Origin of the sequence: Dickeya sp. NCPPB 3274, from assembly GCF_000406205.1 — a bacterium.
GTDB classification, from domain to species: Bacteria; Pseudomonadota; Gammaproteobacteria; order Enterobacterales; family Enterobacteriaceae; genus Dickeya; species Dickeya fangzhongdai.
On sequence record NZ_CM001979.1, the window covers coordinates 4,683,746 to 4,741,416 of the forward strand.

52 protein-coding genes are annotated in these 57,671 nt (G+C 58.8%); 16 read left to right on the top strand and 36 right to left on the bottom strand.

Going from position 1 to position 57,671, the window contains the following annotated elements; translation table 11 throughout:
* Positions 1-472 precede the first annotated feature (472 nt).
* From hemG to pepQ, 4 genes are read right to left on the bottom strand one after another with little or no spacing between them, the layout of a single operon-like run.
* Entirely contained in the window at positions 473-1,012 is a 540-nt protein-coding gene (hemG, locus tag DXX3274_RS20915) for a menaquinone-dependent protoporphyrinogen IX dehydrogenase (protein ID WP_038920530.1), read from the bottom strand.
* Positions 1,013-1,030: 18 nt separating this feature from the next.
* The gene (trkH, locus tag DXX3274_RS20920) at positions 1,031-2,482 is read right to left on the bottom strand and encodes a Trk system potassium transporter TrkH (protein ID WP_042861491.1); all 1,452 of its coding nucleotides are present in this window, start codon (positions 2,480-2,482) and stop codon (positions 1,031-1,033) included.
* A 41-nt stretch (positions 2,483-2,523) separates the two neighbouring features.
* The gene (locus DXX3274_RS20925) at positions 2,524-3,138 is read right to left on the bottom strand and encodes an IMPACT family protein (RefSeq protein ID WP_042861492.1); all 615 of its coding nucleotides are present in this window, start codon (positions 3,136-3,138) and stop codon (positions 2,524-2,526) included.
* Entirely contained in the window at positions 3,138-4,469 is a 1,332-nt protein-coding gene (gene pepQ, locus DXX3274_RS20930; protein WP_042862254.1) for a Xaa-Pro dipeptidase, read from the bottom strand. The genes DXX3274_RS20925 and pepQ overlap by 1 nt, the downstream gene beginning before the upstream one ends.
* 181 nt (positions 4,470-4,650) lie before the next feature.
* On the opposite strand from pepQ, the gene fadB reads away from it, so the two are divergent.
* Together fadB and fadA are read left to right on the top strand one after the other, a co-directional pair.
* Positions 4,651-6,840 carry a fatty acid oxidation complex subunit alpha FadB gene (gene fadB / locus DXX3274_RS20935; RefSeq protein ID WP_042861493.1) on the top strand — a complete coding sequence of 730 codons (2,190 nt, stop codon included), beginning with the start codon at positions 4,651-4,653 and terminating at the stop codon, positions 6,838-6,840.
* A gap of 12 nt (positions 6,841-6,852) precedes the next feature.
* The gene (fadA, locus tag DXX3274_RS20940; RefSeq protein ID WP_042861494.1) at positions 6,853-8,016 is read left to right on the top strand and encodes an acetyl-CoA C-acyltransferase FadA; all 1,164 of its coding nucleotides are present in this window, start codon (positions 6,853-6,855) and stop codon (positions 8,014-8,016) included.
* Between the two features lie 46 nt (positions 8,017-8,062).
* Here the strand turns inward: fadA and DXX3274_RS20945 are convergent, their stop codons facing one another.
* Genes DXX3274_RS20945 through DXX3274_RS20955 form a run of 3 tightly spaced genes read right to left on the bottom strand, consistent with a single transcriptional unit; the run spans position 8,063 to position 9,323 of the window.
* Positions 8,063-8,491, bottom strand: a complete 429-nt coding sequence (locus DXX3274_RS20945) for a DUF6691 family protein (RefSeq protein ID WP_042861495.1) — start codon at positions 8,489-8,491, stop codon at positions 8,063-8,065.
* Between the two features lie 33 nt (positions 8,492-8,524).
* On the bottom strand, positions 8,525-8,953 hold the full coding sequence (locus tag DXX3274_RS20950; RefSeq protein WP_042861496.1) for a YeeE/YedE family protein: 429 nt from the start codon (positions 8,951-8,953) through the stop codon (positions 8,525-8,527).
* Positions 8,954-9,005: 52 nt separating this feature from the next.
* Entirely contained in the window at positions 9,006-9,323 is a 318-nt protein-coding gene (locus tag DXX3274_RS20955) for a metalloregulator ArsR/SmtB family transcription factor (RefSeq protein ID WP_072093578.1), read from the bottom strand.
* A 139-nt stretch (positions 9,324-9,462) separates the two neighbouring features.
* Between DXX3274_RS20955 and DXX3274_RS20960 the strand changes: the two genes are divergently transcribed.
* Positions 9,463-11,136: an FAD-dependent oxidoreductase gene (locus tag DXX3274_RS20960; protein ID WP_042861498.1), complete on the top strand. Its 1,674-nt coding sequence runs from the start codon at positions 9,463-9,465 to the stop codon at positions 11,134-11,136.
* Between the two features lie 113 nt (positions 11,137-11,249).
* Here the strand turns inward: DXX3274_RS20960 and fre are convergent, their stop codons facing one another.
* Positions 11,250-11,951 (bottom strand): NAD(P)H-flavin reductase, encoded by a 702-nt coding sequence (gene fre / locus DXX3274_RS20965; RefSeq protein WP_042861500.1) that lies wholly within the window; start codon positions 11,949-11,951, stop codon positions 11,250-11,252.
* A 48-nt stretch (positions 11,952-11,999) separates the two neighbouring features.
* On the bottom strand, positions 12,000-13,487 hold the full coding sequence (gene ubiD / locus DXX3274_RS20970; RefSeq protein ID WP_042861501.1) for a 4-hydroxy-3-polyprenylbenzoate decarboxylase: 1,488 nt from the start codon (positions 13,485-13,487) through the stop codon (positions 12,000-12,002).
* Positions 13,488-13,698: 211 nt separating this feature from the next.
* Here ubiD and rfaH point away from each other — a divergent pair, with 211 nt between their 5' ends.
* Positions 13,699-14,187 (top strand): transcription/translation regulatory transformer protein RfaH, encoded by a 489-nt coding sequence (gene rfaH / locus DXX3274_RS20975; RefSeq protein ID WP_042861502.1) that lies wholly within the window; start codon positions 13,699-13,701, stop codon positions 14,185-14,187.
* Positions 14,188-14,218: 31 nt separating this feature from the next.
* Here the strand turns inward: rfaH and hemB are convergent, their stop codons facing one another.
* The 12 genes from hemB to argC all read right to left on the bottom strand — a co-directional run bounded on the left by hemB (position 14,219) and on the right by argC (position 26,034).
* The gene (gene hemB / locus DXX3274_RS20980) at positions 14,219-15,241 is read right to left on the bottom strand and encodes a porphobilinogen synthase (protein ID WP_038920538.1); all 1,023 of its coding nucleotides are present in this window, start codon (positions 15,239-15,241) and stop codon (positions 14,219-14,221) included.
* A gap of 2 nt (positions 15,242-15,243) precedes the next feature.
* Positions 15,244-16,038 carry a 3'-5' ssDNA/RNA exonuclease TatD gene (tatD, locus tag DXX3274_RS20985; RefSeq protein ID WP_042861503.1) on the bottom strand — a complete coding sequence of 265 codons (795 nt, stop codon included), beginning with the start codon at positions 16,036-16,038 and terminating at the stop codon, positions 15,244-15,246.
* A 113-nt stretch (positions 16,039-16,151) separates the two neighbouring features.
* The gene (gene tatC, locus DXX3274_RS20990; protein WP_038663405.1) at positions 16,152-16,922 is read right to left on the bottom strand and encodes a Sec-independent protein translocase subunit TatC; all 771 of its coding nucleotides are present in this window, start codon (positions 16,920-16,922) and stop codon (positions 16,152-16,154) included.
* A gap of 3 nt (positions 16,923-16,925) precedes the next feature.
* Positions 16,926-17,498, bottom strand: a complete 573-nt coding sequence (gene tatB, locus DXX3274_RS20995; protein ID WP_042861504.1) for a Sec-independent protein translocase protein TatB — start codon at positions 17,496-17,498, stop codon at positions 16,926-16,928.
* A 3-nt stretch (positions 17,499-17,501) separates the two neighbouring features.
* Positions 17,502-17,756 (bottom strand): Sec-independent protein translocase subunit TatA, encoded by a 255-nt coding sequence (gene tatA / locus DXX3274_RS21000; protein ID WP_013319898.1) that lies wholly within the window; start codon positions 17,754-17,756, stop codon positions 17,502-17,504.
* A gap of 131 nt (positions 17,757-17,887) precedes the next feature.
* Positions 17,888-19,525 (bottom strand): ubiquinone biosynthesis regulatory protein kinase UbiB, encoded by a 1,638-nt coding sequence (gene ubiB / locus DXX3274_RS21005; protein ID WP_042861505.1) that lies wholly within the window; start codon positions 19,523-19,525, stop codon positions 17,888-17,890.
* Positions 19,522-20,130, bottom strand: coding sequence for an SCP2 domain-containing protein (locus tag DXX3274_RS21010; RefSeq protein ID WP_042861506.1), 609 nt, complete (start codon positions 20,128-20,130; stop codon positions 19,522-19,524). The genes ubiB and DXX3274_RS21010 overlap by 4 nt, the downstream gene beginning before the upstream one ends.
* Before the next feature lie 13 nt (positions 20,131-20,143).
* Positions 20,144-20,899 carry a bifunctional demethylmenaquinone methyltransferase/2-methoxy-6-polyprenyl-1,4-benzoquinol methylase UbiE gene (gene ubiE, locus DXX3274_RS21015; protein WP_042862256.1) on the bottom strand — a complete coding sequence of 252 codons (756 nt, stop codon included), beginning with the start codon at positions 20,897-20,899 and terminating at the stop codon, positions 20,144-20,146.
* A 121-nt stretch (positions 20,900-21,020) separates the two neighbouring features.
* Positions 21,021-22,553, bottom strand: coding sequence for a DNA recombination protein RmuC (gene rmuC / locus DXX3274_RS21020; protein WP_042861507.1), 1,533 nt, complete (start codon positions 22,551-22,553; stop codon positions 21,021-21,023).
* Positions 22,554-22,740: 187 nt separating this feature from the next.
* Entirely contained in the window at positions 22,741-24,114 is a 1,374-nt protein-coding gene (argH, locus tag DXX3274_RS21025; RefSeq protein WP_042861508.1) for an argininosuccinate lyase, read from the bottom strand.
* Between the two features lie 117 nt (positions 24,115-24,231).
* Complete coding sequence (gene argB, locus DXX3274_RS21030; RefSeq protein ID WP_038663426.1) at positions 24,232-25,005, bottom strand: acetylglutamate kinase; 774 nt, start codon at positions 25,003-25,005, stop codon at positions 24,232-24,234.
* A gap of 24 nt (positions 25,006-25,029) precedes the next feature.
* Positions 25,030-26,034, bottom strand: a complete 1,005-nt coding sequence (gene argC / locus DXX3274_RS21035) for an N-acetyl-gamma-glutamyl-phosphate reductase (protein WP_042861509.1) — start codon at positions 26,032-26,034, stop codon at positions 25,030-25,032.
* Positions 26,035-26,248: 214 nt separating this feature from the next.
* Between argC and argE the strand changes: the two genes are divergently transcribed.
* Positions 26,249-27,400: an acetylornithine deacetylase gene (gene argE / locus DXX3274_RS21040; protein WP_042861510.1), complete on the top strand. Its 1,152-nt coding sequence runs from the start codon at positions 26,249-26,251 to the stop codon at positions 27,398-27,400.
* A gap of 365 nt (positions 27,401-27,765) precedes the next feature.
* Positions 27,766-30,405 (top strand): phosphoenolpyruvate carboxylase, encoded by a 2,640-nt coding sequence (gene ppc / locus DXX3274_RS21045; RefSeq protein WP_042861511.1) that lies wholly within the window; start codon positions 27,766-27,768, stop codon positions 30,403-30,405.
* 97 nt (positions 30,406-30,502) lie between these two features.
* Here the strand turns inward: ppc and DXX3274_RS21050 are convergent, their stop codons facing one another.
* Positions 30,503-31,399, bottom strand: a complete 897-nt coding sequence (locus DXX3274_RS21050; protein WP_042861512.1) for a DMT family transporter — start codon at positions 31,397-31,399, stop codon at positions 30,503-30,505.
* Positions 31,400-31,542: 143 nt separating this feature from the next.
* Here DXX3274_RS21050 and gcvA point away from each other — a divergent pair, with 143 nt between their 5' ends.
* Positions 31,543-32,427, top strand: a complete 885-nt coding sequence (gene gcvA / locus DXX3274_RS21055; RefSeq protein ID WP_042861513.1) for a transcriptional regulator GcvA — start codon at positions 31,543-31,545, stop codon at positions 32,425-32,427.
* Positions 32,428-32,504: 77 nt separating this feature from the next.
* Here gcvA and DXX3274_RS21060 read toward each other — a convergent pair whose 3' ends face one another.
* Entirely contained in the window at positions 32,505-33,287 is a 783-nt protein-coding gene (locus DXX3274_RS21060; protein ID WP_042861514.1) for a tyrosine-protein phosphatase, read from the bottom strand.
* A gap of 264 nt (positions 33,288-33,551) precedes the next feature.
* On the bottom strand, positions 33,552-34,313 hold the full coding sequence (udp, locus tag DXX3274_RS21065) for a uridine phosphorylase (RefSeq protein ID WP_042861515.1): 762 nt from the start codon (positions 34,311-34,313) through the stop codon (positions 33,552-33,554).
* Between the two features lie 287 nt (positions 34,314-34,600).
* Between udp and DXX3274_RS21070 the strand changes: the two genes are divergently transcribed.
* Positions 34,601-35,428, top strand: coding sequence for a dienelactone hydrolase family protein (locus DXX3274_RS21070; RefSeq protein ID WP_042861516.1), 828 nt, complete (start codon positions 34,601-34,603; stop codon positions 35,426-35,428).
* Between the two features lie 169 nt (positions 35,429-35,597).
* Here the strand turns inward: DXX3274_RS21070 and metE are convergent, their stop codons facing one another.
* Positions 35,598-37,865 (bottom strand): 5-methyltetrahydropteroyltriglutamate--homocysteine S-methyltransferase, encoded by a 2,268-nt coding sequence (metE, locus tag DXX3274_RS21075; protein ID WP_042861518.1) that lies wholly within the window; start codon positions 37,863-37,865, stop codon positions 35,598-35,600.
* 104 nt (positions 37,866-37,969) lie between these two features.
* Here metE and metR point away from each other — a divergent pair, with 104 nt between their 5' ends.
* Positions 37,970-38,908: an HTH-type transcriptional regulator MetR gene (gene metR / locus DXX3274_RS21085; protein ID WP_071604004.1), complete on the top strand. Its 939-nt coding sequence runs from the start codon at positions 37,970-37,972 to the stop codon at positions 38,906-38,908.
* Here the strand turns inward: metR and DXX3274_RS21090 are convergent.
* From DXX3274_RS21090 to DXX3274_RS21115, 6 genes are all read right to left on the bottom strand, one after another.
* Complete coding sequence (locus tag DXX3274_RS21090) at positions 38,811-39,710, bottom strand: carboxylate/amino acid/amine transporter (protein ID WP_042862258.1); 900 nt, start codon at positions 39,708-39,710, stop codon at positions 38,811-38,813. The two genes, metR and DXX3274_RS21090, sit on opposite strands and share 98 nt — an antisense overlap.
* 110 nt (positions 39,711-39,820) lie before the next feature.
* Positions 39,821-40,426, bottom strand: a complete 606-nt coding sequence (gene pagP / locus DXX3274_RS21095) for a lipid IV(A) palmitoyltransferase PagP (RefSeq protein WP_152495287.1) — start codon at positions 40,424-40,426, stop codon at positions 39,821-39,823.
* A 380-nt stretch (positions 40,427-40,806) separates the two neighbouring features.
* Positions 40,807-41,628: a serine O-acetyltransferase gene (cysE, locus tag DXX3274_RS21100; RefSeq protein ID WP_013319915.1), complete on the bottom strand. Its 822-nt coding sequence runs from the start codon at positions 41,626-41,628 to the stop codon at positions 40,807-40,809.
* Between the two features lie 133 nt (positions 41,629-41,761).
* Complete coding sequence (gpsA, locus tag DXX3274_RS21105; protein WP_042861521.1) at positions 41,762-42,781, bottom strand: NAD(P)H-dependent glycerol-3-phosphate dehydrogenase; 1,020 nt, start codon at positions 42,779-42,781, stop codon at positions 41,762-41,764.
* Complete coding sequence (gene secB, locus DXX3274_RS21110; protein WP_042861522.1) at positions 42,781-43,251, bottom strand: protein-export chaperone SecB; 471 nt, start codon at positions 43,249-43,251, stop codon at positions 42,781-42,783. The genes gpsA and secB overlap by 1 nt, the downstream gene beginning before the upstream one ends.
* A gap of 99 nt (positions 43,252-43,350) precedes the next feature.
* On the bottom strand, positions 43,351-43,782 hold the full coding sequence (locus tag DXX3274_RS21115) for a rhodanese-like domain-containing protein (protein ID WP_042861523.1): 432 nt from the start codon (positions 43,780-43,782) through the stop codon (positions 43,351-43,353).
* Between the two features lie 226 nt (positions 43,783-44,008).
* On the opposite strand from DXX3274_RS21115, the gene envC reads away from it, so the two are divergent.
* Positions 44,009-45,283 (top strand): murein hydrolase activator EnvC, encoded by a 1,275-nt coding sequence (gene envC / locus DXX3274_RS21120; RefSeq protein ID WP_050569914.1) that lies wholly within the window; start codon positions 44,009-44,011, stop codon positions 45,281-45,283.
* 41 nt (positions 45,284-45,324) lie between these two features.
* The gene (locus DXX3274_RS21125; RefSeq protein ID WP_042862261.1) at positions 45,325-46,230 is read left to right on the top strand and encodes a divergent polysaccharide deacetylase family protein; all 906 of its coding nucleotides are present in this window, start codon (positions 45,325-45,327) and stop codon (positions 46,228-46,230) included.
* Positions 46,231-46,267: 37 nt separating this feature from the next.
* Here DXX3274_RS21125 and tdh read toward each other — a convergent pair whose 3' ends face one another.
* Together tdh and DXX3274_RS21135 are read right to left on the bottom strand one after the other, a co-directional pair.
* Entirely contained in the window at positions 46,268-47,290 is a 1,023-nt protein-coding gene (tdh, locus tag DXX3274_RS21130; RefSeq protein WP_042861524.1) for an L-threonine 3-dehydrogenase, read from the bottom strand.
* Positions 47,291-47,300: 10 nt separating this feature from the next.
* Positions 47,301-48,497: a glycine C-acetyltransferase gene (locus tag DXX3274_RS21135; RefSeq protein ID WP_042861526.1), complete on the bottom strand. Its 1,197-nt coding sequence runs from the start codon at positions 48,495-48,497 to the stop codon at positions 47,301-47,303.
* A gap of 262 nt (positions 48,498-48,759) precedes the next feature.
* Here DXX3274_RS21135 and rfaD point away from each other — a divergent pair, with 262 nt between their 5' ends.
* Genes rfaD through DXX3274_RS21160 form a run of 5 tightly spaced genes read left to right on the top strand, consistent with a single transcriptional unit; the run spans position 48,760 to position 53,956 of the window.
* Positions 48,760-49,692, top strand: coding sequence for an ADP-glyceromanno-heptose 6-epimerase (gene rfaD, locus DXX3274_RS21140; RefSeq protein ID WP_042861527.1), 933 nt, complete (start codon positions 48,760-48,762; stop codon positions 49,690-49,692).
* Positions 49,693-49,722: 30 nt separating this feature from the next.
* The gene (gene rfaF, locus DXX3274_RS21145) at positions 49,723-50,775 is read left to right on the top strand and encodes an ADP-heptose--LPS heptosyltransferase RfaF (RefSeq protein WP_042861529.1); all 1,053 of its coding nucleotides are present in this window, start codon (positions 49,723-49,725) and stop codon (positions 50,773-50,775) included.
* On the top strand, positions 50,772-51,743 hold the full coding sequence (gene rfaC, locus DXX3274_RS21150) for a lipopolysaccharide heptosyltransferase RfaC (protein WP_042861530.1): 972 nt from the start codon (positions 50,772-50,774) through the stop codon (positions 51,741-51,743). The genes rfaF and rfaC overlap by 4 nt, the downstream gene beginning before the upstream one ends.
* Before the next feature lie 12 nt (positions 51,744-51,755).
* Positions 51,756-52,841, top strand: a complete 1,086-nt coding sequence (gene rfaQ, locus DXX3274_RS21155) for a putative lipopolysaccharide heptosyltransferase III (RefSeq protein WP_042861531.1) — start codon at positions 51,756-51,758, stop codon at positions 52,839-52,841.
* Positions 52,838-53,956 (top strand): glycosyltransferase family 4 protein, encoded by a 1,119-nt coding sequence (locus DXX3274_RS21160; RefSeq protein ID WP_042861532.1) that lies wholly within the window; start codon positions 52,838-52,840, stop codon positions 53,954-53,956. Before rfaQ ends, DXX3274_RS21160 begins: the two co-directional genes overlap by 4 nt.
* Before the next feature lie 94 nt (positions 53,957-54,050).
* Here the strand turns inward: DXX3274_RS21160 and DXX3274_RS21165 are convergent, their stop codons facing one another.
* From DXX3274_RS21165 to DXX3274_RS21175, 3 genes are read right to left on the bottom strand one after another with little or no spacing between them, the layout of a single operon-like run.
* Positions 54,051-55,253 carry an O-antigen ligase gene (locus tag DXX3274_RS21165; RefSeq protein ID WP_042861533.1) on the bottom strand — a complete coding sequence of 401 codons (1,203 nt, stop codon included), beginning with the start codon at positions 55,251-55,253 and terminating at the stop codon, positions 54,051-54,053.
* Entirely contained in the window at positions 55,253-56,359 is a 1,107-nt protein-coding gene (locus tag DXX3274_RS21170; RefSeq protein WP_042861534.1) for a glycosyltransferase family 9 protein, read from the bottom strand. The genes DXX3274_RS21165 and DXX3274_RS21170 overlap by 1 nt, the downstream gene beginning before the upstream one ends.
* Positions 56,356-57,480, bottom strand: coding sequence for a glycosyltransferase family 4 protein (locus tag DXX3274_RS21175; protein WP_042861535.1), 1,125 nt, complete (start codon positions 57,478-57,480; stop codon positions 56,356-56,358). The genes DXX3274_RS21170 and DXX3274_RS21175 overlap by 4 nt, the downstream gene beginning before the upstream one ends.
* Positions 57,481-57,671 lie beyond the last annotated feature (191 nt).

Below are 57,671 nucleotides of genomic sequence, written 5' to 3' on the forward strand. Positions count from 1 at the left end.
TCGCCGGCGGGAAGCAAGCTTCCCCCGCTGCCGCTCGACTTGCATGTGTTAGGCCTGCCGCCAGCGTTCAATCTGAGCCATGATCAAACTCTTCAATTTAAAGTTTGATGTGTTTTCCGAAGAAAACGGTGCTCAAAGAATTTACTGTTAGTTCGTATGAATTAACTGTTGTCACTCTTCAAGACTTTTCACAAATATTTTAGTGAAGCGTCCTGCGAGTGCCCACACAGATTGTCTGATTGATTGTTAAAGAGCAGGACCACTTACCGTGGTCGCGGGTCGCATATATTATGCTTTCCCGAAAAGAAGTCAAGCGATATGCGCCTGATTTCTTACTGAAACCGCTTCGGCTTGTTGCCGTTGCCGTGTCAGTGGAGGCGCATTATAGGGACTTCTCAGTCGCTGACAAGCACTAATTTCAAAAAAGTTTCCGAATGTCTCTTTTTTCGCCACAGCACGGCGGCAAGCCGCATTACACCGCCTTTTTCTGGGCAAGCTGACCAAACGACTGGGCGAAACGCGCCACCTGTTCCCAGTCGGTATACTCAATTTCTTTGGTGCTGTCGGTTTCGCCACCGGTCATACGCATAATGAACTGAATCATGACACGGTCGAACCAGCGGTAGCGCGGGTAACGCAGCGCACCGGCGAAGACCGCGCCTAAATCCGGCTGCCAGGGAGAACGCAGCAGAAATTTACGGGTATACGCGTTGGTTTGCAGCGAACGCTTTTCCGGCTTGCGGGCGGTCAGGTTGACAGAAAAGAAGGCGCTGGGTTTTTGTTGCAACAAGGCAAGATGCTGGCGGATGAATTTTTCCACCGCCGGATGAAAATGCCCGTAGCGCACTGACGCACCGATCATGATTTTGTCGTACTTGTCGAGGTCAACCTCATGAGCGTTCAGAATATTGACGACATCACATTCCAACGTTCCCTTGAGGTTATTGGCGATGTAAGACGCTATCGCACGCGTTTGACCATCCCGACTGGAAAACAATATCAATGCTTTCATAGCACCTTCCCTTATCCGTCATTCCCGCCAAAAAGTGGGAGTAAATAGCACCAGCATGGTGAACACTTCCAGACGCCCAAACAGCATGGTAACAATCAGAATCCATTTGGCGGCGTCATTCATGGAGGTGAAATTGTCAGCCACCGTCCCAAGCCCCGGTCCGAGATTGTTCAGCGTAGCGGCCACCGCTGCAAAAGCAGAGAAGTTGTCGACCCCTGTCGCAATCACGGCCAGCATGCTGACGATAAACACCAACGCATAAGCCGAGAAAAATCCCCACACCGCTTCCAGTATCCGCTCCGGTAAAGCGCGCTGACCGAGCTTAATGGTATAGACCGCATTCGGATGAACCAATCGCTTCAGTTCGCGAGAACCCTGTAAGAACAGTAACAGGATGCGAATCACTTTCAGGCCGCCGCCGGTTGAACCGGCGCAACCGCCAATAAACGCGGAACACAGCAGCAATACCGGCAAAAACAACGGCCAGGAGGCAATGCTGTCGGTGGTGAACCCCGCGGTAGTCGCCATGGATACCACCTGAAAGAACGCCTGATTCAGGGTCTCCATACCACTCTTGTACACACCGTGCCCCCACAAAACGAGGGTGCAAATCACAACCAGCGACATCTGAACGACAATGAACATCCGGAATTCGGGGTCACGCCAGTACACCCGTAGGCTGCGTCCGCTCAGTACCGCAAAGTGCAAACCAAAATTACAGCCGGAAATCAGCAGAAATACCGCGATAATGGTGTTGATGGCGGGACTATTGAAATAACCGATGCTGGCGTCGTGAGTCGAGAACCCGCCGATGGCGATGGTGGAAAAACTGTGGCTGATGGCATCGAACACCGACATACCCGCCAGCCATAGCGAGAGCGCGCAGAGCACGGTCAGCAACACATAGATTAACCACAGGGTTTTGGCGGTTTCCGCGATACGGGGCCGCATTTTATGGTCCTTCAGCGGCCCCGGCATTTCAGCGCGATAAAGCTGCATCCCCCCGACGCCCAGAATCGGCAGAATAGCCACCGCCAGCACGATGATTCCCATACCGCCCATCCATTGCAGCATCTGCCGGTAGAACAGGATGGCTTTCGGCAGCGAATCCAGCCCGACTAACGTGGTCGCGCCGGTTGTGGTCAGACCGGAAAAGGACTCGAAAAACGCATCCGTCACCGACAGGTTGGGACGCTCGACAAACAGAAACGGCAGGGCCCCGACGCTGCCCAGCACCGTCCAGAACAGCACCACGATCAGAAACCCTTCGCGGGCCTTCAGTTCATGCCGGTGTTTACGGTTGGGTAGCCACAGCAATAGCCCCATAACCAGCGCCACGATGAACGTCTGGATAAATGCCCGACCGGCGCCATCACGGTAGATCAACGCCACCATGCCGGGAATGAACATGGTGCCGGAAAACAGGATGACCAGCAGTCCGACAATGCGGGTTATGGCACGCAAGTGCATCAGGGAGCCTTCCTTAAATGGTTCAAGATTACGCGCTGGGATTATTGTGAAATTGGCTGCAAATGCAACGCGCCGCGGCTAATATCGCGCAGCCGCCGCGTCGCGTCTTCTACGGCCGTTACCGGAAACGCCAGTTGGAGCGAGACTTCGCTGGCGTACTCCGTCGAGACGACTTGCCCTTGCAGCGCCATCACCACGGTTTCAACCTGGGGCAACAGGGCATAGTCGCACTGTAATCGATACATCCGTTGCATTACTTTCTGCTGCAGCGGCAGTTGTTTCAGCGCCTGCTGCACGCCGCCGCCGTAAGCTTTGACCAGCCCGCCGGTACCGAGCCTGACGCCGCCATAATAACGCACCACCACCGCCACCACCTCGCCGATGCCGCTACCCATCAGTTGCGCCAGCATCGGTTTGCCTGCGGTTCCCGACGGTTCGCCGTCATCGGAAAAACCGAGCTGTTGCGAATCGTCCGGCGCGCCCGCGACATAGGCCCAGCAATGGTGAGCCGCCGAGGGATGTTGTTCGCGGATCTGCTGAATCACGCCTCGGGCCGTATCCACGCCGCTGGCCGGGCCAAGCAGCGTGATAAAACGGCTCTTTTTAATCTCTTCGTGAACGCTGACAGACGCAGCAGGAACCGGATATGACTGCATCAGGCCAGATCAAGCGCACGGGTCAGGTTTTCAATGCGTTTGTCGTGCACCACGATATTGTCTTCAATACGAATACCGCCGAACGGGCGCAACTCATCCAGCTTCTGCCAGTTGAAGTGCTGGCGCAGTTCGCCCTGGCGCCAGGGTTCGAGCAGAGAATCGATAAAGTAGATGCCCGGTTCGATAGTCAGCACCATGCGCGGCTCCAGAATCCGGGTACAACGCAGGTAAGGATGTGCGGATGGCGCGGCTAGCGTCGTACCGGTGTCGTCCTGCATGAACCCGCCGACGTCATGCACCTGCAAGCCGAGCGGATGACCCAGACCGTGCGGCAGGAAAGGCGAGGTAACGCCCTGCTCCACCATCGCTTCTTCGCTCAGTCCGGTCACCAACTGATGACGTTTAAGCAGCACCGCCACCCGGTGATGCATCTGCAAATGGTAATCGGTATAACGCACGCCGGCCTTTAGGGTATCGATCAACGCCAGTTGCTCGCGGTTCAGATCGTTTACCAGCGCGGCATACTCGTTGTCGTCCTGCGCGGCATAGGTGCGGGTAATATCCGCCGCATAGCCGTTATATTCCGCGCCGGCATCCAGCAGGAAGCTACGCATTTCCGCCGGCACCCTGTGTTCAAGCTGGGTGTAATGCAGTACCGCCGCATGTTCGTTGAGGGCGACGATATTGCCGTAAGGCACATCGGTATCGCGGTGGCCGGTGGCGGTCAGGTACGCCAGATTGATATCGAACTCGCTCATGCCGGACTGGAACGCTTCATAAGCGGCGCGGTGACCAACCACCGCCGTTTTCTGCGCTTCGCGCATGCAAGCCAGTTCGTAATCCGTTTTGTAGGCGCGGTGGTAATGCAGATAATCCAGCACGCCTTTCGGGTTGATGTGTTCCGGCGCAACGCCCAGATTCAGCGCGCGCTGCGGTGCGGAACCGATATAGGCGACCCGCTGGCGCTGAACCGGCAACTGCTGGCCGATATCATCGGCTTTGCGCAGCACCTGAACATCCAGCGATTTGGTCCAGAAACTGTCCGGCACCGGCGCCACGTTATGCCAGTAATCAACGGGGGAGTAGAACCACAGCTTCGGCGTAGTGACCCCATCCACCCACAGCCAGCAGTTCGGCACCTGCGTCACCGGCAGCCAGGCCTTGAACTGCGGATTGACCTTGAACGGATAGGCATGATCGTCCAGAAACGCCATCATCAACTCACCGGAGTGGATCAATAAGGCATCCAGATTATGCCGCGCCAGAACCGCCTGCGTGCGTTGCTGCAGGGTCGCCACATGTTGATGATACAAAGAAGTCAGCGTTTCCATCACAATCCCCATTGATAACAGCCTGTTTCCCAGTGTAACACAGCGCCCCGGTGACGGCAGCGTTGCTCGCCCTGTGATCCTCCCGGCAAATCCCTCACGTGTTGTTTGCATTTCATTAACATCAAACCCACAATTTCCATCACCTGGTCGTACCAGATCACGGATAACAGTGGAGAACACCATGATCTATCAAGGCGACACGCTGTACCTCAACTGGCTGGAAGACGGCATTGCCGAACTGGTTTTTGCCGCGCCCGGCAGCGTCAACAAACTGGATACCCGCACCGTTGCCAGCCTTGGCGAGGCGCTAAATCACCTGAAACGCCAACCGTCGTTACGCGCCCTGCTGCTGCGCTCGGATAAAAGCGCCTTCATTGCCGGAGCGGACATCACCGAATTCCTGTCGCTGTTTGCCGCCCCGCCGGAAACGCTGCACCAGTGGCTGACCGAAGCCAACGCTATTTTCAGCCAACTGGAGGATTTGCCGGTCCCGACGCTATCCGCCATCAATGGCTATGCGCTGGGCGGGGGATGCGAATGCGCGCTGGCGACCGATTTCCGCATTGCGACGCCTGACGTCCGCATCGGGTTGCCGGAAGTCAAACTGGGGATCATGCCGGGATTTGGCGGCACAGTCCGGCTGCCGCGGCTGCTGGGCGCGGACGGCGCGCTGGAGATCATCACCGCCGGTAAAGATTTGCCTGCCGGCGAGGCCCTGAAAGTCGGGCTGGTTGATGCGGTGGCGGACAGCGACAAACTGCTGCCCGCCGCCGTGCATATGCTGCGCCTGGCGATGACGGACCGGCTCGACTGGCGTGACCGCCGCCGTCAGAAACAATCGCCGCTACGGCTTAACCGTATCGAAGCCACCATGAGTTTCGCTACCGCCAACGCGTTGGTGCAACAGGCGGCGGGCCGCCACTACCCCGCGCCGATGATGGCGCTCAAAACCATCGAAGCCGCCGCCGGACTCCACCGCGACGCGGCGCTGAAGGTCGAAACCGACAATTTCGTCGAGCTAACCCAAACGACGGCGGCGCATGCTCTGGTCGGCGTCTTCCTTAACGAGCAGTCCGTAAAAAGCGCCGCCAAAAAATGGGCCGGCGATGCCACGCCGCCGGCTCGTGTTGCCGTGCTCGGCGCCGGGATCATGGGCGGCGGCATCGCCTGCCAGTCGGCACGCAAAGGGGTGCCGGTGTGGATGAAAGACATCAGTGAAAAAGCGCTGACGCTGGGGATGGAAGAAGCAGCCAAATTGCTCAACGCACAGCTGGAACGCGGCAAACTGGACGCCATGACCATGGCGGGGGTGCTGGCCCGCATCCACCCGACGCTGAACAACAACGGGCTTGAACAGGCAGATCTGATCATCGAAGCGGTGGTGGAAAACCCGCAGGTCAAAGCCAGGGTGCTGGCTGATGTGGAAGCCTGCGTCAGTGAGCAAACGCTGATCGTCTCCAATACCTCGACGATTCCCATCGGACAATTAGCCGCCTCGTTGCAGCGGCCGCAAAACTTCTGCGGTATGCACTTTTTCAATCCGGTGCATCGCATGCCGCTGGTTGAAGTGATTCGCGGTCCCCAAACCGATGAGAAAACGCTGGCCCGCGTGGTGGCCTACGCCAGCAAGATCGGCAAAACGCCGATCGTGGTGAACGATTGCCCGGGATTTTTCGTCAACCGCGTGCTGTTTCCCTACATCGCCGCCTTCAACCTGTTGATGCGCGACGGTGCGGATTTCCGCGACGTGGACGCCGTGATGGAAAAACAGTTCGGCTGGCCGATGGGGCCGGCTTATCTGCTCGATGTGGTCGGATTGGATACCGCTCACCACGCTCAGGCGGTCATGTCGGCAGGCTTTCCGCAACGCATGGCAAAAACCTATCGCGACGCAGTCGATGTGCTGGTGGAGCATCAGCGTTTCGGCCAGAAGAGCGGCGCGGGTTTCTACCGTTACTACCCGGACGCCAAAGGCAAACCGCGCCGGGAACAGGACGAGCAGACCGATATCTTGCTGGATGCGGTCTGCGAGCCGAAGCGCACCTTCAGCGCGCAGGAGATTATCCATCGCCTGATGGTACCGATGCTCAACGAAGTCGCGCGTTGTCTGGAAGAAGGCATCGTCGCCACCCCGGCGGAAGCCGACATGGCGCTGCTTTACGGTCTGGGCTTCCCGCCGTTCCACGGCGGCGCTTGCCGTTATCTGGATACGCTGGGCAGCCAACGCTATGTGGAAATCGCCCAGTCGCTGGCGTCGTTGGGGCCGCTTTACGCCATACCGGACAGCCTGTTGCAGATGGCGCAGCGCCAGCAGCGTTATTACCCGGCGGTTAAACCTCACGCCGATCTTTCTCTTCACCAACCGGCATAAGGACGCACGACGATGGAAAACGCAGTGATTGTTGATGCGGTGCGCACCCCGATGGGACGCTCCAAAGGCGGCGCGTTTCGCCAGGTGCGGGCGGAAACCCTGTCCGCTCACCTGATGCGCAGTCTGTTGAGCCGCAACCCGGCGCTGGAAGCAGACCAGATTGACGATATCTACTGGGGTTGCGTGCAACAGACGCTGGAACAAGGCTTCAACGTGGCGCGCAACGCGGCGCTGCTGGCCGAAATCCCCCATTCGGTGCCCGCCGTGACCGTCAACCGCCTGTGCGGCTCGTCCATGCAGGCGCTGCACGACGCGGCGCGCGCCATCATGGTGGGTGACGCCGCGGTTTGTCTGGTCGGCGGCGTTGAGCACATGGGGCATGTGCCGATGACCCACGGCGTCGATTTTCACCCCGGACTCGGCAAGAGCATCGCTAAAGCGGCGGCGATGATGGGGCTGACGACGGAACTGCTGGCGCGCCAGCACCACATCAGCCGAGAGATGCAGGACGCTTTCGCCGCCCGTTCGCACCAGCGCGCCTGGGCCGCCACCCAGTCCGGCGCCTTTCGCCGCGAAATTATCCCCACAACCGGTCATAACGCCGATGGCGCGCTGCAACCGTTTGACTACGACGAGGTGGTCAGGGCGGAAACCAGCGTCGATACGTTGGCGGCGCTGCGACCGGCGTTTGATCCGGTCAATGGCACCGTCACCGCCGGCAGTTCATCGGCGCTGTCGGACGGCGCGGCAGCGCTGCTGGTGATGAGCGAGTCCCGCGCTCTGGCGCTGGGGCTGACGCCTCGGGTACGCATCCGCGCCATGGCGGTAGTCGGGTGCGATCCGTCAGTGATGGGATACGGCCCGGTGCCCGCCACCCAAAAAGCGTTGCAACGGGCGGGGCTTTCGCTGAGCGATATCGGTCTGTTTGAACTGAATGAGGCTTTCGCCGCCCAGACGCTGCCCTGCATCAAGGCGCTGGGGCTGATGGACAGCCTGGACGATAAGGTCAACCTGAACGGCGGCGCCATCGCGCTCGGTCATCCGCTGGGATGTTCCGGCGCGCGTATCACCGCTACGCTTACCAATCTGATGGAACAGCGAAATGTGGAATTCGGCGTGGCAACCATGTGCATCGGTTTGGGTCAGGGCATCGCCACCGTACTTGAGCGGGTCTAACGCCGCTTCCGCCGATACATTTTAGTGGTATCGGCGGACGCCAGTATCAGGGAACAGTCGCCCGTTTACGGGCGACAAACCACTCATACAGCCCCATGCCTGCGAGCATGGAAGCAAAGAACACCCAGCCTTTCACGGTGCCATACGACAGCAACACCAGGGCCGGGCCGGGGCAAATACCGGCCATTCCCCAGCCGATGCCGAACAGCAGGCTGCCCGCCACCAGCGGTTTATCGACCGCTTTTTTTAGCGGCAGGGAGAACGACGCCACGCACAGCGGCTTTGACATCCGGCCGACAACGCGAAAACCCATCAACCCGACTATCAACGCGCCACCCATCACCAGCGCCAGCGAAGGGTCCCACTGCCGGGTAATATCCAGAAAATCCAGCACTTTCTGCGGGTTCGCCATCCCACTGATCAGTAGCCCGAGGCCGAAAACCAACCCGGCCAGAAAAGAAAACAGGTTATTCATTTCCGCTCCTTAACGTGCGTCATCGCGCTATGCTCAACGGAACGCGCCCAGCGCCCAGACGGTGACGAACGCCGCGCCCATAAAGGTCAGCGTCGCTACCAGCGAGCGCAGCGACAAACGGGACAAGCCGCACACGCCATGCCCGCTGGTACAGCCCGACCCGTAACGGGTACCGAATCCCACCAACAGGCCCGACGCCACCAGCCAGGGCATCGGCGTGGCTATCGCGCTTTCCGGCAGCGGCGCCGCCAGTCGATAGAGCCAGGGCGCGGCGAGCATCCCCAGCACAAACGCCAGCCGCCATCCCTTATCCTGCCATGTTCGCCCCAACAGGCCGCCGAGAATGCCGCTGATGCCGGCGATACGCCCGCAGAACAGCGCCAGCATCACCACCGCCGCGCCAATCACCATACCGCCCGTCAGACTCATCAACGGGGTGAATGCCTGTATATCAATCGTCATGATCGGCTCCTTCAGCGGCCGGTTTCAGAAATACGACTATTTGGGACAATACCTATTTGGGACAATACAGCGTATACAGCGTACTGAGCAGCGTCAGGATGCGTGGGTCCTCAATACGGTAGAAAATCTGTTTGCCCTCGCGGCGCGTCGCCACCAGTTTTAAGCGCCGCATTACGGCAAGCTGCTGCGACAGCGTCGGCTGGTGAATGCCCAGCGCCTGTTCCAACTGCCCGACCGACGCCTCGCCCTGGCTCAAAAAGCACATCAGCATCAGTCGGTCGTCATTCGCCAGCGCCCGCAGTACATCCGCCGCGCCATGTGCGGCCTCGCGCATCATCTGTTGCGTGATTTCCGGGTCTGTCGCCGCCATAAAGCCACCTTTTCCTGCTTGCAAAATATAATATACAATTTTATATAATATATTATTGTATATCGTAGTCAAGCCAACCACGGGACCCCCGACATCACCGCCGGGACTCTCCCGCCCTTACGTTTTGAGGAGAGCGTTCATGACCAGAATCATTATTGTCGGTGGTGTGGCAGGCGGCGCGTCGGCCGCCGTCAGAGCCCGGCGGCTGTCGGAATCGGCAGACATCATCATGCTGGAGCGCGGCCCTTACGTGTCATTCGCCAATTGCGGGCTGCCGTATCATATCGGCGGCGATATTCCCAACCGTTCAGCTCTGGTGCTGAAAACCCCGGCGGACTTCGCCGACCGCTTCAATATTGACGTGCGGGTGCGGCACGAGGTGTTGAGCATCGATCCTGCCGCCCGCACTCTGCAAGTCGCCAATCTGGCGGATAACCGGGTCTACACCGAACACTACGACAAGCTGTTGTTGAGTCCGGGCGCCAGCCCGATAGTGCCGCCGTTGCCGGGCATCGACCTGCCCGGCGTATTTACCCTGCGCACCATCCCGGACATGGACCGGATTCTGGCCCATCTGCAACAACACGATATCCGGCAGGTCACGGTCGCCGGCGGCGGTTTCATTGGGCTGGAAGTCGCCGAAGCGCTGGTGAATCGCGGCCTGTCGGTGACGCTGCTGGAGCGCGATTCGCAGGTGATGGCGCCGGTCGATCCGGAAATGGCGGCGCCGCTGCACCAGTTGATACGGCAGCATGGCGTCGAACTGCTGCTGAATGCGGGACTACGCGCCATCGCGCCATGCAGTAATCACGCGCCAGGCGGCAACCACGAACTGGCGCTGACGCTGGCTGACGGCCAGCAACGGGTCACCGGTATGCTGCTGATGGCGATCGGCGTCAAACCCGAAACGCAGCTGGCGCAGGCAGCCGGACTGTGTCTGGGCGTACGCGGCGGTATTCAGGTCAATCAGCGGATGCAAACCTCGAATGAACATATCTACGCGGTCGGCGATGCGGTGGAAACCCCGGACTGGGTGAGTGCCGCACCGGCGCCGTTCCCGCTGGCCGGTCCTGCCAATCGTCAAGGACGCATCGCCGCTGACAACATGCTGGGCCGGGAACACCATTACACCCGCACTCAGGGCACCGCCATCTGCAAGGTATTCGACCACACCGTCGGATGCGTCGGCATGAACGAAAAAGCACTGCAACGTTCGGGAACCCGTTACCAGAAGGTGTATGTCCACGCGGCGGATCACGCCAGTTATTACCCCGGCGCCAGCATCATCTCACTGAAGCTGCTGTTCGCCCCCGATACCGGGGCGATTCTCGGCGCGCAGGCGGTAGGGAAAGCCGGCGTCGACAAACGCATCGACGTGATTGCCGTCGCTCAGCGAGCCGGGTTGACGGTGCGGGATCTGGAGGATCTTGAGCTGACTTATGCACCGCCGTTCAACAGCGCCCGGGATGTGGTCAATCAGGCAGGAATGCAGGCCGGCAACGTGCTTCAGGGCGATACGGCCATTTGCCATCCTGAAGCTATCATCAACCTCGACCCGGCAACCCAATGCCTGCTGGACATCCGCAGCGCACAAGAGCTGCGCCTTCATGGCGAATACCCGAATGCGCTGCACATTCCGCTGGATACGCTGCGCCAGCGTTTACAAGAACTGCCCGCCGACAAAGAAATTCTGATTGGCTGTCAGTCCGGCCTGCGCGGTCATGTGGCCTACCGTCTGCTGATTCAGCGGGGCTTTCGCGCCCGCAATCTGTCCGGCGGTTTTATAACCTATCGGGCATCCGTAGCGCAGTAGGCAAGCTGGAGAGTTGTAGCGGTTGAAAAGCGGCGGCAGTTGAAAAATCGCAGACAGTGAAAACAGTGCGGCCGGGCATCAATCCCGGCCGCGACAGAACAACGCAGAAATGATCAGATGAAAGAAAAAGCGTCGCTATACATGTGCGCAAGCTGCGCGCCACGTTCGTTGCAGAAACGCTCGCGGGCGATTTTCGCCATCTCGAAACGGCCCGCAATATAAATATCGTGCGCCGCCAGCGAACCGAAATCCTGCAGCACCGCGCTCAGCACCGTGCCGGAGCGGCCATGCCACTGTTCATCCGGCTGCTCGACCACCGGGATCACGTTCAGATTGGAATGCGCCTGCGCCAGCGACTGCAGTTCCCCCAGATCGTACAGGTGGCTCAGTTCGCGCCCGCCCCAATACACGGAGACCGGACGCGTAGGCTGGTTTGCCAGCACCGTCAACAGAATGGAACGCACGTAGGAAAACCCAGTGCCGCCGGCAATCAGGATCAGCGGCCGTTCACTGTCTTCACGCAGCCAGGCCTCGCCGTGGGGGATGTCCACCACCAGCGACTTTTCTTTCAGAATGCGATCCATCACCGCCATCGCATACAGATTCATCTCGGAGGCCCCGATATGCAGTTCGATAGACCCTTGTTCAATCGGCGTGGAGGCCACGGAGAACGGGCGCTTGTCGCGCTCGTCCATCACCACCATCAGATATTGCCCGGCACGGAAGGAAAAAGGCGCCGATGGCAATAAGCGCACCCGGTAAACCGTATCGGTGATGGCTTCCACCGACGTTACTGTACAGCTCAACGTTGTCATGCGATCCCTCTGTAGGGTCAAACAAAACGGGGAACAGGATAAGCGCCGTCAGCGCGGCTTATCGCTGTCATTCAATATGGCTAACTCGTCCCACATGGCATCCACACGGGCGACAACCGATGGGTCCTTGGTAATCGGGTGACCCCATTCTCGCTGCGTCTCGCCCGGCCACTTGTTGGTGGCATCCAGCCCCATTTTGGAGCCGAGCCCGGAAACCGGCGAGGCAAAATCCAGATAATCGATCGGCGTATTTTCCACCAGCACCGTATCGCGCGCCGGATCCATACGCGTGGTGATCGCCCAAATCACATCTTTCCAGTCGCGGGCATTAATATCATCATCGCAAACGATAACGAATTTGGTATACATGAACTGGCGTAAAAAGGACCAGACGCCCATCATCACCCGTTTGGCATGCCCGGCATACTGTTTTTTCATAGTAACCACCGCCAGGCGGTAAGAACAGCCTTCCGGCGGCAGATAAAAGTCGACGATTTCCGGAAACTGCTTTTGCAGCAGCGGCACGAATACCTCGTTCAGCGCCACGCCAAGCACCGCCGGCTCATCAGGCGGCCGTCCGGTATAGGTGGAATGGTAAATCGCATCGCGCCGCTGGGTGATATGGGTGACGGTAAAGACCGGGAAATGATCGACTTCATTGTAATAACCGGTGTGATCGCCATAAGGGCCTTCCGGCGCCATTTCATCCGGGTCTATATACCCTTCCAGCACGATTTCGGCGCTGGCCGGCACTTCCAGATCGCTGGACAGGCATTTCACTACTTCGGTCTTGTGACCACGCAGCAATCCGGCGAAGGCATATTCGGACAAGGTATCCGGCACCGGCGTCACCGCGCCCAGAATCGTGGCGGGGTCGGCGCCCAGCGCCACCGCCACCGGGAAACGCTCGCCGGGATGCTGCTGGCGCCATTCCTGAAAATCCAGCGCGCCGCCCCGATGCGACAACCAGCGCATAATCAGCTTGTTGCGGCCGATTAACTGCTGGCGGTAAATACCCAGATTCTGGCGCTCCTTGAACGGTCCGCGCGTCACCGTCAATCCCCAGGTGACCAGCGGCGCGGCATCGCCCGGCCAGCAGTGCATAATCGGAATCCGCCCCAGATCCACCTCGTCGCCTTCCCACACCTGTTCCTGGCAAGGCGCACTCGACAGCCGCTTGGTCGGCATGTTGAGCACCTGACGGAATTTAGGCAGCTTGTCTACCAGATCGCGGAAACCGCGTGGCGGCTCCGGCTCTTTCAAAAACGCCAGCAAGCGGCCAACATCACGCAACGCGCTGACCTCTTCCTGACCCATGCCCAGCGCCACACGCTTGGGCGTGCCGAACAGGTTGCACAGCACAGGCATACCGTAACCTTTGGGATTTTCAAACAGCAGGGCCGGGCCTCCGGCACGCAAAGTGCGATCGGCGATTTCGGTCATTTCCAGATAGGGGTCAATCGGCTGGTGGATACGTTTGAGCTCGCCTCTCGCTTCGAGTTGAGCGAGAAATTCACGTAAGTCACGGTATTTCATGCTGAATCATCAGAAAGGTCAGTGGTGGGGCTATTATAGAGACTCTTGGTCATGCTGTCGCTTCCCGACCGCGCTATTTCTGGCGGCGGCTAGCTTGTACCTGCGGCCAACGCCACGCGCGATTACACGTTTCTGCCGGAAATTTTTATCCCGCAAGGCGTAACGCTTTTGTTATCCTCTCCCGCTGTGAGAGCCACAGAAAAGTGAAATTATGCGAGCCTGGTACCTACTTTATTGCAAGCGCGGCCAACTGTTACGGGCAAAAGAACACCTGGAACGTCAGGAAGTGGTCTGCCTGAGCCCGATGATCGCGCTGGAGAAAATCGTACGAGGGAAACGAACCGAGGTCAGCGAGCCGCTGTTCCCCAATTATCTGTTCGTCGAGTTCGACCCGGAGCACATACACACCACCACCATCAGCTCAACGCGCGGCGTGAGTCATTTTGTCCGTTTCGGCAACCTGCCGGCCCTGGTGCCTCAACAGGTGGTTGACGATTTGCAGCAGCATCCGTGCTCTACGCATATCGACCCGGAAACGCCGCAACCCGGCGACGAGGTGACCATTACCGAAGGGGTGTTCAGCGGCCTGCAGGCCATCTACACCGAACCGGATGGCGAAGCGCGCTCCATGCTGCTGCTCAATCTGCTGAACAAGCAGGTGCGGCAAAGCATCGACAACCGCCAGTTCCGAAAAGCGTAAACCGCCAGGGCGCAGCCCTGACGGTTTATCATCAACGACGCAACGCCTCGTCCCGCAGCCATTCGGCCACGCGTTTGGCGAAATAGGTCAGCACCCCATCCGCACCGGCGCGTTTGAAGCACAGCAACGACTCCATCACCAGCGGCTGTTCCTGCAGCCAACCATTCTGGATCGCCGCCATCTGCATCGCGTATTCGCCGGACACCTGATAGGCGAAAGTCGGTACGCCAAAGGTGTCTTTCACGCGGCGCACCACGTCCAGATACGGCATCCCCGGTTTCACCATCACCATGTCGGCCCCTTCCTGCAGATCCTGCGCGATCTCCTGCAGCGCCTCATTGGTGTTGGCTGGATCCATCTGATAGGTTTTCTTGTTGCCGCCTTTCAGGTTGCCCGATGAACCGAGCGCATCGCGGAACGGACCGTAGTAACAGGATGCGTACTTGGCTGAGTAAGCCATGATTTGAGTGTTCACCAGCCCTTGATCTTCCAGCCGATCGCGGATAGCGCCGATACGTCCGTCCATCATATCGCTGGGCGCGACGATCTCCGCGCCGGCTTCAGCGTGGGACAATGCCTGGCGCACCAGAATCTCTTTGGTGATGTCATTGACCACATAACCGTCTTCATCGATCACGCCGTCCTGACCGTGTGTGGTGTAAGGGTCCAGCGCGACATCCGTCAGCAGCCCCAGCTCCGGCACCGCGTCTTTCAACGCACGCACGGTACGCTGCACCAGCCCGTCCGGGTTGTAGGCTTCTTCGGCCAGCAACGATTTTTTGTCCGCTTCAATCACCGGGAACAGCGACAACACCGGGATGCCCAATTTAGCGATGATTTCCGCTTCCCTGACCAGCTCATCGATCGTCAGACGATACACGCCCGGCATAGAGGGCACTTCCTGACGTCCCTGTTTGCCTTCCATGACAAACACCGGGTAGATGAGGTCGTTAACCGTAACCTGATGTTCCGCCACCAGACGGCGGCTGAAATCATGACGGCGCAGGCGACGCATGCGCCGTCCGGGAAACGTACCGGGAAAAGCATGACTCATAATTATTCTCCTTTCTGGCCCGGCCGGAAAACCCGGCGAGCGTTTTCATCCACGTTTCTGCCAAGCCATTCGGCATCCTGCCCGCGCCAGGCCGCGACCTGACGGACAATATGCGGCAGAAAACAGGGTTCGTTACGGCGGGATGCAGGTTTAGGATGTAAATCCCGGGGTAACAGGTAGGGCGCGTCGGTTTCCAGCAGCAACCGATCGTCCGGAATACGGGGCAACAGCGCGCGCAACGCCAGCCCACGACGCTCATCGCACACCCAGCCGGTAATACCGATCATCAACCCGGCGCGCAAACTGTCGTCCAGCTCATCGCCGGAACCGGTGAAACAGTGCAGTACCGCGGCCGGCAGCTTATCGAGCCACGGCGTCAACAGCGCCATAAAACGCGCATGCGCGTCGCGGCAGTGCAGAAAGACCGGCATCGCGCGTTCAGCGGCAATCGCCAACTGTGCGCTGAATGCCTGCTCCTGCTCCTGTGGAGTGGAAAAGTTACGGTTGAAATCCAACCCGCACTCGCCAATCGCCAGCACCGGCTCACTTCCTGCCAGTTGATGAATCAGCCCGGCGGTATCGTCATTCCAGCCGCTGGCGTCATGCGGATGAACCCCGGCGGTCGACCAACAGTAATCGGGATATTGCGCGGCAAGCAGACATGCCTGCTCGCTCTCTTCGGCGCTGGTCCCCGTCAGCAATAGACCGGTCACGCCAGCCTGACGAGCGCGCGCCACAACCTGTTCCCGATCTGACCGAAATTGCGAACTGGTCAGGTTAACGCCAATGTCGAACATGCACAGATATCCAAAAATCCATCATGGTTATCCCTCGGGATAACCCCAAAAAACAACACCTCCCGAAAGAGGTGTTGCAGTAAGAAGACCGCCGGTTCACGGCGAGACGCCACTCAGGAAGAGGGCGCAGACTCGTCCGCGTCTTCTTCTTCGTCTGTCCGGCGCCGTTTACCGACGTAGAACCGGGCGAAAAACACCCCGATTTCAAACAGTAAATACATCGGAATCGCCAGCAGAGTCTGGGAGAACACATCCGGCGGCGTCAGCAACATGCCAACCACAAACGCGCCCACCAGAACGTAGGGCCGCTTCTGTTTCAGGCTCTCCGGCGTCACCACCCCGCTCCAGCACAGCAGCACGATCGCCACCGGCACTTCGAACGACACGCCGAACGCCATGAACAACGCCATAACGAAATCGAGGTAGTTGTTGATATCGGTGGCGATCAGCACCCCTTTCGGCGCGGTCTGAGCAAAGAAGCTGAACGCCAGCGGGAAGACGACGAAATAGGCGAACGCCATCCCCATGTAGAACAACAGGCTGCTGGACACCAGCAACGGCATCATCAGCCGCCGCTCATGTTTGTACAACGCCGGGGCCACAAACGCCCAGATCTGATATAGCACCAGCGGCGCGGACAAAAAGACCGACACGATCAGCGTCAGCTTGATCGGGGTAAAAAACGGCGAAGCCACGTCGGTCGCAATCATGCTGGCGCCGGCCGGCAACTGCTTGATCAGCGGCGCGGAAACAATCTGATAGATGTCATTAGCGAAATAGACCAGTGCCAGAAACACCACCAGCACGCTGATAATACTATTCAACAACCGCTTACGCAGTTCGATCAGATGGCTGATCAGCGGTTGGGTTTGATCAACAGCCATAGGTTAACGATCACCAGAAGGTTGGGAGGAAGACGCTGACGTCGCCTGTTCAGATTTGGTCTTGCTTTCAGCATGGCTGGCGGACGCCGCATCTGCAGGCACCGACGCTATCGACGGCACGACCGTCATTGCATCGCCGCGCATGACCGGTTCCGCAACGGGAGTCGAGGTAACCGCTGGCGCCGGTCCGACATTGCGCTCGGCTTCCAGCACGCCATCATGAGCTGCTTCCGGATCGGCAAGCGGCACGTGTTCCGGCAGTTCGCTCCCTTCAGGTTTGATGCTGACCGGGCGCTTCATCGCTTCGGCAGCCTCTTTCAGTTCATCCATCGACGCTTTGAGCTCCGGCGACAAATTCTGCAACTGGCTGGCCTGTTCCACTTTCTTCAGGCTTTCCTGCAATTCCTGCAGTTTCATCTCCTGCGCCAGTTCATTCTGCACCGTCGATGCCAGCGAGCGCAGCGCGCGAATCCATCCCGCCACGGTTCTTACCGCTACCGGCAGACGTTCAGGCCCCAGCACTACCAGACCGATCACCATCACCAGCAGCAGTTCACTAAACCCGATATCAAACACCGATTACACCTGCTCTTTATGCTGGCTTTTCTCTTCCTGACTGGCCTGCGGCTTCTGCTCCGAAATGGATTTGGTCGCAAAGTCAGCGTCCTGTTGTTTGTCGTCGTTGGCAGCGGGCTGATCGTCGCTCATCGCTTTCTTGAAGCCCTTAATTGACGCACCCAGGTCGGAGCCCAGGGTTCTCAGCTTGTTGGTTCCGAACAGCAGTACCACGATTACCGCGATAACCAACAGATTCCAGATACTAATACCGCCCATACTGTGTTTACCTCTTTACTCAAAAGGAATTCATGTGACACGTTCATCCGGTGCCGTCAGGCTCCTGATGAGGCGCTTGCTCAACCGGTGCAGCTGTTCAACGAATACAATTGTTCAACGAGTGCAATTGTTCAACGAGTACTACGCCAGCCGACAATCCAGGCCACAAAACCGGCGGCGATCAGGCCAGCCGGTACGATATCGGCCTCTACCTTACTGACCAACAGTATCGTCCCGCTCAACAGCAGCGTCGCCCCGACACCCAGCATATAACGGGCCCGACCATGGCGGGTGCGTTGTGTCCGCAGCTCGCTGGTCAACAGCTCCATGTTCTGCTTTAGCATCTTATGCTGGCGTAAACCGTCATAGAACAATTCGGGAATCTCAGGCAGTTTCTCCACCCAAAACGGCGCTTTCTCTTTAAATGCGCGCAACATGGCGGGCAATCCAACCTGATCCTTCAGCCAGGTTTCCAGAAAAGGCTTAGCCGTCTTCCACAAATCCAGCTGCGGGTAGAGCTGGCGCCCCACTCCCTCAATGTACAGTAACGTCTTCTGTAGCAGCACCAATTGGGGCTGCACTTCCATATTGAAGCGACGCGCCGTATTAAAGAGGTTCAATAATACATGACCGAAAGAAATTTCTGCTAACGGCTTTTCAAATATTGGCTCGCACACGGTACGGATAGCGAATTCGAACTCTTCTACATTGGTGTCTTGCGGAACCCAACCGGAGTCTACATGCAGCTCGGCGACGCGGCGGTAATCGCGGTTGAAAAAGGCAATAAAGTTCTCCGCCAGATAGCGCTTATCGTTTTTATTCAGCGAACCGACAATGCCGCAGTCAATGCCGATATATTGCGGGTCTTCCGGATGCTCGTAGCTGATGAAGATATTGCCGGGATGCATGTCGGCATGGAAAAAACTGTCGCGGAACACCTGGGTGAAAAAGACTTGCACGCCGCGCTCGGCCAGCAGCGGCATATTGATGCCGTGCCGCTTGAGCGCCTCGATATCCGACACCGGAATACCGTAAATACGCTCCATCACCAGTACCTGTTCGTTACAATAGTCAGAATAGATTTCCGGCACGTACAGCATCGGGCTATTTTCAAAATTGCGCCGCAACTGAATAGCGTTGGCGGCTTCACGCAGCAGGTTCAGTTCATCCAGCAGCGTTTTTTCATACTCACGCACCACTTCGCGCGGCCGCAGACGACGCCCGTCCGGCAGCAGAATCGGCAACCAGCCGGCCAGACGATTCATCAACCGCATGTCCGCCTTGATGACCGGCAGAATATCCGGACGAATGACTTTGATGACGATGTTCTTGCCGGTAGTTTTCAGCCTGGCGGTGTGCACCTGGGCAATCGACGCCGACGCCAGCGGTTTGGCGTCAAAATCATCGAACCAGGTTTCCAGCTTTCCGCCCATCGACATCTCAATCTGCCGGCGGGCCAGCTCGCCGTCAAACGGTTCCACCTGATCCTGCAGCATCGCCAGTTGGTCGGCGATAGCGGGGGGAAACAAGTCACGGCGGGTCGACATCATCTGGCCGAACTTGATCCATACCGGACCCAGTTCCTGCAGCGCCAGACGCAAACGCTCGCCCAATGGTTTGTCCTTGTGGCGATTCGGCAGCCAGAACCACAGGCAACGCCAAAGACGCAACGGCGTCGTCAGAGGAATACGCGGAATCAGTTCATCCAGACCATAACTCAGCAGCACCCCGATAATCCGGTACAGCCGCAGCAATTCTCCCGGCGTCATGGCGATCCCTCCAGTTTTGCCAGTCGGCCGGACAGGGTTTCCGCCGACTGCGCCAGAGCGTCCACTTCATCGGCAAACCACAGCCCTTCCAGTTTGCCCGGCGCCAGACGCCACTCTTCGGTCACGGTTTCCGACAACGCCTGCTGCTGGCGACATACCGAGCGCATTAGCGCCCCAGTCACGTTGCCGACCGCCTGACTCAGCCCTTCCGCCACCACATCGCCCAGCCAGGGCGACAGCCACTCTGCCGGGTCAAACTCCGCCAGATCCAGCAAGGTGACGAACTGCTGCGCAACCTGAATGTCGCCTTCCAGCACCAGCTCGCCACTGCGCATCAGCGCGGACAATTGCTGCCGGTCGCGCAGTTTCACCAACGCCGACAGGCGGGTCTGCAATAGGCAATCCGGCTGCGCCGACCACTGACTCATGACATCGAGACGGTACTCGGAGAAAACCAATACCAGCGGCGTATCCAGCTCCGCCACTTCAACTCGCAACGTTTTTCCGTGCAAACGCTGACGGGCGGCCTTCATGCTCCGGTCGCGGAACAACAGCTGGTTGAGCGCTGTTTCCAGTGCCGCCGTCAACACAGGCATTATCAACATGGGAGTATCCAACTCAGAATTTAAATCCGCGATGCAACGCCACAATACCGCTGGTCAGATTGAAGTAATCCACACTGTCAAAACCGGCATCGACCATCATCCCTTTCAGGGTTTCCTGATCCGGGTGCATACGGATAGACTCCGCCAGATAGCGGTAACTGCCGGCATCGCTGGCTATCATTTCGCCAATGCGGGGCAGCACATGGAAAGAGTAAGCATCGTATACCTTGCTTAACGCTTTCACGGTTGGCTTCGAAAACTCCAGTACCAGCAGGCGACCACCGGGCTTCAACACCCGATACATGGAACGCAGCGCCTTCTCTTTTTCGGTTACGTTACGCAACCCGAACGAAATAGTGATGCAGTCGAAAAAGTTATCCGGAAACGGCAGGGCTTCGGCGTTGGCCTGAACATAGCTGACATTGCCCACCACACCGTGGTTGCGCAGTTTCTCGCGTCCTACTTTCAGCATCGACGCGTTGATATCCGCCAGCACCACTTCGCCTTCATCCCCCACCAGACGGGAGAATTTAGCGGTCAGGTCGCCGGTGCCGCCAGCCAAGTCCAGCACGCGCTGGCCGCGGCGCACACCGCTGCATTCGATGGTAAACCGTTTCCAGACGCGGTGAATGCCAAACGACATCAGATCGTTCATCAGGTCATATTTGGCCGCCACAGAATGAAAAACACCCGCGACCATGGCTTCCTTATCGTCTTTAGCTACCGTGCGAAAACCAAAATGTGTCGTTTTTTCCGAATCGTCTACCATGTTATCCGCCTGCTTTTTCAACTTCAGGATCTTGTTACCCATTAATGGGTAGAGAGTGTAACAGACCCCGCCCGAAAGCGACCGCCCTTCTTTTCACCCTATACATCGAACCTGATCAACATCATACCGCCGTGCCGTTCTGCACATCATCCGTACCACGTTCAGCCGCATCGTCATCCAGATCCTGCGACAGCGCGGGCAGCTCATCATACGCCAACGGTTCGTCTTGCATTACGGGCACATTGACCGGCCGCTTAATCTCCACCCCCAGCGCACGAAACCCTTCGGCCTGGCCGATAAGGTTGCCACGCCCGGACGCCAGCTTTTTCATCGCCTGACGGTAACCGGCCTGCGCCTTGTCCAGCCCTTGCCCCAGCGTGGCCATGTCGTCAACGAACAAACGCAGTTTGTCATACAACCGGGACGCCCGTTCGGCGATCAGCTGCGCATTGCGGCTTTGCTGCTCGTAACGCCAGAGATTGTTAATTGTCCGTAACGCTACCAGCAAAGTCGTGGGGCTGACCAGCATAATATTATGACGCAATGCCTCGGTAATCAGATCAGGCTGACGGTCGATTGCCACCAGAAACGCCGGCTCGACCGGGATGAACATCAGTACATAGTCGAGCGAACGCAACCCCGGCAGTTGCTGGTAATCTTTGCCGCCCAGCAGCCGGATATGATTGCGGATAGACAGCAGATGCTCGTTGAGCGCCGCCGCACGCTCGACCTCGTTGTCGCTGTTGAAATAACGCTCATAGGCCACCAACGACATTTTGGCGTCGATGACCACATCCTTGCCGTGCGGCAGCCGGACGATCACATCCGGTTGCAGGCGACTGTTGCTGCCGGTTTGTACGCTGACCTGGGTGTCATATTCATGCCCCTCGCGCAGCCCGGAGCTTTCCAGCACCCGGCTTAACACCACCTCTCCCCAGTTGCCCTGGGTTTTATTGTCCCCTTTCAACGCATTGGTGAGGTTGATGGCTTCCTGCGCCATGCGGGCGTTAAGCTGTTGCAGGTTACGGATTTCATGAGCCAGCGTATGTCGCTCCTTCGATTCGGCGCCAAAGCTCTCCTGCACCTGACGGCGAAAACCGTCCAGCTGTTCGCGCAGCGGCGTCAGCAGTTTTTCCATGCTCTGCTGATTTTGCTGGTCTACTTTGTGCCCGTTCTGTTCAAAGATGCGATTGGCAAGGTTTTCAAACTGGGCGGACAACCGCTGTTCGCTGTTCATCAACAACCGCTGCTTTTCTTCCGCCGCCAGCCGAGTTTCTTCAAGGCGGATCGTCACTTCGCGCAGTTCCGCTTCCTGCGCGCCGTTGACTTCACGCAGCGCACGCAGTTCCTGATTAAGCTGAACGCACTCTTCCCGCAGCTCCGCCAGTTGCCGCAATTTTTCCTCGCCAGCCGCCAGTTGGCCGTGCAGCGTACGCAGTTCCTGCGTCTGCTGATCCAGCCGCTGTTGGTCCTGCCGTCGCATCTGCTGGCTTTCAACCAGTTGTTGGCGCGTCTGTTCCAGCGCCTGCTGTTGCAACTGTAATTCGGTGTCATGCCGCGCCTGACGCTGCTGCTGCCACAGGCTGGCGGCCAGCCAACCCAGCAGCAGGCCGACCACGCCGCCGCCGACGCCATAAAACAAGGAGATCTCCACACCGCCTCCGGGTTATGAGTACCACTGCCCGCCAAGGTAAAATGAGGCTGTATATATGTCCAGAGGTGACGCGAGAAATCGGCCGAAAAAGCCGCTGTCAAACGAGAAAATGCGAGCCGACTTCAGAAAGCGGCGGCAGAAAAAACAAAACCGGCCCTTGAGCCGGTTTTGGAACTTATCGCAGAGATTACGCCAGACGCTGTTTTGCGTCGGCGATGGCGCGCGCGACCTGTTGCGGCGACACCCCGCCCTGCGCGGCGCGTTTGTCCAGACAGGATTGCAACGACAGCACCGGATACACATCGTCTTCGATCACGGCGCTGAACTGTTTGAGATCCGCCAGCGACAACGCTTCCAGCGCTTTGCCCTGCCGAATAGCCTCCACCACCGCTTCGCCGACGATGTGGTGCGCTTCACGGAACGGCACGCCTTTGGCGACCAGATAATCGGCCAGTTCGGTGGCGTTGGCGTAGCCCTGCTGCGCCGCGTCCTGACAACGCGGACGTTTCACCTGGATGCCTTCCAGCACCAGCGCCGCCATCATCAGGCAGTCGTGCCAGGTGTCCAGCGCGTCGAACAACCCTTCCTTGTCTTCCTGCATATCTTTGTTGTACGCCAGCGGCAGGCCTTTCAGCGTCACCAGCATACCGGCCAGCGCGCCCTGCACCCGTCCGCATTTACCGCGGATCAGCTCCAGCGCGTCCGGGTTCTTTTTCTGCGGCATCAGCGAAGAGCCGGAGGTCACGCGGTCGGACAGTTCGACAAACGCCGCTTCACCGCTGTTGAAGAAGATCAAATCTTCAGCGAAGCGCGACAGATGCACCATGCCGATGGAGGCGTCAGACAGCAGTTCCAGCACGTGATCGCGATCGGATACCGTATCCAGACTGTTGCGCGTCGCCGAGGCAAAACCCAGCCAGCCGGCCAGTTGCTCGCGGTCGATAGGATAGGCGGTGCCAGCCAGCGCGCCGCAACCCAGCGGGCTGACGTCCAGACGCTTGAGCGTATCTTCCAGACGACTCTCGTCACGCGCGAGCATTTCATGATAAGCCAGACACCAGTGGGCGAACGTTACCGGCTGCGCGCGCTGCAAATGGGTATACCCCGGCATCACCGCATCCTGATTAGCCTCGGCGGTAGCGACCAGCGCGGCGCGCAGATGACGGATCGCCTGCGCCAGTTCGCTCACCTGCGCCTTGCACCACAGTTTCAGGTCGGTAGCAACCTGATCGTTACGGCTGCGCCCGGTGTGCAGTTTCTTGCCCAGATCGCCGACTTTCTCGATCAGTTTCTGCTCCACCCAGCTGTGGATGTCTTCCGCGTCGCTTTGCAGGATAGCGTCGGGATCCGCCTGCACCTCTTTCAGCAGTGCGTTGAGCGCCTGCTCCAGTTGCTGCTGTTCCTGAGCGCTCAGTACGTTCACCGTCACCAGCGCCTTGGACCAGCCGATGGATCCGATGATGTCCTGCTCCGCCAGACGGTAATCAAACCGCAGTGAATCGTTGAACTGTTTAAAACGTTGATCTGCCGCCTGCGTGAACCGTCCGCCCCACAAAGCCATAACTACACTCCCGGTATCTCTGATAAAGGCGGGCCGACTCCTGTCCGCCCCGCCGTTGAACTGCTCGTATTTCTCCGGCGGCTGTCGCCGGGAGAAAACGTGATTGATGCTCGCGGCTTACGCCAGAATACGGGTGCCGATGGACACGCCGTTGAACAACGCCGGCAACTGCTCGGCGTGACGCCAGCTGGCGATATCCACCGGACGTCCCAGCGCGCGCGCCGCGTCCAGCGCCGCATTAACCTTGACGATCATGCCGTCGGTAATAATGCCCTGCGCGATCAGTTCTTCCGCTTTGCCGGCGGTCATTTCCGCGATGCGCTGACCTTTGCCGTCCAGAATGCCGCTGACATCGGACAGCAGGATCAGGTCGGCGCCCAGCGTCTGCGCCAGCGCGGTGGCGGCCTGATCGGCGTTGACGTTCATCAGTTCGCCGCCGGCAGTGATGCCGATGGAGCTAATGACCGGCAGATAACCGGCATTCAGCAGGGTGTTGAGCAGCGCCGGAGAGCCGACTTCGGCTTTACCCACGTGCCCCAGTTCGTCGTTCAGTTGCGTGACCACCGTGCTGCCGCCATCCGCCAGACTCAGGCCCACGGCGTTGATGCCGTGACGAATCGACCAGGCCAGCAGGGTTTTGTTGGCGGAACCGGCCAGCGCGCCGGTAATGATGTCGATCTGATCGGCAGGCGTCACGCGCAGGCCGTTCTTCTTGACCACCGGCAGCGACAGTTTCTTCATCAGGTCGTCCACCAGACAGCCGCCACCATGCACGATCACCAGCGGGCGCTGATGCTGCTGACGGTAGGTCACCAGCGCGGTGAACAGGCGCTCCAGCGCCTCTTCGCTATCCAGTAATACGCCGCCTAATTTGATAATTAACGGATTCATCGGTCTTTGCGCCTCAGGGTGTCATCAGAGTAAGGATTGGGTTTCAGGGAAACCGAAGCGAATGTTCATGCACTGCACAGCCTGCGCCGCCGCGCCTTTGAGCAGGTTATCTTCGGTGGCGACCACGATCAGGTGCTCGTCCTGCACCGCGAAGCCGATGTCGCAGAACGGCAGACCGACCACCGATTTCAGCGCCGGCACGCCTTTCTCATACAACCGCACCAGCGGTTTGTCATGGTAGGCGTTGTGGTAGGCTTCCGCCACGTCCTGCGCGGTAACGCCCGGCTGCAGGCGGCAGGTGATGGTCGCCAGAATGCCGCGCGGGAAATTGCCCAGATGCGGGGTAAAAATCACCGGAATGCCTAGATGGGTGGCGATCTCCGGATGATGGCGATGGTTGAAAATGCCATACGGCTGCAGGCTGACTTCACAGAAGCTGTTGGTCATGCTCGCTTTACGGCCAGCGCCGCTGACGCCGCTGGTGGCGTCGATCACCGGCCACTGGTTCGGGTTCAGCAAGCCGCCTTCCACCAGCGGTTTCAATGCCAGCTGGGACGCGGTCGGGTAGCAACCCGGCACCGCAATCAGCTGCGCCTGCTTGATGCTGTCCGCCTGCCATTCCGCCAGACCGTACACCGCCTGCGCCAGCCAGTCGGTATGCTGATGCTCGAAGCCGTAGTAACGGGTGTAGAATTCGGGATCCTGTACGCGAAACGCGCCGGAAAGATCGAACACGGTGCAGCCGGCTTTCAGGAACTGCGGCGCCAAATCGTGGCTCACCTTGTGGTCGGTGGCCAGAAACACCACGTCCACGCCTTTGGCGGCGTCGGCCACGTCGGTCAGCGGCTGCACCGGCAAGTCAATAATGCCTTTAAGCTGGGGATGCAGGTCGGAAATGCGTTTTCCCGCATCAACACTTTGCGCGGAAACCGCCAAAGCGGTTATGTTCATCTGCGGGTGACGGTTCAGGTACAGGGCCAGCTCAGCGCCGGTATAGCCACTTGCACCAACGATCAACGTATTCAGCATGAGTTCGGTATACCTTTATTGCCAGATAGGTGGAACAGGGAGCAGGCTCATCAGCGCAGCCACGCCGTTCACCCACAAAAGCCAGAAGAAACGATTATGCGACAATCTCGTATCGTCGCACAGCTTATGATTTCATTTCGTCCGGCATTATTGTATTTTTATTCACAATAAATGCATGAATATTGATACTATCCTAACCCAGAGGCTGTCAACAGTGAAGATGAATTTACCCCCTTTTATGGAGCTGTACCGGGCATTGATCGCCACTCCGTCCATCAGCGCCACCGAGCGCGCCCTGGATCAAAGCAATGAGACCTTAATCAACCTGTTGGCGGGATGGTTTAGCGATCTGGGTTTTCATATCGACGTGCAGCCGGTGCCCGGCACCTTTAATAAATTCAACCTGCTGGCCCGCCTGGGAGAAGGCAGCGGCGGCCTGCTGCTGGCCGGTCATACCGACACGGTGCCGTTCGACGACGGCCGCTGGACGCGCGACCCGTTCACCCTGACCGAGCACGACAACAAACTCTACGGGCTCGGCACCGCCGACATGAAAGGCTTTTTCGCCTTTATTCTCGATGCGCTGCGCGATGTGGATGCCGGTAAGCTGACCAAACCGCTGTACATTCTGGCGACCGCGGATGAAGAAACGACGATGGCGGGCGCCAAGTATTTCTCCGAATCGACCGGCATTCGCCCGGACTGCGCCATTATCGGCGAGCCGACGTCATTGCAGCCGGTGCGCGCCCACAAGGGCCACATGTCGAACGTCGTGCGTATTCAGGGCCAGTCCGGCCATTCCAGCGACCCGTCGCGCGGCGTCAACGCCATCGAACTGATGCACGAAGCCATTTCCGAGCTGATGGTGCTACGCAACACGCTGCAAGAGCGCTATCACAACCCGGCGTTCCATATCCCTTATCCGACCATGAACTTTGGTCACATTCATGGCGGCGACGCCGCCAACCGCATCTGCGCCTGCTGCGACCTGCACATGGATATCCGCCCGCTGCCGGGCATGACGCTGAGCGATCTCAACGGTCTTATGAGCGAAGCGCTGGCGCCGGTCAGCGAACGCTGGCCCGGCCGTCTCACCATCAGCGAACTGCATCCGCCGATTCCGGGTTACGAGTGCCCGGCGGATCATCATCTGGCGCAGGTGGTGGAACAACTGGTGGGGCAGCCGACCGATGTGGTGAATTACTGCACCGAAGCGCCGTTCATTCAGGAACTGTGCCCGACGCTGGTGCTTGGCCCCGGCTCCATCAATCAGGCGCATCAGCCGGATGAATTTATCGACATGTCGTTCATCAAACCGACGCGCACGTTGATTACCCAGTTGGTGCATCACTTCTGTCAGCACTGATCTGTCAGCGCTGATTTCGTGTACTGACGTTGCCCGGCGGTGAGCGCCGGGCAACATTGTCATTACCGCCGAAAAAAACTCCACACGCAGCCAACCAGCTATCCACCTCTTTTTTATTGCCTTCTTGCCGCCTTCTTCATTGCCGTTCTTACTTTCGCCACCGCCATAAGATAAGCGTCACTTATCGGCAAGCTTTTGTAATTAAATTTCACAAATTGCCTTTGCACCGGTTAAACAGGTACAACTGTAGGGATTAAAGGACGTTCATTGACGAACAATGGCGAACGTGGCTAGATAACAGACAGTAACCACACAATTTCTGTGTGTAATAAATTTACAAAATCAAGAGATGGGTCAGGGTAACTATGAATGAACAATATTCCGCCATGCGGAGCAATGTCAGCATGCTGGGTAAATTGCTCGGCGACACCATCAAGGATGCGCTGGGCGCCAATATCCTTGAGCGTGTTGAAACAATCCGCAAGCTGTCCAAAGCCTCGCGAGCCGGCAGCGAAACACACCGTCAGGAACTGCTGACCACACTGCAGAACCTGTCCAACGAGGAGCTGCTGCCGGTCGCCCGCGCGTTCAGCCAGTTCCTTAACCTGACCAACACGGCGGAGCAGTACCACAGCATTTCTCCGCACGGCGAGGCGGCCAGTAACCCGGAAGCGCTGGCGACGGTGTTTCGCAGCCTGAAAAGCCGTGACAATTTGAGCGACAAGGATATCCGCGACGCGGTGGAATCGCTCTCCATCGAGCTGGTGCTGACCGCGCACCCGACCGAAATCACCCGCCGCACGCTGATCCACAAACTGGTTGAAGTGAATACCTGCCTCAAGCAGCTCGACCACGACGATCTGGCCGACTATGAACGCCATCAGATCATGCGCCGTCTGCGCCAGCTGATCGCCCAGTACTGGCATACCGATGAAATCCGCAAAATCCGCCCGACGCCGGTGGACGAAGCCAAGTGGGGCTTCGCGGTGGTGGAAAACAGCCTGTGGGAAGGGGTGCCGGCGTTCCTGCGCGAACTCGACGAACAGATGGACAAGGAACTTGGCTATCGTCTGCCGGTGGATTCGGTGCCGGTACGCTTCACCTCCTGGATGGGCGGCGACCGCGACGGCAACCCGAACGTGACCGCTGAAGTCACCCGCCGCGTACTGCTGTTAAGCCGCTGGAAAGCCGCCGATCTGTTCCTGCGCGATGTGCAGGTACTGGTGTCCGAACTGTCGATGACCACCTGTACCCCGGAGCTGCAACAACTGGCGGGCGGCGACGAAGTGCAGGAACCTTACCGCGAGCTGATGAAAACGCTGCGCGCGCAGCTGACCGCCACCCTGAACTATCTGGACGCGCGTCTGAAAGGCGAGCAACTGGTCGCGCCCAAAGATCTGCTGGTCACCAACGAGCAGTTGTGGGATCCGCTGTATGCCTGTTACCAGTCGCTGCATGCCTGCGGCATGGGCATCATCGCCGACGGTCAGTTGCTCGACACCCTGCGCCGGGTACGCTGCTTTGGCGTGCCGCTGGTGCGTATCGACGTACGGCAGGAGAGCACCCGTCACACCGACGCGTTGGCGGAAATCACCCGCTATCTGGGGCTGGGAGACTATGAAAGCTGGTCGGAATCCGACAAACAGGCGTTCCTGATCCGCGAGCTTAACTCCAAGCGCCCGCTGCTGCCGCGTCAGTGGGAACCCAGCGCCGACACGCAGGAAGTGCTGGAAACCTGCCGGGTGATCGCCGAAACCCCGCGCGATTCCATCGCCGCCTACGTGATCTCGATGGCGCGCACCCCGTCCGACGTGCTGGCGGTGCATCTGCTGCTGAAGGAAGCCGGCTGCCCGTACGCGCTGCCAGTGGCGCCGCTGTTCGAAACGCTGGACGACCTGAATAACGCCGATAGCGTGATGATCCAGTTGCTTAACATCGACTGGTATCGCGGTTTCATTCAGGGCAAACAGATGGTGATGATCGGCTATTCCGACTCCGCCAAAGACGCCGGGGTGATGGCCGCGTCCTGGGCGCAGTACCGCGCGCAGGACGCGCTGATCAAGACCTGCGAGAAATACGGCATCGCGCTGACGCTGTTCCACGGTCGCGGCGGCTCCATCGGCCGCGGCGGCGCGCCGGCCCATGCCGCGCTGCTCTCCCAACCGCCGGGCAGCCTGAAAGGCGGCCTGCGCGTTACCGAACAGGGCGAGATGATCCGCTTCAAGTTCGGTCTGCCGGAAGTCACCATCAGCAGCCTGTCGCTCTACACGTCCGCCATTCTGGAAGCCAACCTGCTGCCGCCGCCGGAACCGAAGCAGGAATGGCATCACATCATGAACGAGCTGTCGCGCATTTCCTGCGACATGTACCGCGGCTACGTGCGGGAAAACCCGGACTTCGTGCCTTACTTCCGCGCCGCCACGCCGGAACTGGAACTGGGTAAACTGCCGCTGGGGTCGCGCCCGGCTAAACGCCGGCCGAACGGCGGCGTTGAAAGCCTGCGCGCCATCCCGTGGATTTTCGCCTGGACCCAGAACCGCCTGATGCTGCCCGCCTGGCTGGGCGCCGGCGCCGCGCTGCAAAAAGTGATCGACGACGGTCACCAGAACCAGCTGGAAGCCATGTGCCGCGACTGGCCGTTCTTCTCCACCCGCATCGGTATGCTGGAGATGGTGTTCGCCAAGGCCGACCTGTGGCTGGCGGAATACTACGATCAACGGCTGGTGGAAGAGAAACTGTGGTCGCTCGGCAAACAGCTGCGCGAGCAGTTGGAAAAAGACATCAAGGCGGTGCTGACCATCTCCAACGACGACCATCTGATGGCTGATCTGCCGTGGATCGCCGAATCCATCGCGCTGCGTAACGTCTACACCGACCCGCTCAACGTGTTGCAGGCGGAACTGTTGCACCGCTCGCGCCAGCAGGACACGCCGGACCCGCAGGTAGAGCAGGCGCTGATGGTCACCATCGCCGGCGTCGCCGCCGGGATGCGCAATACCGGCTAACCCGACGGGACGATCATGCGCGGGGTCGGCCACGGCCCCGCGTGTTCACCGGTAAACCGCATTATCCGCGTATCACATTACCCGCGTATTTTCCCTTTCACGTTCTGCGCTGCGATGCCGGCGAATGCAACACCAGCCACACGGCAATGACTATCATTATTCCGCCGGTAATCACATCGGTGGAAAGTTGCTCACCCAGCCCGGCCCATCCCCACAGAATGCCGAAAGGGGGAATCAGGAAAGTGACGCTCAGCGATTTCAACGGGCCGATATCGGCAATCAGGCGGAAATAAAGCACATACGCCAGCGCGGTACACACCAGCCCCAACGCCAGTATGCTTATCCACAATGCAGGCGGCTGCCAGCCGCTTATCGGCACCGTCATAACGGAGTAAATAAAGAAAGGCAGTAAAAACAGGGTCGCGCCCAATTGGCTGCCGGTAGCCACCAACATCGGAGCAAGCCCACCGCGATCGGTAATCCAGCGTTTCGTCAGAAAGCCGGCGACGGCGTAACATGCCGTCGCCATCAGGCAGGCCGCCATGCCGGGGATCAGCCGAATGACCGAATTCGCGCTGCCGGTGGTGGTCATCAACATCACGCCGGCCAGACCAAGAAACGCGCCCAGCAGCTTTCTGGCGGTGATCGGCTCACTGAAAAACAGAAAGCCGACGCAAGCTCCCATCAGCGGCGTGGTCGCATTGAGAATAGCGGAATAGCCCGCAGGCAGAGACAGAGCAGCCAGGCAATACATCAGAAACGGCACTCCTGAATTGATCACCCCCAGCAGCAACAGCGTGCCCAGTTTGCCGCGAAAGTCGGGTCTGGTTCCCAACAAACCAAGAAGCAGCGACAGCCCCATAAATCCCAGCAGTACACGAAAAAACGCAGTATTTATCGCGCCAATCGCTGGCGACGCCACCCGCATAAACAAAAAGCTCGCGCCCCAGATGGCCGCCAGCGAAAAAAGACGCATAACGTCAGCATACTTCATGATCCACTCCTGATGAGGTTAGCGGCCGACTGGCACAAATAGCGCCGTTCCCGGCTTCCCACCAATCACATCACGCCCATCCCACCTGTACAAATCAGGAATTTAGTGACAATTTAGTTTTTCTGATCCATTGAGGAACCGGGATGAAACTGCCGCCGCTACACGCGCTGATGTGCTTTGAAGCCGCCGGCCGGCTGCTGAGCATGAAAAAAGCTGCAGAAGAGCTTCACGTCACGCCCGGCGCCATCAGCCAACAAATCACCAGTCTGGAAAATAAGCTGGAACGCCAGCTATTTGTCCGTGGTGTACGTTCTCTGACCCTCACGCCGCAGGGCCAGCTCTATCTTCAGTCCATCATGCCGGCTTTTAGCCGTATCGCGCTGGCGACCGAACGCCTGACGGCGGCGGATCATCACCACGTCATCACCCTGAGTTGCACCTCAGGCTTTACCACCCAATGGCTGCTGCCACGCTTGCCCGCCTTTGAAGCGCGATATCCGGACTGTGAAGTACGCATCAACACCACCCATCGGCTGGTGGATCTGGCGGCTGAGGGCATTACGTTCGCCGTTCGTCACGGCAACGGCCGCTACCCCGACTTAATCGCGGACCGTCTGCTTGGCGACGGGTTGATCCCCGTGTGCAGCCCGTCGTGGCTTAATGGCCACGCGCGGTTGGCATCGCCGCAGGAAATACTGAACGCCGTGTTGCTGCATGACGAACACCGGACGGACTGGGCATTATGGTTCCGGGCTATCGGGGTTGAAAATGCGCAGACCGACCAGGGTCCGGTGTTTGTTGATTCGAATGGCGTCATCGAAGCCGCTATCGCAGGCGCGGGGGTGGCGCTGGTCAGGCAATCGCTGATCGGCCGGGAACTGGCGGAAGGAAAGTTGGTTTCGCCGCTGCAGGTTAACGTCGACTCGCCGCTGGCGTATTATCTGGTGTACGACGCCTCCGCCCTGCTGTCGCGCACCAACCGATGTTTCCGCGACTGGCTGCTGGCTGAAGCGGCACAGGCGGGCTAATCCGCCGTTTCTGATGTTGTATTGTGACAACAGCCCGGTCAGAAAGACCTCCCCGGCCCCACATTAAAAAACCGGCGTCACGCCAGATACTTCTCCCGCAGCCCTTCCCGCGCCGACGCATCCAGTGCGTAATCCTGCTCCAGCCAGTTATCCACTGAGCCATGTCGCTCACGGATAGTATGCAGCGCGGTCACCAGAAACTCTTCGCGGGCGGAAAGCACGAAATCAAAGCGCTTCAGCGCCTTTTCGCTCAGGCTCGACGCCAAATCTTCCAGCAGTTGGCGACGGAACGGAATCAGGGTGGATTCGGTGACCAGATAATCTTCCATTACCGTTTGCTCATCCGCGCCCAGCGCGAACAGCACCAGCGCGGAACCAATGCCGGTACGATCCTTGCCCACCGCGCAATGTTGCACCAGCGCGCCATCGTCAGGCTGGCGCAGCAACGCCACCAAATGTTGGTAGGCCGGATTGCCGAATGGCAGGCGGCGGTACAGTTCCAGCATAAAAGCGCGGGAATCGAACGCTTCGAGTTTTTCCGAACCCAGCGTTTCCAGGCTGGCGGTCACTTCATGCCGTAGCGGATTGGCGGGAACCTGATGATAGCGGGCGCCGGACCATAACCGGTCGGGCCGCAACGAGGCTTCATCCTGATCGCGATAGTCCACCACGTGCGCCACCGGCACGCTGGCGAGATGGTCAATGTCACGTTCACTCAGCATGTCCAGCGCGCCGGAGCGAAACAGTCTGCCGCGCCGGACTTGCCGCCCGTCCGCCACGCGGATCCCACCCAGATCACGGAAATTGACGCCACCGTCAAGCGGAAGCAACGAGGGATGCAATAATGAGGTTAACGTCATGTTTTTCCCTGTAGTTATCGATACCGAGTTATCGATACCGAGTTATTAATACTGAGTTATCACTGCCGAATGATTACGGTTGACTCACCGTCGGATGATGGAAACCGGTTCGTATTATCAGACCTGACAATTAAATTAGCATGAAGGCGGGCAAACAGATGAACCGCGCGTGGGAAATCCGCGCGGAAACTGAAAAAGCGGTACGAAGGCTCGGCCATATCGTACCGCTCGCGCCGAACATATCGCCCGGCGATTGAATCGCACTCAGGCGCTCAGCAGTTTGCGGGCCGCCGACAGCACCACGTTGACGGACGCGTGTTCCGCTTTCTGCATCGTAGCGGTATCGGGGATTTCCTGCTGGGTACGGTTCACAATCACGCCCGCCACCATTCCGGCGCGCAGCCCCTGACTGGCGCACATGGTCAGCAGCGTAGCGGACTCCATTTCATAGTTCAGCACGCCCATGCTCTGCCACTCCGCCATTGACCCCTGGAAACGGCTCACTACGCGGCCGGAATAGGTGTCGTAACGCTCCTGGCCCGGATAGAAGGTATCCGAAGAAGCAGTAACGCCGACATGCAGCGTCGCCCCTGCTTCACGCGCCGCTTCCGCCAGCGCGGATGTACAGGCGAAATCCGCCACCGCCGGGAATTCCAGCGGCGCAAAATGCAGGCTTGCACCGTCCAGACGAACCGCCGCCGTGGTCACCAGCACATCGCCCACCGCAATATGCGGCTGGATGGCGCCGGTGGTGCCGACGCGCAGAAACGTGCGCACGCCCAGTTGCGCCAGCTCTTCTACCGCAATCGACGTAGACGGGCCGCCAATACCGGTGGAACAGACAATCACCGGCTTGCCCGCCAGTTCCGCGCGCCAGGAAGTGAACTCCCGATGCGATGCCAGAAACACCGGGTTCTCCATCAGCCGGGCGATTTTCTCCACCCGAGCCGGGTCGCCGGGCACAATCGCCAGCGTGGCACCTTGTAAATCCTGCTTTGTTAAACCGAGATGAAATACATCGGACATAAACGCCTCCAGACAACGGTCAGGTACGGAACGATCTTAGCGCACACACTGCGGCCGTTAAGTGAAGTGCGTCGCTGATTGGAAAGTAACAAACATCCATTTACATTAATATTGTGATATTAATCACAATTCAGACTGTAATCACCCGATGTTGCGTCACGCAATGTGGCACCGATTGCCTTATCGGGTTGTCGGTATTCGCAATACACTACAAAGTTCCTACACTTGCTTAACGCGGGGGCGGCATTCTCCCGCTGGCAGATTCCAGTCTTGATAAAGGAAAGGCAATGAAAACCGATGAGCTACTGACACTCAGAGAGACCACACGGGCATTTTCGCCAGCCGTCATGCCGCTGGCTTCTTCCGCGATTACTACTGACGCCGCTGGGCTGGTTGCCGGCGAGACCACCATCCCTTCGCAGGGCGACAACCTGCCCGCGTATATTGCCAAACCGGAAAAAGCCGACGGCCCGCTGCCGATCGTGCTGGTGGTGCAGGAAATCTTTGGCGTGCATGAGCACATCCGCGATGTATGCCGGCGACTGGCAAAACAAGGCTATCTGGCGATCGCGCCGGAACTCTATTTCCGTCAGGGCGACCCGCAACAGTACAGCGACATTCCCACACTGCTGAGCGAACTGGTCAGCAAGGTGCCGGATAATCAGGTGCTGTCTGACCTCGACCACACCGCGCACTGGGCGGTGCGCCAGGGCGGCGACGCCAGTCGGCTGGCGATCACCGGTTTCTGCTGGGGCGGCCGCATCAGTTGGCTGTATGCTGCGCACAATCCGCAGTTAAAAGCCGCCGTCGCCTGGTACGGCAAACTGGTCGCGGAAAAAACGCTGACCTCGCCTCAACATCCGGTGGACGTGGCGAAAGACCTGAGCGCGCCGGTGCTGGGCCTGTACGGCGGACAGGATAAAGGCATTTCGCTGGAGCAGGTGGAAACCATGCGTCAGGCGCTACGGGCGGTCAATGCCGATGCGGAGATCGTGGTCTACCCGGAAGCGGATCATGCTTTCCATGCCGATTACCGCGCTTCTTACCACGAAGCCTCGGCCAAAGACGGCTGGCAACGCATGCTGGAGTGGTTCGCCCGCTACGGCGTGGTGTAACCCCGCAACAAATGTAAAAAGGGAGACGCTATCGTCTCCCTTGTCATATGTCAGGCGGTGATGCGGAACGTCCCAGCCTTGTGCGTCACATCCTGTGGTTCACGCGCGTCCTGTCATCCTTTGCGCCATTCCTCATCACCGTTTTCGGTTACTGACTGCTTTCGCTAACTTACTCGGCGGTTTCGCGCAGACGTTTCGCTGCCTGCACCATGTTCGCCAGCGACTGACGGGTTTCCGGCCAGCCACGGGTTTTCAGGCCGCAGTCCGGATTCACCCACAGGCGTTCGGACGGAATACGCTGGGCCGCTTTGCGCAGCAGCGCTTCAATCCACTCTACGCTCGGTACGTTCGGCGAGTGAATGTCGTACACGCCTGGGCCGATTTCATTCGGGTACTCGAACTCTTCGAACGATTCCAGCAACTCCATATCGGAACGCGAGGTTTCGATGGTGATCACGTCCGCATCCAGTGCCGCGATGGAATCCATGATGTCGTTGAATTCGCAGTAGCACATGTGGGTGTGGATCTGGGTGTCGTCTTTCGCTACCGCCGCATTCAGGCGGAACGCATCGACCGCCCACTCCAGATAAGCAGCCCAGTCGGAGCGGTGCAGCGGCAAGCCTTCACGCAGCGCCGGTTCGTCAATCTGGATGATGCCGATGCCGGCCTGTTCCAGATCCGCCACTTCGTCGCGCAGCGCCAACGCAATCTGCCTGGCGATGGTTTCACGGGTGACGTCTTCACGCGGGAAGGACCAGCACAGAATGGTGACCGGACCAGTCAGCATGCCTTTCACCGGCTTGTCGGTCAGCGACTGGGCATATTTCGCCCACTCAACCGTGATCGGTTCCGGACGGCTGATGTCGCCAATCACCACCGGTGGTTTCACGCAACGGGAACCGTAGCTCTGTACCCAGCCGTTTTGGGTGAACACGAAGCCGTCCAGATGCTCGCCAAAATACTCCACCATGTCGTTACGTTCGGCTTCACCGTGCACCAGTACGTCCAGCTCCAGACGTTCCTGTTCCACAATCGCCTGTTTGATGTGCTCGGCGATGCCGATACGGTAGTTCTGACCATCCAGACGACCCTGTTTGAAGTCCAGACGCAGGCTGCGGATTTCGGTGGTCTGCGGGAACGAACCGATAGTGGTGGTCGGCCAGGCCGGCAGATTGAAACGCGCACGCTGTGCGTCGGCGCGTACCGGGTACGGATTCTGACGCAGACTGTCCTGCGCGGTGATCGCCGCCAGACGCTTCGCCACCTCCGGGTTGTTAACGCGAGTAGACGTGCGACGGGCGCGGATCGGCGCGCTGTAAGCCACCAGTTCGTCGCCGTTGCCGCTGTTGAGCGCGCGGGTCAGCAGCGCCAGTTCCTGACACTTCTGAATCGCAAAGGCGAACCAGCTCTTCACTTCCTCGTCCAGACGGGTTTCGACGCTGAGATCGATCGGGCTGTGCAGCAGGGAGCAGGAACTGCCCAGCCACAGAGCGCGTTTGCCCAGCAACGGTTGCAGGCGTTCGAACCAGCTCGCCAGGTCGGCGCGCCACACGTTACGGCCGTTGATCACGCCCAGCGACAGCACCCAGTCAGCCGGCAGCTGCGCGTTCAGCGCCGCGGCGTCGTCTTTGCCGTGCACCAGATCGACATGCAGACCCTGTACCGGCAGCGCTTTGATCACGTCCAGATTCTGGCCGATGCTGTCGAAATAGGTGGTCAGCAGCAGTTTCACCTGCCCTTGCAGCGCATCGTAAGCCGGTTTGAAAGCGGCTTTCCATTCGGCGTCCAGTTCCAGCGCCAGCAGTGGCTCGTCAATCTGCACCCACTCGATGCCGCGTTTAGCCAGTTCGGCCAGCACCTGCTGGTACACCGGCAGCACCGCGTTCAGCAGATCCAGACGGTTGAAGGCTTCGCCTTTGACTTTGCCCAGCCACAGGTAGGTCACCGGACCCAGCAGCACCGGCTTCACCTTGTGGCCCAGCGCCAGCGCTTCGTCCACTTCATCCAGCAGTTGCGTCCAGGTCAGCTTGAACTGCTGGCCTTTGGTGAATTCCGGCACCATGTAGTGATAGTTGGTGTTGAACCATTTGGTCATTTCAGCGGCGGCGGCCGGCTCACCGGTCGGTGCGCGGCCACGGCCGATACGGAACAGGGTATCCAGACTCACGGAGCCATCCGCGTTCTGGTGACGGGCAGGTACGTTCCCCAGCAGCAGGCTGGTGGTCAGCACATGGTCGTACCAGGCAAAATCGCCTACCGGCAGCAATTCCACGCCGGCGTCTTTCTGCTGTTGCCAGTGACGGGCACGCAACTCACGGCCCACGGTCAGCAGCGCTTCCTGCGTGCTGTTCCCTGCCCAATAGCTTTCCTGTGCTTTTTTCAGTTCACGACGCAGACCGACGCGCGGAAAACCGAGAGTGTGATTTAAAATTGCCATGCTTGAATTCCCATTTAGCCGTCCAGATGTTTACACATCCATAATCCGCAGGTAGTGTAGTAAGTACAAGCGCAATTTATTCACTGTCACTGTGAAGGACTCTCATGATCGAACTTAAACACTTACGGACGCTGCAGGCGCTGCGCAACACGGGATCGTTAGCCGCCGCCGCCGCACAGCTCCATCAAACGCAATCCGCCCTGTCGCATCAGTTCAGCGATCTGGAACAACGGCTGGGATTCCGTTTGTTCGTCCGTAAGAGCCAGCCGCTGCGCTTTACGCCGCAGGGAGAAATTCTGCTGCAGCTGGCCGAACAGATCCTGCCGCAGATACAGCAGGCGCTGCAGGCATGCAACGAGCCGCATCAGACCACCTTGCGGCTGGCGATCGAGTGTCACAGTTGTATTCAGTGGCTGACGCCGGCACTGGAGAACTTCCACCAAAGCTGGCCGCAAGTGGTGATGGATTTCAAATCCGGCGTCACTTTCGACCCGCAACCTGCGCTGCAACAAGGCGAGCTGGACCTGGTGATGACCTCCGACATTCTGCCGCGCAGCGGCCTGCACTACTCGCCGATGTTCGACTTTGAGGTACGGCTGGTGCTGTCGCCGGATCATCCGCTAGCCGCCAAAGCCATAATTGCACCTGAAGATCTGGCGCAGGAAACGCTGATGATTTATCCGGTGCAGCGTCAGCGGCTGGATGTGTGGCGCCACTTTCTGCAACCAGCGGGGGTCAGCCCGTCGCTAAAAAGCGTAGACAATACCTTGCTGTTGATCCAGATGGTGGCGGCGCGCATGGGCATCGCCGCGCTGCCGCACTGGGTGGTTGAGAGCTTTGAACGTCAGGGGCTGGTCGTCACCAAAACCCTGGGAGAAGGCTTGTGGAGCCGGCTATACGCCGCCGTGCGCGATGGCGAGCAGCGTCAGCCGGTTATCGAAGCGTTTATTCGTTCCGCGCGCCAGCATGCCTGCGAGCATCTGCCGTTTGTGCGGGACGCTTCACGACCCAACGCTGGTGCACCCACAAGGCCACCGCAATAATCGCGGAACCGATGAGAAAGCTGGTCCAGTTCGGCGTTTTCTGCCAGAACGCGAAATTGACCAGCAACCCGGCCGGGACGTGAAAGTTGTTCATGATACTCAACGTGCCGGCGTCCACCTGAGTCGCGCCGTAGTTCCACATGAAATAGCCAAGGCCCGACACCACCACGCCAAGGAACGCCAGCACCCCCCACTGTACCGGTGCGGTGGGCAGTTTGGTCAGATTACCGAATAGCGCCCAGGCCACCAGCGTCACCAGCGCGGCACCGAGGTAGAACCAGGAAAAGGCGCTGTGCTGCGGCATCGGATGCACTTCCATCAGCCGTTTATATCCTACTTGCCCCACGGCAAAACAGATATTGGCCGCCTGCACCAGCAGCAGTCCCCACCAGAAATGTTCGCTCACGCCGTGATAGTGGATCACAGCCGCGCCCAGAACGGCCAGCAAGGCGCTGAATACATAGCCCCAGCGCAGGCGATGCCCGCTGAGCAGGTCGTAAATCAGCGTGACGTACAGCGGCGTCATTACCGAAAACAGCAGAATCGTCGGCACATTGAGGTACAGGTAACTGCGGAACAGGAACAGATACATGACGCCAAGCTGGAAAACGCCCACCAGCAGATACAGCCCCAACACTTTGGGGGAATAGCCGCGCCAGCGCAGGAAAGGCAGAAACACCAGCGCCGCCAGCACCAACCGGAACATGGCTGAGAACCAGCTGTCGACCTGGCCGGCCAGGTATTCGCCAATCAGGCTGAAGGAAAACGACCACAAAATCGTGGTGATGATCAATAACGGCACGGCGTAACTCACTCTATCGCTGTTAACAGGAAGAGCATTGTAGTCGAGTTACGTGGCCGTATTTTCCTCAACTTGGTTTACATAAGAACAAAATATAACCAATCGATTTGTCAGAATTGCCAGCGCAGCCAGGCGAAGAACACGTTGCCATTATTATGCGTGCCGGGAATGTAAGTAGCCTGAAGAGACAGGCGCTGATAACTGACCGACGCCAACGGCAGCAGCACCGGGATCGGGATGTATTTCCAGTTGTCCCGCATGGTTGCCCCGGCGGTAAAGCCCAGCCCCAACTGAAAATCCTGATTTTCCAGCGGCCGCCAGCGTTTTTCATAGCCATAACCGCCGATAGGCTCCCACTTGTTAAAAGAGTCCTTGAACGCCATCAGGTACAGGCTGTGCCAATCGCCATCGCGATCCAGCCGGGATACGCCATAGCCCGCTCCCCAGGGTCGTTCGTTGTACCTGTCGGTCTTCGTCTTGTCGTAAGTCCAGCGGTTATGCCAGGTCATGACCGGCACATACAGATCCTGAGACTGCCAGTGATGCCAGGTCTCCGACAGATTATCGCCGGCGCGCTGCCAGATTCCCGGCCCCGAGCCGCTTTCAACGGCATCAGACGCCGTATTTTCGCCAGACGGCGCGGCAGCAAATGCCGGGGTAAAAAATAGGGAAGACAGTGCAAAGAGGCAGGTGTGTGATGTCAATTTTAATTGCATAAAAAACATGTCCAGAGCGAATTGCCAATAACCGGCAGGCCGGGTGGTCTGGCGTTTATTTCCAGAGGTTTATGATCCGACCACCGATATATAATGATTTTTGCGATATTAAATACAACTAAAGCCAAACCACCGGGCCGATCCGGCGATTTTGAGAGACTTCCTAGGTAAAGTGTATAAGAAACAACCAAATCAGGCGACTTGTCACAATAAGAGGGATAACGCGCAGGCAACAGAATATTCCAGCGGTACTAATGTGTTCTTAAAAGCGACAGCGCCGACGTTGCCAGCAGATAGATAGAAAAAGAGAGGGGCCCGCAGAGGCTAGGGTGAAAAAATCCGGTTATCCGGCTTGCCGGGCAGACAGGCCGGAAAAAATATCAGATGCCGTCGCCGTCTTCAAAACCGCGCAACGAGCCGTTGAAGTACTGGTCCATATCCAGCGAGGGTTTATCGCTTTCCGGGCGGCCGACAATTCGCGCCGGTACGCCGGCGGCCGTGGTATGCGGCGGCACCGGCTGCAACACCACCGAACCCGCGCCAATCTTGGCGCCGCATCCCACTTCGATATTACCCAGGATCTTGGCGCCCGCGCCGATCATCACCCCTTCCCGAATCTTGGGATGACGGTCGCCGTTGGTCTTGCCGGTCCCGCCCAGGGTGACCGATTGCAGGATGGAAACGTCGTTTTCCACGACGGCGGTTTCACCGATCACGATACCGGTGGCATGGTCCAGCATGATGCCGCAACCGATGCGCGCCGCCGGGTGGATATCCACCCCAAATGACACTGAAATCTGGTTCTGCAGGTAAATCGCCAGCGCCTGCCGTTCCTGCCGCCACAGCCAGTGGCCGATACGGTAAGCCTGCAGAGCATGAAATCCTTTCAGATAGAGCAGCGGCGTCGAGTATTTATCCACCGCCGGGTCGCGCAGGCGCACCGCCAGAATATCGCGGGCAGCGGACGCAATCATCTGCGGTTCGGCGCGGTAGGCCTCTTCCACCACTTCACGGATAGCAATCGCCGGCATGATGGCGTTAGCCAGCTTATTCGCCAGCATGTAGCTCAATGCGCTGCCCAGATTCTCATGTTTCAGCAGCGTCGCGTGAAAGAAACTGGCCAGCATCGGTTCGCATTCCGCCAGACTGCGCGCCTCTTCCTTAATGTTTTTCCAAACCAGTTCCAGCTCATCATTCGACATCGCGACACCTCTTTGAAAAACCGTCAACCCACCGCTTCACCGCTTACTACTGCACAATGCACGACTACACAACGCTCTATCAGAATAAAACAACAACGGGCCTCCCGAGGGAAGCCCGATCAATGCCCTGCCGTCACAGGCTGGTGCTTTCGTCTTTGCGCGCCCGACCCAGCAGGCTCAAGGCTGCTTCACGCGCGTCTTTACCACAATACAGCACTTGCCAAAGCTGCTCGGTGATCGGCATTTCCACACCGTAGCGCTGCGCCAGCGCCATCACTTCCTTGGTATTACGGTAGCCTTCCACCACCTGACCAATCTGGTTCTGGGCGCTGACCACTTCCATCCCCTGCCCCAGCATCATGCCGAAACGGCGGTTGCGTGACTGGTTGTCGGTGCAGGTCAGCACCAGATCGCCCAGGCCCGCCATGCCCATAAACGTGGTCGGGTCGGCCCCCAGCGCCACGCCCAGCCGCGTCATCTCGGCCAGACCGCGGGTGATAAGCGCAGTACGCGCATTGGCGCCGAACCCCATGCCGTCAGACATGCCGGCGCCGATGGCGATCACGTTCTTCACGGCGCCTCCCAGCTGCACCCCGATAAAATCAGGGTTGCTGTAGACGCGAAAACTTTTGCCGCAATGCAGCAGATGTTGCAAATCGTCGGAAAACGGCTGATCGGTCGATGCCAGCGCGATCGCGGTAGGCAGCCCGGCCGCCAGCTCTTTGGCGAAAGTCGGCCCGGAGAGCACCGCCAGCGGGATCGTGTTACCCAGCGCTTCGCGGGCGACGTCCTGCAACAGACGGCCGGTTTCCGCTTCCAGCCCTTTGGTGGCCCACACCAGTCGCGCGTCCGCCCGCAGATGGGGCTTGAGCTGGCGCAGCACATCGCCAAACACATGGCTCGGTACCACCACCAGAATGTTGCGGCTGGCGGCCAGCGCCTGCGACAGGTCAGCTTCCAGTTGCAGGGTATCCGGGAACGGTACGTCGGGCAGGAACGCCTGATTGCACCGTGCGGCCTGCAACGCCTGAATATGAGCGGGGTCATGGCCCCAGAGCACCACACGGTGGCCGTTGCGGGCCACCGTGATCGCCAGCGCGGTGCCGTAAGATCCGGCACCGATCACCGTCATTGCTGCATCAGACGGGTTCATCAGGCATCCAGCGTCTGAGCGTCGCCGTCCTGGCCTGCCTGCTGTTCCAGATAGTTCATGAACAGAGCGTCAAAGTTAACCGGAGCCAGGTTCAGCTGCGGGAAGGTGCCGCGGGACACCAGGCTGGTGATGCACTCGCGCGCGTACGGGAACAGCACGTTCGGGCAGTAAGCGCCCAGGCAGTGGGCCAGCTGGGTGCCTTCGATGCCGGAGACGGTGAAGATACCCGCCTGCTGCACTTCACACAGGAACGCGGTTTCTTCGCCGAGGGTGGAGGTCACGGTCACGCGCAGCACGACTTCGTACACATCGTCAGCCAACTGGGTGGATGCGGTATCCAGGTCCAGTTTGACTTCCGGGTTCCATTCCTGCTGGAACACCTGCGGCGCGTTCGGCGCTTCGAAAGAAATATCCTTGGTGTAGATACGCTGGATCTGGAAAGTCAGTTCGCCGTTGTTTTGTTCAGACATGTTGAATAATACCCTTTCGTTAGATTTCCTTGCGCGCTTCCCTTCGCCAGGAAGGACACGCCATAACACAAACAGACTCCCCTCTGACGGGGCGTCGCATTATTTACCGCGCACCAGCGGGAGGTTCTCGCCGCTCCAGCCAGCCAGCCCGTCTTTCAGGATCACGACGCGCTCAAACCCGGCTTTGAACAGGTTCTCTGCCGATTCACGCGATGCCATGCCGTTGGCGCACACCACAATCACCGGCTGCGCCTTGTGTTTTTCCAGCTCGCTCAGGCTGCCGTTTTTGATGTCGTTCGGCAACAGGTTGACGGCGCCGGCGATATGTCCACGACGGTAATCATCACGATTACGGGTGTCTACCACCACCGCATCTTCTTTATTAATCAGTTGGATCGCTTCACCACGAGCCACTTCTTTTACCTTGGACAGTTTACTCTTCACCGTAAGCACAATGACCGCGACCAGCAGGGCAATCCAGGCCACGCTCAGAATCGGGTGTCGGCTGATGAATGGCATAATCTCTTGCATGGGGTGTAACGACTCCGAAATCAGTTAAGCAATTCAAATACAGGGTGTCTGAGTATACCTGTGCGATACCGCAATTACAGCCTGTAAGCCAACATCGCATCATGATTATGCGCGGCGGATTGCATTTATCCGCGGGATCCAAGGCCGGCCGCTGTCATGGATGGAAATAGAAATCCCTGACGAGACAACTGGTAAGGCGCTGTTCATCGTGGAATAATCTTTCGCCATGAGCAAAAAAGCGTTCTCTGTACCGTTGCCGACGGGTCGTGACAAACTGTTAATCCGGTGCGCCAGTGTGCTTTGTGTCGGCGTGCTGCTGTTGCCATGCCCCGGCTGGAGCGACGACGGCCAGCAACAGTTAAAATCCCTGCAGCAAGACATCGCAGAGAAGGAAAAAAGCGTCCGGGAACAGCAGCAACGCCGCAGCGCCCTGCTTGAGCAACTGAAAAAGCAGGAACAGTCGATCGCTCAATCCACCCGTCAACTACGCGACACCCGCGCCACCCTTGAACGCCTGAGTCAGGATGTCGGCAGCCTGAACACCTCCATCGCCAAACTGCAAACCCAACAGAAAACGCAGGAAACCCTGCTGGCGAAACAGCTGGATGCCGCGTTCCGTCAGGGCCAGCATGGCGCCCTGCAACTGATCCTCAGCGGTGAGGAAAGTCAGCGTCGCGAACGCATCCTCGCCTACTTCAATTACCTGAATCAGGCGCGTGAGCAATCCATCACCGCGTTACAGCAAACCCGTACGCAGCTTGCCAGCCAGAAGCAGCAACTGGAGCAGAAACAGGCGCAGCAAAAACGCCTGCTCGGCGACCAACAGCAGCAGCAGAAAACGCTGGAGCAGGCGCAGAGCGAACGTCAAAAGACGCTGGGCGCGCTGGAAAACGCATTGGAAAAAGACCAGCAACAACTGACGGAGCTGCGCCAGAACGAAACCCGTTTGCGCGACCAGATTGCGCGTGCGGAACGGGAAGCCAAGGCGCGAGCGGAGCGAGAAGCCCGCGAAGCAGCCAAACTACGTGAAAAAGAAGAACAGGCCAAACGCAGCGGCGCCAGTTACAAACCCACTGAGCAAGAGCGTTCGCTGATGGCGCGTACCGGCGGTCTGGGTCAGCCGGCCGGCCAGTACGTGTGGCCGGTGCGCGGCCGTACGTTGCACCGTTTCGGCGAACCGTTGCAGGGCGAACTGCGCTGGAAGGGGCTGGTGATCGGCGCATCCGAAGGCACCGAGGTGCGCGCCATCGCCGACGGCACCGTGCTGATGGCCGACTGGCTGCAGGGCTATGGTCAGGTGGTGGTACTGGAACACGGTAAGGGCGACATGAGCCTGTATGGCTATAACCAGAGCGCGCTGGTGTCGGTAGGCGCGCAGGTGAAAGCCGGTCAGCCGGTGGCGCTGGTCGGCAGCAGCGGCGGGCAGAATCAGCCCGCTCTCTATTTTGAAATTCGACGTCAGGGACAGGCGGTCAACCCCTTACCCTGGCTAGGAAGGTAGGTTTGCGTCCATTCATTTCCCGCTTGCTGGCTATCACCGGCATGACGCTCACCAGCACGCTGCTGGTCCTTCCCGTCTGGGCAGGAAAACTGGCGCTGGTGATCGATGATTTCGGCTACCGCCCGCATAACGAAAATCAGGTGCTGGCGATGCCCACCGCCATTTCCGTGGCCGTGTTGCCCAATGCGCCATACGCCCGCGACATGGCGACCAAGGCCCATGCGCAAGGCAGAGAAGTGTTGATTCACCTGCCGATGGCGCCGATGAGCAAGCAGCCGCTGGAGCGTGACACGCTGCGCCCGGACATGAGCAGCGAGGAAATCGCGCGCATCCTGCGCGATGCGGTCAACAAGGTGCCTTACGCCGTCGGGCTGAACAACCACATGGGCAGCGCCATGACCGCCAGCCTGCCGGGCATGCAGAAGGTGATGCAGGCGATGACCGCCTACCGCCTCTATTTCCTCGACAGCATGACCATCGGCAGCAGTCAGGCCAGCCGGGCGGCGGCCGGCACCGGCATCAAGGTACTCAAACGCAAGGTCTTCCTGGACGACACCCAGAACGTCGCCGACATTCGGCGTCAGTTCAGCCGGGCGGTGGAGATCGCACAACGCAGCGGATACGCCATCGCTATCGGTCACCCTCACCCCACCACCATTCAGGTGTTGCAGCAGATGTTGCCCACGCTGCCGGCCGATATCGTACTGGTGCGCCCCAGTCAATTGCTGAACGAACCGGAGCCGCGCTATGCGCCGGTGCCGACGTACCTCGCGTCGCAACCGACCGCACCGGCGCAAAAACGGCTGCGCCCCATCCAGGTCTGCGCGATCAAACAGCCGCTGCCGGCGATCTCTCAGTCGGATCTGTGGCGGCAGCTTGGACGTAATCTGGCGACCAGTCCCGCCGTCAGCTACCTGAAACAGCACTGGCGAACCTGGCTGGGGTAATACGGCGAGCTGCGTCGTCTATCGGCGGCGCGGCCGGTTACCAGCTCAGCACCACCTTGCCGGACTGGCCGGAGCGCATCACATCAAACCCGTTTTGGAAATCGTCAATGGCGTAGCGATGGGTGATGATCGGCGACAGATCCAGTCCGGACTGGATCAATGCCGCCATCTTGTACCAGGTTTCAAACATCTCACGGCCGTAAATGCCTTTAATCACCAGCCCCTTGAAAATGATTTCACTCCAGTCCACCAACATGGCTTCCGGCGGGATACCCAGCATGGCGATGCGACCGCCGTGGTTCATCACCGACAGCAGCGTGCGTAAAGCCGCCGGCGCGCCGGACATTTCCAGCCCGACGTCAAACCCTTCGGTCATGCCCAGTTCCCGCATCACGTCGGTCAGCGATTCCCGCGACACATTCACCGCCCGGGTAACGCCCATCCGCCGCGCCAGCGCCAGCCGGTAGTCATTGACGTCGGTAATCACCACATGACGGGCGCCGACATGGCGGCAAACCGCCGCCGCCATGACGCCAATCGGCCCCGCGCCGTTTACCAGCACGTCTTCGCCCACCAGATCAAACGCCAGCGCCGTATGCACCGCGTTACCGAACGGGTCGAAAATAGCAGCGATGTCATCGGGAATCGCCGCCGGGATACGGAACGCGTTATACGCCGGAATCACCAGATATTCGGCGAAAGCCCCCGGCCGGTTGACGCCGACGCCGGAGGTATTGCGGCACAGATGCCGGCGTCCGGCACGGCAGTTACGGCAATAGCCGCAGGTAATATGCCCTTCGCCCGAAACCCGATCGCCAATCCTGAACCCTTCCACTTCCTGCCCTATCGCCACGATCTCACCGACATACTCATGCCCGACCACCATCGGCACCGGGATGGTTTTCTGCGACCACGCATCCCAGTTGTAGATATGCACGTCGGTGCCGCAAATGGCGGTTTTGTGGATTTTGATCATCACATCGTTGTGGCCCGGCTCCGGCGCGGGAATGTCAGTCAGCCAGATGCCCGGTTCCGGGCGCAGTTTCGCCAGCGCTTTCATCATTTTCACCTCACTTCACCACGCCCAACCGACGGCCGACCCGGATAAACGCCGCTACCGCCCGTTCAATCTGTTCCGGCGTATGCGCCGCCGACATCTGGGTACGAATGCGCGCCTGCCCGTGCGGCACCACCGGGTAGAAAAAACCGGTGACATAGATGCCTTCCTGTCGCAACGCCGCCGCAAATGTCTGCGCCAGCCGGGCGTCGCCCAGCATCACCGGAATAATGGCGTGATCCGCGCCCGCGAGCGTAAACCCCGCTTCAGTCATCCGCTGACGAAACAGACTGGCGTTATGCCACAGGCGCTGACGCAGCATCTGCCCATCCTGTAACAGGTCCAATACCTTGATCGACGCCGCCACAATCGACGGCGCCAGCGAATTGGAGAATAAGTACGGCCGGGAGCGCTGACGCAGCCACTCCACCACCTCCCGCCGGGCGGCGGTATAACCGCCGGACGCACCGCCCAGCGCTTTGCCCAGCGTGCCGGTAATAATGTCCACCCGCCCCATCACCTGGCTGTATTCATGGGTGCCGCGTCCCTGTTCGCCGACAAATCCCACTGCGTGGGAGTCGTCCACCATCACCAGCGCGTCGTAGCGCTCCGCCAGATCGCAAATACCGCGCAGATTGGCGATCACGCCATCCATCGAAAACACGCCGTCGGTGGCAACCATCAGATTACGCGCCCCTTCCGCCCGGGCCTGTTTCAGCCGTGCCTCCAACTGATGCATATCGTTATTGTCGTAACGATAACGGCGCGCTTTTGACAGGCGAATGCCGTCGATGATCGACGCATGATTGAGCGCATCGGACACAATCGCGTCGTTTTCCCCCATCAGGGTTTCGAACAACCCGCCGTTGGCGTCAAAGCAGGAGGAGTAGAGAATAGCGTCCTCCATGCCGAGAAACGCCGCCAGCCGGCGCTCCAGCGTCTGGTGAATATCCTGCGTACCGCAGATAAAACGTACCGACGCCATGCCGAAGCCGTGGCTATCCAGCCCGGCTTTAGCCGCGTCGATCACCGCCGGGTAGTTGGCCAGCCCCAGATAGTTGTTCGCGCATAAGTTAATCAGCTCACCGCCGTCCGCCACCGTGATTTGCGCCTGCTGCGCCGTGGTGATCGGCCGTTCATCCTTAAACAGCCCCTCGTCGCGCAGCGAGGCAAGCTGGGCGGTCAATTGGTGATAAAACGCATCAGGCATGGCGCGGCTCTCCTTTTCGTCCTTCATCGGAATTACCGCCAAGCGGCGGTAGGTCTTATGGAGGTAAAGGTAGTGGAGAAATGCGAGCCGGGCTGACGGGTCAGCCACAAAATGCCACAGCGATCACGCCGGAAATGCGAAGCGGTTGGCAAGACGCGGCGGGAAAATCCGCACAGGATGTCTGTGATGCGTCGAAATGCTATTATAGCGGTCAATAGGTGTGGAGCACGGTGCTCCACCAGCAAGATAGCAGGTAACTCCCATGATTATCGTAACTGGCGGCGCTGGTTTCATCGGCAGCAATATCGTGAAAGCGCTGAATGATGACGGGTATCGGGATATTCTGGTGGTCGACAACCTTAAGGATGGCACCAAGTTCGCCAATCTGGTCGATCTGGACATCGCCGATTACATGGATAAGGAAGATTTCCTCGCCAGCATCGTTGCCGGTGACGATCTGGGCGATATCGACGTTATTTTCCACGAAGGCGCCTGTTCCTCCACCACCGAGTGGGATGGCAAGTACATGATGGATAATAACTATCAGTACTCCAAAGACGTGCTGCACTACTGCCTGGAGCGCGGAATTCCATTCCTGTATGCCTCTTCTGCCGCTACCTACGGCGGCCGTACCGACAACTTCGTGGAAGACCGTCAATATGAGCAGCCGCTGAACGTCTACGGCTATTCCAAGTTCCTGTTCGACCAGTATGTGCGTGAAATTCTGCCGCAAACCAACTCACAGATTTGCGGTTTTCGCTACTTCAACGTCTACGGGCCGCGCGAAGGCCACAAAGGCAGCATGGCCAGCGTGGCGTTCCACCTGAATAACCAGATCAATCAGGGTGAAAAACCAAAACTGTTCGCCGGCAGCGAAAATTTCAAACGCGATTTCATCTATGTCGGCGACGTGGCGGCGGTGAACCTGTGGTTCTGGCAACACGAAGTTTCCGGCATCTTCAACTGCGGCACCGGCCGTGCCGAATCCTTCCAGGCCGTGGCGGATGCCGTACTGGCTTATCACCAGCAAGACGGCGTGGAGTACATCCCCTTCCCGGAAAAACTGAAAGGCCGCTATCAGGCCTACACGCAGGCAGACCTCACCAACCTGCGCGCCGCTGGTTATGAAAAGCCGTTCAAAACCGTAGCGGAAGGGGTCGCCGACTACCTGACCTGGCTGAACCGCAACGCCTGATTCGCTTTGCCGTAAGGAAACACGAACGGTATGAAAATTCTGGTTATCGGTCCTTCCTGGGTGGGCGACATGATGATGTCGCACAGTCTTTACCGCACCCTGAAGGCCGAACACCCGGACGCCATCATCGATGTGATGGCGCCGGCCTGGTGTCGCCCGCTGCTGGCGCGCATGCCCGAAGTACATCAGGCATTACCCATGCCGCTGGGACACGGCATGCTGGCGCTCGGCGAACGTCGGCGACTGGGCGTATCGCTGCGCGAGCAGCGATACGATCGCGCCTATGTGCTACCCAATTCCTTCAAATCGGCGCTGGTGCCTTTTTTTGCCGGCATTCCGCGTCGCACCGGCTGGCGCGGTGAAATGCGCTACGGTCTGCTCAATGACCTACGGGTTCTGGACAAAGCCGCTTTCCCGCTGATGGTGCAGCGCTATGTCGCGCTGGCCTATGACCGAGCCCGCATTCATACCGCTGCTGATTTGCCTCAGCCTTTACTGTGGCCGCAGCTGGCGGTGAATGACGCCGAAATTGCGGATATCACCGCCGCCTTTAATTTGACCGACGCCCGGCCGCTGATTGGTTTCTGCCCCGGCGCCGAGTTCGGCCCGGCCAAACGCTGGCCGCATTACCACTACGGTTCGCTGGCACAAGCGCTGATTGAACAAGGTTATCAGGTCGTTTTGTTCGGCTCGAACAATGACCGTCAAGCGGGTGAGGACATCCGTCAAACCCTGAGTGCCGATGACCGCGAACATTGTCTTAATCTGGCCGGGCAGACTGTGCTGGATCAGGCGGTGGTGTTGATCGCCGCCTGTCAGGCGATCGTCAGCAACGACTCGGGTCTGATGCACGTGGCAGCGGCGCTCAACCGCCCGCTGGTGGCGCTGTACGGCCCCAGCAGCCCGGACTTCACTCCGCCGCTCTCCCACCAGGCCGAAGTCATCCGCCTGATCACCGGTTATCACCGGGTGCGCAAGGGCGATACCGAACAGGGGTATCATCAGAGCCTGATCGATATTCAGCCGCAACAGGTGCTGGATGCCCTGTCACGCTATCTGCCCGCCAAAGGGGAGCCTGCATGAGGGTATTGATCGTCAAAACGTCTTCCATGGGCGACGTGCTGCACACCCTGCCCGCACTCACCGATGCGATGCAGGTGATTCACGGCATCCAGTTCGACTGGGTGGTGGAAGAAGGTTTTGCCCAGATCCCCGGCTGGCACCCGGCGGTTGACCGCGTTATTTCGGTGGCAATCCGCCGCTGGCGCAAAAGCTGGTTCAGCCGTGAAACCCGCGCAGAGCGGGCCGCGTTCAAAACACTGCTGCGGGAAAAACGCTATGATGCGGTCATCGACGCGCAGGGGCTGCTGAAAAGCGCGGTGCTGGTAACCCGTCTGGCCCTCGGCAACAAGCATGGGCTGGACTGGAAAAGCGCCCGCGAGCCGCTGGCCAGTTGGTTTTATCAGTATCGACATCCGATCGATCGCCAGCAGCACGCGGTAGAACGCATCCGGGAACTGTTTTCCGTCAGCCTGAACTACCGCAAACCGACGGAGCAGGGCGATTATGCCATTGCGGCGCGTTTTCTGTCGGTACAACCCGCCGACAACCAGCCGTATCTGGTGTTTCTGCATGCTACCACCCGGGATGAAAAACACTGGCCGGAGTCGCACTGGCGCGAACTGATTGCGCTGGCCGAACCTCGCGGACTGCGCATCAAATTGCCCTGGGGGGCGGAGCACGAGCACCAGCGGGCGCAGCGACTGGCAGCCGGGTTTTCTCACGTGGACGTGCTGCCCCGGCTTACTCTGGAACAAGTCGCAGGCGTGCTGGCGGGCGCACAAGCCGTGGTCTCGGTGGATACCGGGCTCAGTCACCTCGCCGCCGCGCTCGACCGCCCCAACATCACGCTGTACGGCCCGACCGACCCGGGATTGATTGGCGGCTATGGCCAAAACCAGCATGTCTGCCGTCCGGCAGGCAGCCGCGATCTGGCGGATCTCCGCGCCGCCGATGTGTGGCAGCACTGTGCTTCTCTATTGACTGAATAAGGCGGTTTTACTGTGACCTCACCGCGTAAGGTTGAACTCCGGCGAATCCTTATTACCAAATTCCGCCATCATGGCGATGTGCTGCTGACATCGCCGCTATTTTCCATTCTGCGTCAGCGTTATCCGGACGCTCAAATCGACGCGCTGGTGTTTGCCGACACGGCGGAAATGCTGTCGCTGCATCCGGCGATTGACCAGCTTTATACCGTCGACAAAAAATGGAAAAAACTCGGGGCGTTCGGTCATCTGGCGAAAGAGTGGGCGTTGCTGAAAACACTGCGGGCGCAACGTTATGACGCCATCATTCACCTGACCGAGAGTATGCGCGGTTTATGGATCGCACGTCTGGCGGGCATCCCGCTCGGCGTCACCTTTCGCAACAGCTCACGCGACAAACTGTCGTTCTGGAAGAAGACGTTTCAGTATCGCGTACCGCGCATTGCGCGCCGCCACACGGTGGAATCCCATCTGGATACCCTGCGAGTGCTGGGGATCCAGCCAGAACCGGAAGCGCGTCGGTTACAACTGATCGCCGGCGAAGAGGCCGATCGGGCGGTAGACCAGAAACTGCGGGCCCAGCAATGGCAGGGGCAACCCTTCATCGTGGTTCATCCAACATCGCGCTGGCTGTTCAAATGCTGGAAGAGCAGCGCCATGGCGGAAGCCATCAACACCCTGTGCGAACGCGGCCACACCATCGTGCTGAGCGCTTCGCCGGCGGAAAGCGAAATGGCGATGATCGCCGACATCAAGTCGCGCCTGACCCATCCGGTGCTGGATCTGGCCGGCCAGTTGACGCTCAAACAGCTGGCGAGCCTGATCGGCAAAGCGCAACTGTTGCTGGGCGTGGACTCGGTGCCGATGCATATCGCGTCTGCGATGCAAACGCCGGTGGTGGCGCTGTTCGGCCCCAGCGGAGAAACCGAATGGGCGCCTTGGATGACCATCAACCGGGTGATAGTCTCCGACCGCCATCCCTGCCGCCCTTGCGGCAAAGACGGCTGCGGCGGCAGCAAGGTTAGCGACTGTCTGCAACAAATCAGCGTTCAGCAGGTGTTGCTGGCGGTTGATTCAGCACTGCTGGAGGCACAGGGATGAAACTGGCTATCGTGCGGCAGAAATACCGCCCGGACGGCGGGGCGGAGCGCTTCGTTTCCAGAGCGCTCGACGCACTCAGCAACCACCGTTCACTGGATGTCAGCGTTATCACCCGCGGTTGGGAAGGCGCGGAGCAAGCCAATCGCAACGTTATCATCTGTAACCCACGCATTACCGGCCGGGTCCAGCGTGAAAGCGCGTTCGCACAGGCCGCTCAGCAGCACTTCGCCGCGTTCGATCTGGTGCAGAGCCACGAACGTATTCCAGGCTGTCATATTTACCGCGCCGGCGACGGCGTTCATCAGTCCTGGCTTACCCAGCGCTCGCGAATTCTCAACCCGCTGCAGCGGCGTCTACTGTGGTGGTCCGGTTTTCACCGCTATGTGATGGCACAGGAAAAGGCGATGTATCAACATCCATCGCTGAAAGCCGTGATCTGCAACTCGCAGATGGTAGCGGATGAAATCCGCCACTACTTTGGCGTGCCTGCCGATAAAATTCATCTGATTTACAACGGGGTAAACACCGACACCTTTACCCCCAACCTGCGCGCGACCTACCGCCACGCGCTGCGTCAGCAACTGGGTGTACCGCACGACGCGCCGGTGATGCTGTTTGTCGGTTCCGGTTTCGAGCGCAAAGGGCTGGCGGGCGCGATTCACGCTATCAGCGGCGTTCCTCAGCATCCGCACCTGATCGTGGTGGGGAAGGATAAGCACAGCCGCCGTTACCAGCGTCTGGCCCGGCGACTCGGCGTCGCCGATCGGGTTCATTTCGTCGGTATGCAGCCGGATACCCGCCCCTATTACGGCGCGGCGGATATGTTGCTGCTGCCGACGCTGTACGACCCGTTCCCGAATGTGGTGCTGGAAGCGATGGCCAGCGGATTGGGGGTGATTACGTCACAACAGTGCGGCGGCAAAGAGTTTATCCAGCCAGGTTTGAACGGGTTTGTTTGCGATTCGCTGGACTATGACGGTCTGCGCCAGTCGGTACGACAGGCTTGCGAAACCGGGTTCGACGGATTTGGCGAACAGGCGAGAGCCAAAGTGGAACGCTACGACCTGCGCTTTCTGAGCGATAACATGCTCAAACTCTATGAACAGTTGATTTGATGCTATACCGGGCGCGCCGCGCTTTTCGGCGCCTGCCTTTCGGTAAAAGAAGCCGGGTCATGACCGACGTTACGTCCATGACCCGGCAGTCAGATCAGATAAAGCGCTGACGATCGTAGCGATACTGGCTCAGCCACAGTGCAAAACAGAGCATGCTCAGATTGGCATGTTCATGATGGAAAGTGGTGTTAACCAGCCCGACCACCAGCGTGACCACCAATGCCGAGCAGGCCGTTCCCCACGACAGCCAGGAAACCGGCAACGCATTTTTCTTCGGTATATAACGCACCAGCGTCACACCCATCGCGCCAAACAGACTGAAGACCCAAAAAGCTCCCCAGATACCGTTTTCCGCCAGTACGTTGAGATAGATATTGTGCGAATGGGAAATATGGCTGATCACGTTGCCCGGATTCACAATGTCCACTTTCTGGAAGTTTTCCTTGCCGACGCCAAACAGCGGATGCTGCTTGATTTCGGTTAGCGCCGAACGCCAGATGACATCGCGATAACTCAGTACGTTATTGGCCGCCTCATTTTGCTCCTGCTTGACCACCACGCGAGCATTGCTGAGCAGAGCGATACCGATCAGGCCGATGATAAACAGCACCGGCAGGTAAATAAGGCGTTTATTTCTTTTGGCGAACCCCAGGCAGAGTATCGCCACTACCGCCATCATCGCCCCAAAGGTCGCCCGGCTTTCACCAAACGCCACATAGACCAGAGACAGCGCCAGCATGGCAATCCACATCAGTCGTTTGCCAACGCTCAACGTCGACCAGTAACTGAACAGAACAGCCAGCACCATCCCGCAAATAATGGCGTTATAGATGGCGGCGTGATTCACATGCCCCACCGAGTTGAGCGTCCAGTACGATTCCCTGGCGAGGTAAAAGTGTTCCCACGCGCCATAAATCAGGCCGACGAACGTCCCCAACGTGGCCCAGAACACCAGACCGATTTTCTGCTTTTCGCTGAAACTGGCGCGATAAATCACCCAACCGAACAACATATAGCGGGCCACATCGGTCAGAGAACGCACCTCAGTGTGATAAGCGGAAAAAGGCAGACCAACCAGATACGAGAGTATGTAAAGGGCAAAAAACAGATCCCATCCTGACCACTGGCGCGCTTTTTTATTCATGACCGCCTGAACGATCACCCACAGCAGCAACAGCGCCATGACGATGTTTTTAGGCGCTTCGGCCAGCGGGTTAACAAAAATAGCCAGCGCACTGAGAAAATACAGGCCGCGATTATCGGTACGTCGGGTGCTAAACGATAACTGAGTTGTCATTAAATCTTTCTCAACAAATGGGTAAAAGCCGTCTGAATCTCAGGGAGGGAAATCTGTTGCATACACGCGGCCTGCCCGTCACAGAACTGCAGGCAGCGCGTTTCATTCCGATTGCACCGTTCAAGCCAGGACAATTCGCGGCCAAATAGCGTGTGCTGGTCGCGACAGGGAATCGGATGGAAACCGATGTTGATAATAGGGTTATTCTGCCAGAAGCGGCCGGGGCCAAACGCGACTGGATTACCCGGACCATACAGCGTCATGGTCGGGGTATTGACCCATTTCGCCAGATGCGCCACGCCGGTGTCGGCGCAGATCAGCGCTTTCGCGCCCGCCAGCAGTGTCAGCAGTTGCGACAAAGACAACTCACCGGCAAAACTGCGATAACGCCGCTCTGGGTCAATCGCGTCAACGATATACCGTTCATTGCCGCCGCCGCTCCATACCGGGGTGTAACCTTGCGCCGCCAGCCAATCCGCCAACGCCAGCCAGCGCTCCGGCGGCCAGAAACGCACCGGATTGCTGGCGCCGACATGCAGTACGACAAAAGGCGACTTCGGCGGGGAAAAATCGCACGCTGGCGCAGACCAGCGCTGAGGCGCAGGCAACTCGCCGTCCGTCAGAGCGGCCATTGCGTCACCCCACGCCATCGGTTCGACCGGATAGTCACGGTATTCATTAACCGGCCAGCTCTTGGCGTTGTGCAGCGCAGGCCGATGCGCAACGATCCAACGACTGCCCGCCGCCAGCGCCAGCCAGCTATAGCGGTTGTCGCCTGGAATCAACGCCAGATCATAGGGCCCGCTGTTGACAATCGCCGACACCGACGCCGCCGAAGCGGGTTGATAAGGCATCGGCACTACGCCGTAGGGATTCAGGCGATAAACCTCGACAAACGGCGGCTTGCACAGCAGCACGATTTCCGCCTGCGGGTAATTACGCCGCAGCTTGGCCAGCAACGGCGTCAGCATCACGGTATCGCCCAGCAACAGATTGTGGGCGACCAGAATGCGTTTCACCGCTGTCGGCGCGCGACGCCAGGGCTTTTTCAGCAACTGCGGCAGACCGCGCGGAAAAATCCGCAGCCGGGCGGAAAATTTACTCATGAACGAGTCGACCGCAGGCTATTCCGGAAAATGGTGGTCATTCTGTCGAGCATGATATCCGCGCCAAACTGCTCGGACGCGCGTTTGAGCGCCGCTTCGCCAAACTGGGCGCGCAACGCATCGTCGCCCATCAGTTGACGCAATTTCTGTTCCAGCAACGCGGTGTCTTTGGGCGTAATCAGATAGCCGGTCTGTTCATTGACCACCGCTTCGTCAATCGCGCCGACCGTGGTCGACACCACCGGCAAGCCGCAGGCCATCGCCTGCATGATGCTTTGCGGTACGCCTTCGTTGCCGTAGGAGGGCAGCACAAACAGATCCATGCTGTTCAGGCAGTCCGGTACATCGTCGCGGTTGCCCAGAAAAATGACCCGATCGGCCAGCCCCATCGATGCTACCTGCTGTTCCAGCGCCTGACGCTGCGGCCCGTCACCCACCATCAGCAACTGCCAGTCCGGAAAATCCTTCGCCAGCGTCTGCCAGGCCTCCAGCAGATAGGTGTGCCCTTTCCAGGACCGCATGGTCGCAAGAATACCCAGCGTCGGCCGATCCGGCACGCCGATGGTTTGACGGGCGCTCTGTCGGGCAGCCTGACGATAAAAATTCAGGTCGATGCCGGTCGGCACCGAGGTCATATGCGACAACGGATAGCGATTGTCGCGATGCAACTGCTGACGCAGCCGTTCGCCGGTGGTGGCGATGTGGCGGGTTGCGGTCATGTACAGCCAGCGGGTGGTCAGCGAGCGGTTGATGTCGGTGGAAACATGGCGGGTACGCACCATCGGCGGCACCCGTTTTCCCAGCATCAGCCCGGCGACCGCTACCAGCCAGGCATCGGTGGAGCTGTGCGTATTGATAATATCGAACGCGCAGCCGTGCTGACGCAGCCAACCGACCAACGCCAGCAGGGACGACAACCGTTTTTTCTCGATCGGCAGCCCAACCACGGCAATGCCCCGCGCCTGCGCTTCGCGATAAATATTGGAGTGCGGACAACACAGAATAGTGACCTTATGGCCACGCTTCATCATCCCCTGAGACTCCGTAAGAATACGAATTTCCTGCCCGCCCCAACCACAAGAGGACTCGGTATGTAATATATTTAAAGATGTGTCTAACATCTTTTTATACCTATATCAGATAAGCCTTAAATCATAAACCGCCTATAATACATGAAGGCCAGCGAAGAATCCTGTACAAAATGCGTTCGTCATACGTTAAAGAGAGGATTGATTTAAGATCGGAATCGTAAAACGGAATGTCGCCAGGCTGTTCAACTTTCTGCCATTTTTCGATAGCGTCATCGCCCTCC

Coding starts and splice junctions, on each gene's coding strand:
- hemG (WP_038920530.1), bottom strand. CDS start 1,012: ATGAAAGCATTGATATTGTTTTCCAGTCGGGATGGTCAAACGCGTGCG.
- trkH (WP_042861491.1), bottom strand. CDS start 2,482: ATGCACTTGCGTGCCATAACCCGCATTGTCGGACTGCTGGTCATCCTG.
- DXX3274_RS20925 (WP_042861492.1), bottom strand. CDS start 3,138: ATGCAGTCATATCCGGTTCCTGCTGCGTCTGTCAGCGTTCACGAAGAG.
- pepQ (WP_042862254.1), bottom strand. CDS start 4,469: ATGGAAACGCTGACTTCTTTGTATCATCAACATGTGGCGACCCTGCAG.
- fadB (WP_042861493.1), top strand. CDS start 4,651: ATGATCTATCAAGGCGACACGCTGTACCTCAACTGGCTGGAAGACGGC.
- fadA (WP_042861494.1), top strand. CDS start 6,853: ATGGAAAACGCAGTGATTGTTGATGCGGTGCGCACCCCGATGGGACGC.
- DXX3274_RS20945 (WP_042861495.1), bottom strand. CDS start 8,491: ATGAATAACCTGTTTTCTTTTCTGGCCGGGTTGGTTTTCGGCCTCGGG.
- DXX3274_RS20950 (WP_042861496.1), bottom strand. CDS start 8,953: ATGACGATTGATATACAGGCATTCACCCCGTTGATGAGTCTGACGGGC.
- DXX3274_RS20955 (WP_072093578.1), bottom strand. CDS start 9,323: ATGGCGGCGACAGACCCGGAAATCACGCAACAGATGATGCGCGAGGCC.
- DXX3274_RS20960 (WP_042861498.1), top strand. CDS start 9,463: ATGACCAGAATCATTATTGTCGGTGGTGTGGCAGGCGGCGCGTCGGCC.
- fre (WP_042861500.1), bottom strand. CDS start 11,951: ATGACAACGTTGAGCTGTACAGTAACGTCGGTGGAAGCCATCACCGAT.
- ubiD (WP_042861501.1), bottom strand. CDS start 13,487: ATGAAATACCGTGACTTACGTGAATTTCTCGCTCAACTCGAAGCGAGA.
- rfaH (WP_042861502.1), top strand. CDS start 13,699: ATGCGAGCCTGGTACCTACTTTATTGCAAGCGCGGCCAACTGTTACGG.
- hemB (WP_038920538.1), bottom strand. CDS start 15,241: ATGAGTCATGCTTTTCCCGGTACGTTTCCCGGACGGCGCATGCGTCGC.
- tatD (WP_042861503.1), bottom strand. CDS start 16,038: ATGTTCGACATTGGCGTTAACCTGACCAGTTCGCAATTTCGGTCAGAT.
- tatC (WP_038663405.1), bottom strand. CDS start 16,922: ATGGCTGTTGATCAAACCCAACCGCTGATCAGCCATCTGATCGAACTG.
- tatA (WP_013319898.1), bottom strand. CDS start 17,756: ATGGGCGGTATTAGTATCTGGAATCTGTTGGTTATCGCGGTAATCGTG.
- ubiB (WP_042861505.1), bottom strand. CDS start 19,525: ATGACGCCGGGAGAATTGCTGCGGCTGTACCGGATTATCGGGGTGCTG.
- DXX3274_RS21010 (WP_042861506.1), bottom strand. CDS start 20,130: ATGTTGATAATGCCTGTGTTGACGGCGGCACTGGAAACAGCGCTCAAC.
- ubiE (WP_042862256.1), bottom strand. CDS start 20,899: ATGGTAGACGATTCGGAAAAAACGACACATTTTGGTTTTCGCACGGTA.
- argH (WP_042861508.1), bottom strand. CDS start 24,114: ATGGCTTTGTGGGGCGGACGGTTCACGCAGGCGGCAGATCAACGTTTT.
- argB (WP_038663426.1), bottom strand. CDS start 25,005: ATGAATCCGTTAATTATCAAATTAGGCGGCGTATTACTGGATAGCGAA.
- argC (WP_042861509.1), bottom strand. CDS start 26,034: ATGCTGAATACGTTGATCGTTGGTGCAAGTGGCTATACCGGCGCTGAG.
- ppc (WP_042861511.1), top strand. CDS start 27,766: ATGAATGAACAATATTCCGCCATGCGGAGCAATGTCAGCATGCTGGGT.
- DXX3274_RS21050 (WP_042861512.1), bottom strand. CDS start 31,399: ATGAAGTATGCTGACGTTATGCGTCTTTTTTCGCTGGCGGCCATCTGG.
- gcvA (WP_042861513.1), top strand. CDS start 31,543: ATGAAACTGCCGCCGCTACACGCGCTGATGTGCTTTGAAGCCGCCGGC.
- DXX3274_RS21060 (WP_042861514.1), bottom strand. CDS start 33,287: ATGACGTTAACCTCATTATTGCATCCCTCGTTGCTTCCGCTTGACGGT.
- udp (WP_042861515.1), bottom strand. CDS start 34,313: ATGTCCGATGTATTTCATCTCGGTTTAACAAAGCAGGATTTACAAGGT.
- DXX3274_RS21070 (WP_042861516.1), top strand. CDS start 34,601: ATGAAAACCGATGAGCTACTGACACTCAGAGAGACCACACGGGCATTT.
- metE (WP_042861518.1), bottom strand. CDS start 37,865: ATGGCAATTTTAAATCACACTCTCGGTTTTCCGCGCGTCGGTCTGCGT.
- metR (WP_071604004.1), top strand. CDS start 37,970: ATGATCGAACTTAAACACTTACGGACGCTGCAGGCGCTGCGCAACACG.
- pagP (WP_152495287.1), bottom strand. CDS start 40,426: ATGCAATTAAAATTGACATCACACACCTGCCTCTTTGCACTGTCTTCC.
- cysE (WP_013319915.1), bottom strand. CDS start 41,628: ATGTCGAATGATGAGCTGGAACTGGTTTGGAAAAACATTAAGGAAGAG.
- gpsA (WP_042861521.1), bottom strand. CDS start 42,781: ATGAACCCGTCTGATGCAGCAATGACGGTGATCGGTGCCGGATCTTAC.
- secB (WP_042861522.1), bottom strand. CDS start 43,251: ATGTCTGAACAAAACAACGGCGAACTGACTTTCCAGATCCAGCGTATC.
- DXX3274_RS21115 (WP_042861523.1), bottom strand. CDS start 43,782: ATGCAAGAGATTATGCCATTCATCAGCCGACACCCGATTCTGAGCGTG.
- envC (WP_050569914.1), top strand. CDS start 44,009: ATGAGCAAAAAAGCGTTCTCTGTACCGTTGCCGACGGGTCGTGACAAA.
- DXX3274_RS21125 (WP_042862261.1), top strand. CDS start 45,325: ATGACGCTCACCAGCACGCTGCTGGTCCTTCCCGTCTGGGCAGGAAAA.
- tdh (WP_042861524.1), bottom strand. CDS start 47,290: ATGAAAGCGCTGGCGAAACTGCGCCCGGAACCGGGCATCTGGCTGACT.
- DXX3274_RS21135 (WP_042861526.1), bottom strand. CDS start 48,497: ATGCCTGATGCGTTTTATCACCAATTGACCGCCCAGCTTGCCTCGCTG.
- rfaD (WP_042861527.1), top strand. CDS start 48,760: ATGATTATCGTAACTGGCGGCGCTGGTTTCATCGGCAGCAATATCGTG.
- rfaF (WP_042861529.1), top strand. CDS start 49,723: ATGAAAATTCTGGTTATCGGTCCTTCCTGGGTGGGCGACATGATGATG.
- rfaC (WP_042861530.1), top strand. CDS start 50,772: ATGAGGGTATTGATCGTCAAAACGTCTTCCATGGGCGACGTGCTGCAC.
- DXX3274_RS21160 (WP_042861532.1), top strand. CDS start 52,838: ATGAAACTGGCTATCGTGCGGCAGAAATACCGCCCGGACGGCGGGGCG.
- DXX3274_RS21165 (WP_042861533.1), bottom strand. CDS start 55,253: ATGACAACTCAGTTATCGTTTAGCACCCGACGTACCGATAATCGCGGC.
- DXX3274_RS21170 (WP_042861534.1), bottom strand. CDS start 56,359: ATGAGTAAATTTTCCGCCCGGCTGCGGATTTTTCCGCGCGGTCTGCCG.
- DXX3274_RS21175 (WP_042861535.1), bottom strand. CDS start 57,480: ATGTTAGACACATCTTTAAATATATTACATACCGAGTCCTCTTGTGGT.